This window comes from Pseudonocardia sediminis (assembly GCF_004217185.1).
GTDB lineage: Bacteria > Actinomycetota > Actinomycetes > Mycobacteriales > Pseudonocardiaceae > Pseudonocardia > Pseudonocardia sediminis.
In genome coordinates this window covers 1-57671 of sequence record NZ_SHKL01000002.1, presented here as the reverse complement: position 1 = coordinate 57671, position 57671 = coordinate 1, and the positions used below count along the sequence as shown (strand labels likewise).

47 protein-coding genes (1 of these 47 running past the window's edge) are annotated in these 57671 nt (G+C 71.4%); 31 read left to right on the top strand and 16 right to left on the bottom strand.

From position 1 onward, the window contains the following. Positions 1 to 2372: the 3' portion of a HEAT repeat domain-containing protein gene (locus EV383_RS30690; RefSeq protein ID WP_130295371.1), read on the top strand. Its footprint begins 1648 nt before the window's first position; 2372 of the gene's 4020 nt are visible here — the last part of the coding sequence; its start codon lies off the left edge, out of view; it ends in the stop codon at positions 2370 to 2372. A 119-nt stretch (positions 2373 to 2491) separates the two neighbouring features. On the opposite strand, the gene EV383_RS30685 is transcribed toward EV383_RS30690, so the two are convergent. The 5 genes from EV383_RS30685 to EV383_RS30665 all read right to left on the bottom strand — a co-directional run bounded on the left by EV383_RS30685 (position 2492) and on the right by EV383_RS30665 (position 8287). Continuing rightward, entirely contained in the window at positions 2492 to 3667 is a 1176-nt protein-coding gene (locus EV383_RS30685; RefSeq protein ID WP_130295369.1) for a DUF6545 domain-containing protein, read from the bottom strand. Then, on the bottom strand, positions 3664 to 4227 hold the full coding sequence (locus EV383_RS30680) for an ImmA/IrrE family metallo-endopeptidase (RefSeq protein WP_130295367.1): 564 nt from the start codon (positions 4225 to 4227) through the stop codon (positions 3664 to 3666). Before EV383_RS30680 ends, EV383_RS30685 begins: the two co-directional genes overlap by 4 nt. A 105-nt stretch (positions 4228 to 4332) precedes the next feature. Then, positions 4333 to 5649, bottom strand: coding sequence for a GGDEF domain-containing protein (locus EV383_RS30675; protein ID WP_165438613.1), 1317 nt, complete (start codon positions 5647 to 5649; stop codon positions 4333 to 4335). Positions 5650 to 5719: 70 nt separating this feature from the next. Next, the gene (locus tag EV383_RS30670; RefSeq protein WP_130295363.1) at positions 5720 to 7612 is read right to left on the bottom strand and encodes a prolyl oligopeptidase family serine peptidase; all 1893 of its coding nucleotides are present in this window, start codon (positions 7610 to 7612) and stop codon (positions 5720 to 5722) included. Positions 7613 to 7780: 168 nt separating this feature from the next. Further along, positions 7781 to 8287, bottom strand: a complete 507-nt coding sequence (locus EV383_RS30665; protein WP_130295361.1) for a helix-turn-helix domain-containing protein — start codon at positions 8285 to 8287, stop codon at positions 7781 to 7783. Between the two features lie 808 nt (positions 8288 to 9095). Here EV383_RS30665 and EV383_RS30660 point away from each other — a divergent pair. From EV383_RS30660 to EV383_RS30575, 18 genes are all read left to right on the top strand, one after another. Continuing rightward, positions 9096 to 9824, top strand: coding sequence for a hypothetical protein (locus EV383_RS30660; protein WP_130295359.1), 729 nt, complete (start codon positions 9096 to 9098; stop codon positions 9822 to 9824). Positions 9825 to 10113: 289 nt separating this feature from the next. Beyond that, positions 10114 to 11109 (top strand): MinD/ParA family ATP-binding protein, encoded by a 996-nt coding sequence (locus EV383_RS30655; RefSeq protein ID WP_242623545.1) that lies wholly within the window; start codon positions 10114 to 10116, stop codon positions 11107 to 11109. Further along, positions 11109 to 12329, top strand: coding sequence for a glycoside hydrolase family 16 protein (locus tag EV383_RS30650; RefSeq protein WP_130295357.1), 1221 nt, complete (start codon positions 11109 to 11111; stop codon positions 12327 to 12329). Before EV383_RS30655 ends, EV383_RS30650 begins: the two co-directional genes overlap by 1 nt. A gap of 62 nt (positions 12330 to 12391) precedes the next feature. After that, complete coding sequence (locus EV383_RS32820; protein WP_278044892.1) at positions 12392 to 14647, top strand: transglycosylase family protein; 2256 nt, start codon at positions 12392 to 12394, stop codon at positions 14645 to 14647. Positions 14648 to 14815: 168 nt separating this feature from the next. Further along, positions 14816 to 15592, top strand: coding sequence for a trypsin-like serine peptidase (locus EV383_RS30640; protein ID WP_130295355.1), 777 nt, complete (start codon positions 14816 to 14818; stop codon positions 15590 to 15592). A 49-nt stretch (positions 15593 to 15641) separates the two neighbouring features. Further along, entirely contained in the window at positions 15642 to 16664 is a 1023-nt protein-coding gene (locus EV383_RS30635) for a hypothetical protein (protein ID WP_130295353.1), read from the top strand. Between the two features lie 57 nt (positions 16665 to 16721). Beyond that, positions 16722 to 17048 (top strand): hypothetical protein, encoded by a 327-nt coding sequence (locus EV383_RS30630; protein ID WP_130295351.1) that lies wholly within the window; start codon positions 16722 to 16724, stop codon positions 17046 to 17048. Between the two features lie 71 nt (positions 17049 to 17119). Further along, on the top strand, positions 17120 to 17908 hold the full coding sequence (locus EV383_RS30625) for a flagellar biosynthesis protein FlhF (RefSeq protein WP_130295349.1): 789 nt from the start codon (positions 17120 to 17122) through the stop codon (positions 17906 to 17908). A gap of 116 nt (positions 17909 to 18024) precedes the next feature. Next, positions 18025 to 19803, top strand: a complete 1779-nt coding sequence (locus EV383_RS30620; RefSeq protein ID WP_130295347.1) for a TrbL/VirB6 family protein — start codon at positions 18025 to 18027, stop codon at positions 19801 to 19803. Next, the gene (locus tag EV383_RS30615) at positions 19800 to 21332 is read left to right on the top strand and encodes an SCO6880 family protein (RefSeq protein ID WP_130295345.1); all 1533 of its coding nucleotides are present in this window, start codon (positions 19800 to 19802) and stop codon (positions 21330 to 21332) included. Before EV383_RS30620 ends, EV383_RS30615 begins: the two co-directional genes overlap by 4 nt. Next, positions 21329 to 23044, top strand: a complete 1716-nt coding sequence (locus EV383_RS30610; protein WP_130295343.1) for an ATP-binding protein — start codon at positions 21329 to 21331, stop codon at positions 23042 to 23044. Before EV383_RS30615 ends, EV383_RS30610 begins: the two co-directional genes overlap by 4 nt. Positions 23045 to 23049: 5 nt before the next feature. Beyond that, positions 23050 to 24174 (top strand): C40 family peptidase, encoded by a 1125-nt coding sequence (locus EV383_RS30605; protein ID WP_130295341.1) that lies wholly within the window; start codon positions 23050 to 23052, stop codon positions 24172 to 24174. A gap of 81 nt (positions 24175 to 24255) precedes the next feature. Further along, positions 24256 to 25029 (top strand): J domain-containing protein, encoded by a 774-nt coding sequence (locus EV383_RS30600; RefSeq protein ID WP_130295339.1) that lies wholly within the window; start codon positions 24256 to 24258, stop codon positions 25027 to 25029. Further along, on the top strand, positions 25029 to 25790 hold the full coding sequence (locus EV383_RS30595; RefSeq protein WP_130295337.1) for a hypothetical protein: 762 nt from the start codon (positions 25029 to 25031) through the stop codon (positions 25788 to 25790). The genes EV383_RS30600 and EV383_RS30595 overlap by 1 nt, the downstream gene beginning before the upstream one ends. A 21-nt stretch (positions 25791 to 25811) precedes the next feature. After that, on the top strand, positions 25812 to 27638 hold the full coding sequence (locus EV383_RS30590; RefSeq protein ID WP_130295335.1) for a type IV secretory system conjugative DNA transfer family protein: 1827 nt from the start codon (positions 25812 to 25814) through the stop codon (positions 27636 to 27638). Between the two features lie 1285 nt (positions 27639 to 28923). Further along, positions 28924 to 31197 (top strand): hypothetical protein, encoded by a 2274-nt coding sequence (locus EV383_RS32815; protein WP_165438612.1) that lies wholly within the window; start codon positions 28924 to 28926, stop codon positions 31195 to 31197. A 406-nt stretch (positions 31198 to 31603) separates the two neighbouring features. Further along, positions 31604 to 32242: a hypothetical protein gene (locus tag EV383_RS30580; RefSeq protein WP_130295333.1), complete on the top strand. Its 639-nt coding sequence runs from the start codon at positions 31604 to 31606 to the stop codon at positions 32240 to 32242. Between the two features lie 1361 nt (positions 32243 to 33603). Beyond that, positions 33604 to 34578, top strand: coding sequence for a tyrosine-type recombinase/integrase (locus EV383_RS30575; RefSeq protein ID WP_242623544.1), 975 nt, complete (start codon positions 33604 to 33606; stop codon positions 34576 to 34578). A gap of 135 nt (positions 34579 to 34713) precedes the next feature. Here the strand turns inward: EV383_RS30575 and EV383_RS30570 are convergent, their stop codons facing one another. The 5 genes from EV383_RS30570 to EV383_RS30550 form a co-directional block, all read right to left on the bottom strand. Further along, a complete protein-coding gene (locus EV383_RS30570; RefSeq protein ID WP_130295329.1) occupies positions 34714 to 35574 on the bottom strand; it encodes a ParB/RepB/Spo0J family partition protein in 861 nt (286 codons plus the stop codon). A 3-nt stretch (positions 35575 to 35577) separates the two neighbouring features. Further along, positions 35578 to 36336 (bottom strand): ParA family protein, encoded by a 759-nt coding sequence (locus tag EV383_RS30565; RefSeq protein ID WP_207223899.1) that lies wholly within the window; start codon positions 36334 to 36336, stop codon positions 35578 to 35580. A gap of 902 nt (positions 36337 to 37238) precedes the next feature. Further along, positions 37239 to 38438: a hypothetical protein gene (locus EV383_RS30560; RefSeq protein ID WP_130295327.1), complete on the bottom strand. Its 1200-nt coding sequence runs from the start codon at positions 38436 to 38438 to the stop codon at positions 37239 to 37241. 290 nt (positions 38439 to 38728) lie between these two features. Then, complete coding sequence (locus EV383_RS30555; protein ID WP_130295325.1) at positions 38729 to 39136, bottom strand: hypothetical protein; 408 nt, start codon at positions 39134 to 39136, stop codon at positions 38729 to 38731. A gap of 405 nt (positions 39137 to 39541) precedes the next feature. Beyond that, the gene (locus EV383_RS30550; protein WP_130295323.1) at positions 39542 to 40720 is read right to left on the bottom strand and encodes a hypothetical protein; all 1179 of its coding nucleotides are present in this window, start codon (positions 40718 to 40720) and stop codon (positions 39542 to 39544) included. Between the two features lie 116 nt (positions 40721 to 40836). On the opposite strand from EV383_RS30550, the gene EV383_RS30545 reads away from it, so the two are divergent. From EV383_RS30545 to EV383_RS31515, 3 genes are read left to right on the top strand one after another with little or no spacing between them, the layout of a single operon-like run. Continuing rightward, a complete protein-coding gene (locus EV383_RS30545; RefSeq protein WP_130295321.1) occupies positions 40837 to 41031 on the top strand; it encodes a hypothetical protein in 195 nt (64 codons plus the stop codon). 22 nt (positions 41032 to 41053) lie between these two features. Next, positions 41054 to 41644: an RNA polymerase sigma factor gene (locus tag EV383_RS30540; protein WP_130295319.1), complete on the top strand. Its 591-nt coding sequence runs from the start codon at positions 41054 to 41056 to the stop codon at positions 41642 to 41644. Further along, on the top strand, positions 41641 to 42618 hold the full coding sequence (locus EV383_RS31515) for a hypothetical protein (RefSeq protein ID WP_165438611.1): 978 nt from the start codon (positions 41641 to 41643) through the stop codon (positions 42616 to 42618). The genes EV383_RS30540 and EV383_RS31515 overlap by 4 nt, the downstream gene beginning before the upstream one ends. Before the next feature lie 89 nt (positions 42619 to 42707). On the opposite strand, the gene EV383_RS30530 is transcribed toward EV383_RS31515, so the two are convergent. Genes EV383_RS30530 through EV383_RS30520 form a run of 3 tightly spaced genes read right to left on the bottom strand, consistent with a single transcriptional unit; the run spans position 42708 to position 44414 of the window. After that, on the bottom strand, positions 42708 to 43568 hold the full coding sequence (locus EV383_RS30530) for a helix-turn-helix domain-containing protein (protein ID WP_130295316.1): 861 nt from the start codon (positions 43566 to 43568) through the stop codon (positions 42708 to 42710). Between the two features lie 13 nt (positions 43569 to 43581). Further along, positions 43582 to 44160: a DUF6879 family protein gene (locus EV383_RS30525; protein WP_130295314.1), complete on the bottom strand. Its 579-nt coding sequence runs from the start codon at positions 44158 to 44160 to the stop codon at positions 43582 to 43584. Beyond that, the gene (locus EV383_RS30520; RefSeq protein WP_130295312.1) at positions 44157 to 44414 is read right to left on the bottom strand and encodes a hypothetical protein; all 258 of its coding nucleotides are present in this window, start codon (positions 44412 to 44414) and stop codon (positions 44157 to 44159) included. Before EV383_RS30520 ends, EV383_RS30525 begins: the two co-directional genes overlap by 4 nt. Positions 44415 to 44887: 473 nt before the next feature. On the opposite strand from EV383_RS30520, the gene EV383_RS30515 reads away from it, so the two are divergent. From EV383_RS30515 to EV383_RS30490, 6 genes are all read left to right on the top strand, one after another. Then, entirely contained in the window at positions 44888 to 45256 is a 369-nt protein-coding gene (locus EV383_RS30515; protein ID WP_130295310.1) for a hypothetical protein, read from the top strand. Continuing rightward, on the top strand, positions 45243 to 46427 hold the full coding sequence (locus EV383_RS30510) for a DUF2637 domain-containing protein (protein WP_130295308.1): 1185 nt from the start codon (positions 45243 to 45245) through the stop codon (positions 46425 to 46427). The genes EV383_RS30515 and EV383_RS30510 overlap by 14 nt, the downstream gene beginning before the upstream one ends. Next, the gene (locus tag EV383_RS30505; protein ID WP_130295306.1) at positions 46424 to 48418 is read left to right on the top strand and encodes a type IV secretory system conjugative DNA transfer family protein; all 1995 of its coding nucleotides are present in this window, start codon (positions 46424 to 46426) and stop codon (positions 48416 to 48418) included. The genes EV383_RS30510 and EV383_RS30505 overlap by 4 nt, the downstream gene beginning before the upstream one ends. Positions 48419 to 48467: 49 nt before the next feature. Next, positions 48468 to 49352, top strand: coding sequence for a hypothetical protein (locus tag EV383_RS30500; protein WP_130295304.1), 885 nt, complete (start codon positions 48468 to 48470; stop codon positions 49350 to 49352). Between the two features lie 201 nt (positions 49353 to 49553). Continuing rightward, positions 49554 to 50693: a cysteine--tRNA ligase gene (locus tag EV383_RS30495; RefSeq protein ID WP_130295302.1), complete on the top strand. Its 1140-nt coding sequence runs from the start codon at positions 49554 to 49556 to the stop codon at positions 50691 to 50693. Positions 50694 to 50825: 132 nt separating this feature from the next. Then, positions 50826 to 52022 carry an NAD(P)/FAD-dependent oxidoreductase gene (locus tag EV383_RS30490; RefSeq protein WP_130295476.1) on the top strand — a complete coding sequence of 399 codons (1197 nt, stop codon included), beginning with the start codon at positions 50826 to 50828 and terminating at the stop codon, positions 52020 to 52022. An 80-nt stretch (positions 52023 to 52102) separates the two neighbouring features. Here EV383_RS30490 and EV383_RS30485 read toward each other — a convergent pair whose 3' ends face one another. Beyond that, positions 52103 to 52732 carry a rhodanese-like domain-containing protein gene (locus EV383_RS30485; RefSeq protein WP_242623543.1) on the bottom strand — a complete coding sequence of 210 codons (630 nt, stop codon included), beginning with the start codon at positions 52730 to 52732 and terminating at the stop codon, positions 52103 to 52105. Between the two features lie 80 nt (positions 52733 to 52812). Next, on the bottom strand, positions 52813 to 54237 hold the full coding sequence (locus tag EV383_RS30480; protein WP_242623542.1) for an MBL fold metallo-hydrolase: 1425 nt from the start codon (positions 54235 to 54237) through the stop codon (positions 52813 to 52815). A gap of 602 nt (positions 54238 to 54839) precedes the next feature. Between EV383_RS30480 and EV383_RS30475 the strand changes: the two genes are divergently transcribed. Genes EV383_RS30475 through EV383_RS30465 form a run of 3 tightly spaced genes read left to right on the top strand, consistent with a single transcriptional unit; the run spans position 54840 to position 56826 of the window. Next, complete coding sequence (locus tag EV383_RS30475; protein WP_242623541.1) at positions 54840 to 55643, top strand: GntR family transcriptional regulator; 804 nt, start codon at positions 54840 to 54842, stop codon at positions 55641 to 55643. Next, positions 55640 to 55978: a rhodanese-like domain-containing protein gene (locus EV383_RS30470; protein WP_130295298.1), complete on the top strand. Its 339-nt coding sequence runs from the start codon at positions 55640 to 55642 to the stop codon at positions 55976 to 55978. Before EV383_RS30475 ends, EV383_RS30470 begins: the two co-directional genes overlap by 4 nt. Further along, a complete protein-coding gene (locus EV383_RS30465; RefSeq protein WP_165438610.1) occupies positions 55975 to 56826 on the top strand; it encodes a sulfite exporter TauE/SafE family protein in 852 nt (283 codons plus the stop codon). The genes EV383_RS30470 and EV383_RS30465 overlap by 4 nt, the downstream gene beginning before the upstream one ends. 49 nt (positions 56827 to 56875) lie before the next feature. Here the strand turns inward: EV383_RS30465 and EV383_RS30460 are convergent. Further along, a partial coding sequence (locus tag EV383_RS30460) for a YeiH family protein (RefSeq protein ID WP_130295294.1) occupies positions 56876 to 57671 on the bottom strand: 796 nt, incomplete at its 5' end.

Here is a 57671-nt window from a genome sequence, read left to right as displayed (position 1 = left end):
CCGGCACAGTCCTCATCAAGCAACTGCGGGAACGGAACTTCATCCTGTCCCGGTACGGACCGGGCTTGTTCGGATTCGTACATCGAGCATTTCTGGAATACTGCACGGCTGCTTCCATAACCTACCGACTAAAGGAAGACCAGACTCTCAGCAACGAGGAACTGGCCGAGCTGTTCTGTCGACACGCCACCGACCCCGCCTGGAACGAGATCCTGCGGCTGGTCGCTGGCATGGTGCACCCCAACGTCCTGGTACCGGTCCTGCACCGCCTGCTTGAGCACGTCGAATCCCCCGCTGGCCGTATCGGGCGCCACAATCACCAGCACCTGGCGCTCGCGCTCGACTGCCTGGCCGAGACCCGGTCCATCACCGCGCTTGGAGTTCAGGGCGAGCGCCTCACCACGGAGCTTCTCAGGTCTATACAGGCTGGTATCGAGCACTACACGGATCTTACCGACTACTACGGTTCGAATTCGTTGATTGGCATGACCGAAAATGCTTTGCTTGAGCTCAAGCAGCGACTGCCCGGTGCTGATCGGCTTCGCGCGCAGATACCTTTCATACTTGATAGACTGCGGCCATATTTAACCTTCTCTGACATCAATTCTCTGTCTACTGTTGAACGAGCTCTTCACGCCGACGGAAACCAACTCCAGTCGATCCTGAGGGCCCGGGCCACCACCTCCGACAACGAGTCAATCCAGCAGGCGGCGGTGCGAGCGCTGGCCTCGGGCTGGCCCGACGAACACACCCGGACGTGGCTGACCGACTGGGCTCTTACTGACGAGCTTCAGAACGGTGTCCGGGAGGCAACGGTGCAGGCGCTGGCCTCGGGCTGGCCCGACGACCGCACCCGAACCCTGCTGACCGACCGAGCCACCACCGACAACCACGAGTACGTCCGGGGGACCGCGGTACAGGAACTTGCCTCGAACTGGCCCGACAACCGCACCCGAACCCTGCTGACCGACCGAGCCACCACCGACAACCACGAGTACGTCCGGGCGATCGCAGTACATGAACTCGCCTCGGGCTGGCCCGACAACCACAGCCGAACCCTGCTGACCGACCGAGCCACCACCGACAACCACGAGTACGTCCGGGGGACCGCGATGCAGGCGCTGGCCTCGGGCTGGCCCGACAACCACACCCGAACCCTGCTGACCGACCGAGCCACCACCGACAACCACGAGTACGTCCGGGCGACCGCGATGCAGGAACTTGCCTCGGGCTGGCCCGACAACCACACCCGAACCCTGCTGACCGACCGAGCCACCACCGACAACCACGAGGACGTCCGGGCGACCGCGGTACAGGAACTCGCCTCGGGCTGGCCCGACAACCACACCCGAACCCTGCTGACCGACCAAGCCACCACCGACACGCACGAGGACGTCCGGCGAACGGCTCTGCAGGTGCTGGCCTCGGGCTGGCCCGACGACCACACCCGAACCCTGCTGACCGACCGGGCCATTACCGACACCCACGAGTTCGTGCGGGGGATCGCGATACAGGAACTCGCCTCGGGCTGGCCCGACAACCACACCCGAACCCTGCTGACCGACCAAGCCACCACCGACACGCACGAGGACGTCCGGCAAACGGCTCTGCAGGTGCTGGCCTCGGGCTGGCCCGACGACCACACCCGAACCCTGCTGACCGACCGAGCCACCACCGACAACGACGACTACGTCCGGCAGACGGCTCTGCGGGTACTGGCCTCGGGCTGGCCCGACGACCACACCAGAACCCTGCTGACCGACCGGGCCACTACCGACAACGACGGGGACGTCCGGCAGACGGCGGTACAGGAACTCGGCTCGGGCTGGCCCGATGACCACACCCGAACCCTGCTGACCGACCGAGCCACCACCGATGACGACGAGCACGTCCGGTACACGGCGACGGTGACGCTGAGAGCGGGTTGGCCCGACGATCACACCCGGGCGCTATTGACGGACCGAGCCACCACCGATGATGACAGGGACGTCCAGGAGACGGCGCTACAGGCGCTGACCTCGGGCTGGCCCGACGACCACACCCGGGCCCTGCTGACCGACCGAGCCACCACCGACAACCACGAGGACGTCCGGCGGAGGGCTCTGCGGGTATTGGCCTCGGGCTGGCCCGACGACCACACCCGGGCCCTGCTGATCGACCGAGCCACCACCGACAACCACGAGGACGTCCGGCAGACGGCTCTGCGGGTACTGGCCTCGGGCTGGCCCGACGACCACACCCGGGCCCTGCTGACCGACCGAGCCACCACCGACAACCACGAGGACGCCCAGGACGCCGCGGCGCGGGCCCTGAAACCGGGCTGGCCCGAGGCGGTGCCCCCGCCGAACTCAGGTGTGCCAGGCGCATGTTAGGCCCGTCTGCCGTTCCGGGGACACGGCCCGGCCCACCAGCAGGCGACCGTGACAGCTGTCGATAAGAACGACCGCTGCAGCCGTCCGCTACCTTGTCCTTAGTCGCACCCTTGTTGAATTCATCCCGTCCGGTCGACAGCCGTTGTGTAGTCGATGCGGAAGCGTTCGAGCAGGGCACTCTCGCGGTGCAGGACCTTGCTGACTTGAACCTGGAAGGCCGCCTCGGTGATGAGGTCCGTGGTGAGGTTGCCGCCGTCGTGGGGCAGGACGGTGAACCGTTCGCCTGGCCCCTGCCCGGCACGGTCGGACAGGGCTAGGTGGAGCCACCCTGCTTCGGCCAGGGCCGCGCGCCGCGCCGGCCCCGAGGTGGGTTCTGCGCGTTCGACGAAGTCCAGGCTGGCGTCGACGACGTCGGTGTCGGTGACGCTGAGCAGGGCGCGGGTGGTGTCCCAGATGATGACCATGCGGGCGTAGAGGGCCTCGCGGGCACCGCTGCGAGCTGTGGGCGTGCTGAGCCCCGCCGGCGGGGCCCAGTTGGGGGCCGCGTTGAGCAGTCGGCGCTCGAGCCGGGCCAGACGCCAGAACAGCACCGCAGCTTCGATGGCGAGGAGCCTCGGCCGCAACGTCGTGCGTAGCCGCATGCCGCCCAGGATCGTTCCGAGCGCTGCGGCGGCGAGCAGGAGCAGTGCCGTCGCTGTGAGGGCGATGGGCGTCTGCCCGGGGATGCTCTGGGCGGGGGCGAGGGTCACCACAGCCAGGACGGTGCCGACCACGATCAGACCACCGAGGAGCGCACCGGCTATGGACAGGGCTCGGCCGAGGGCCGGGCTGCTGATGAAACGGACCAGCTCGCGGCCGGTGTGCAGGACGAGGACGGTGCCCACGCCCACCCAGCCGAGGGTGAGCAGGACGAGCAGTGCCACGTTGAGCTGGGAGCCGAGGCCCTCGGCTCGGGTGAGCGGGTTCGCTCCGCCGTCGACGAGCAGGAGGATCTGGACCAGCAGGACCCCTCCGCCGGCCGCGAGCGGCGACGCTCCACGAAGACGCGTCGACAGCGCGGCCGCGGTCGTGAACAACCCCGAGCCGACACCACCGAGCAGCATCAGCATCGCGACGGCGCCGTAGCCCTGGGTGCTGGGCGCCAGGAAGTGCAGCGCCCCGAGAAGGGCGGAGCCGCCCGCGCAGAGGGCGGCGATCGTGAACCCGGCCGCGGCCTGGTCCCGCTTGCCCAGCCCGAGGCCCCCTGCCACGAGCAGCGTGAGCCCAGTGACCATGAACCCGGCGGTGAGAATCATGAGACCGCTGCTTCCAGGCGCGCCGCGGCGTCACGGACTGCGGCGGTGGCCAGCCAGGCGTGCACCGCCGGTCTGGGCGCGTCCCCGAGCAGCGCGGCTCCGAGCGCATCAGCTTGGGCTTCGGCGAACGCGTCGTAGGTCGGGTCGGCGTTGCGCGTGAGCCACTGGGTCGCGCGCTGCGGCGAGGCGGTCAGCGAGCGCTGGATGGCCGGTCGCTCCAGGGGGCCGACGCTTCGGTGGTTGAACAGAAGGTGACCGAGCTCGTGGACGATGTTGTGCAGTCGCGCCAGTTCGCCGGCTGCGTTGGTGTAGTAGACGAGCGCGGTGTTGCCCTGGCGGACACAGAGCCCGCAGAGTTCCTGGGTGGTCGAGCCCAGGTCGACCGGGATGAGGCGGATGCTGATCTCGCGGGAGGCGCCGAGCCGGCGGGTGAAGTCATCGACGTCGAAGCAGCCCGGTGGCTGCAGGTTCTCGGCGCGGACGGCCTCGCGAGCCTGCTCGACGAGGGTGGCCCACCGGACCGAGGTCGGGCGTGGACCGGTCGCTGCCCGCCGACCCATCGAGATGCCCCCTCAGCTGCACGAATGCACGTCAGCGTAGATACGCCGGCCACGTCTATCAACTCACGTGTGACAGAACGGTGATCATCGCTCATTCCGGTGATGTCACGGAGTGGGTGAGAGGTCCCCGCTGGGGCTGGTGTCGCGCTGATGGGGGGCGCTGGCGTGATGGTCGGTTCTGTCGTCGGCGCTGATCTTGGCCACCCGCAGTGCGGCGTCGGCGTGGGCGAGCAGCTCGTCGACGCTGTCGGCGTCGGCGGGCCAGATCGAGGTCCCGACCGAGGCGGTGAGGGTGGGTGCGGTGCCTGCCTCGGCGCCGAGGACGGCGGCGAAGTCGAGCTGGCGCACGGCACCGGTGATCCGGGACGAGAGCTCGGCGAGGTCGGTGGCGTCGACGCACGGTGCGACGACGACGAACTCCTCGCCGTGCATCCGGCCGATGGCGTCGTCCTCGCGGACCGCGGCGGACAGGCCGTGCGCGATGTGGGCCAGTGCCCGGTCCCCCGCCCGCGTCCCGAACGCGTTGTTGATCTGGCGGAACGCGTCGATGTCGATGACCAGGACGCCCAGCCCGGCGCCCCGGCGCCGGGCCCGCTGCAGCTCGGTGCCGGCGCGTCGGTGCCACGCCGCGGCATTGAGCAGTCCGGTCGCGCTGTCGGCTGCGGCTTCGGCCTGCAGCCGGGAGACGAGGATCGCCTGGGTGAACAGCCAGAGCATCGGTGCGAGGAGGACGGCCAGCCATGGTGAGGGAGACGCGAGTAGGAACGCCGCCAGTGCGCCGATGCTCAGCTGGGAGATCTCCATGCCGTGGTGACACAGCGCGCGGGCCATCGTGCGCGCCGGTGTCAGGCTGCCGGCGGCCGCCGACACCGCTGCCGCGACCAGCCCGAACTGGACGATGGCGTACACGGCGATCGCGATCGCCAGGGTCAGCACTGGCTGCAGGTTGGTCATCCCGTCAGCCAGCTGCAGGCCGGTGACCTGCCGGACCGTCCACACCGCCGCCCCGGCCAGCACCACCGACGCGCAGTTGAAGGTCATCCGGTAGCCCGGACCTTTGTGAAGGTCGAGCCGGGGCCGGGTGATGCGCGCCCACCGGTAGCCGTAGAGCGCCACGGCGGAGAGCCCGATGAGCAATGGCGGCAGCAGCATCGCGGTCGCCATCGTGTAGACGGTCGTGGGCACGAGGTAGGCGGCCTCGTTCTGTCCAGCCTGCGCCGAGGAGACCCGCAGCCTCGATCGTTCCGCGGTCAGGGCCGCCTCGTGCTGCAGGACGAACACAGCGAGCAACAGTGCAGCCACGGCGAGGTCGGCGCGTCGGATCGGACCGGGGAGCAGGGCAACCCCGAAGGCGACGGCGTCAACGGCCAGGACGTAGACGATGGCGGGGGTCGGCAGGGTCCACAGAGCCCAGGTGCCCATCGCTGTGGCGGGTCGCCGGGGTGGAGCTGATGCGGTGACGGTCATCATTCCTCCGCGGGGTCGGTACTCGTCAGGAGGGCAGCTCGCCGGACTGTGGAGGCGCTTCGCTCGGAGGCTGGGTCAGGGCCGCCTCGGCGAAGGAGATCGCGACCAGCAGGAACTCCTCCACGGTCCCGCTGACCTGGGTTCCGTGGCCGCCGTCGTAGCGGTACATCGCAGGAGGCTTACCCAGATCGCTCAGGCGTTGTGCGTAGGCGTTGATCTGCCGGATCGGGCAGCGGGGGTCGTTGCGCCCGGCGATGATCAGCGGCGCGGCCTCGACGCGGTCGGCCATCGCCAGTGGCGACGCGCCGGTGTAGCGCTCGGGAACCTCGTCCGGGGCGCCGCCGAACAGGGCGCGGGCCATGGCGCGCAGCGGTTCCGGGGCGTCCTCGTAGGCCATCGCGTGGTCGGTGATGGGCAGTCCGGCGATGCCGGCGCGCCAGCGCTCGGGCTGCTGGGCCAGCGCCAGCAGCACCAGGTAGCCGCCCCAGGAGTAGCCCTCCATCACGCAGGCCTGCGTGTCGCTGACGCCCTGCTGTACGCACCAGTCCTGAACTGCGGCGAGGTCCTCGATCTCGGTCAGGCCGGGCCGGCCGACGATGGACTGCCGCCACGCCGCTCCGTAGCCGGTGGAGCCGCGGTAGTTGAGGGTGACCACGGTCCACCCGGCGTCGACCCAGGTCGCCTGGCGCGGGGAGTAGACGTCGCGGTCGTCGACGAAGGGGCCGCCGTGGAGGCGGAAGACGGTGCGGTGGGGACCGGCCCCGAGCCCGTCGGGGCGGGAGATCAACGTGTGGATCGGGCCACCGGGCCCGTCGATCCAGACGGCGTCGACCGGGACCGAGTCGGCCGGCAATGTGCTGGCGTCACCGAGGAGGGCAGTGTCGGTCCCGGCGTCCCAGCGCTGGATGCGGGGAGCCGAGGAGGCGGAGGACCAGCTGTACTCGACGGTGCCGTCGGGCCGGACGCCGGCCTCCTCGACACAGCCGGTGTCGGGCCCGATCTGCTCGAGCGTGCCGCCGTCGAGGGCGTAGCGGTACATCGTGGTCCGGGCTGCGTAGGAGTGCAGCAGCAACAGCGAGCGTCCGTCGGGGAACCACCGGGCCTCGAGTTGGCCGGGCAGGTCGATGTCGAGCTCGTTGGCCGCACCGGAGTCGGTGTCCCACAGCAGGAGCTGGTCACGCCCGCGGCGCTCGTGCACGGCCAGCAGCCGGGGGTCCCCCGATATCGGTGCGAACCCGAGTGGGACGAGCCGAAGGCCTTCGTCGCGGAGCTCGGCTGTCGATGCCCCGGTGGCGACGTCCACCGCGCGCATCCCCGGGGTGCTGGCGTCACCGTGCTCGGTGTGCCGGACGATCACCCGGGTCGCGTCGGCGGCGATCGGGCCGACCATCGCGTCCTGTGCGTGTTGGTAGATCGTCTCAGCGGGTTGGCCGTCGTACTGGCGCCAGACCGCTACGCCCTCGCGCGTGGCGAGTCCGAACACTGCGACGCCGGCCCCGAGGGCAATACCGCTGGCCATGCCGTCACCGGCCTCCGGAGCGACCGGTGCCGCGGAGCCGGTGGCGGCGAAGGGCTGACGGACCCAGTGACCGAACTCGTTGCCGTCGGTGTCGTTGAACCACCACAGGTGCTCACCGTCGGCGGAGAGCGCTCCGAGCTGGGTTCCGCTGGCCCGGTCGGTGGCCTGGCGGTGTTCGTCGCTCTCGCGGTCCCAAACCCAGAGCTCGTAGGTACCACTGCGGTTGCTGCTGTAGACGCTGCGGGCGGGGTTGCCACCGGCGGAGCTGGGCAGCCGTGTGTGCAGGCCCGCCACTCGCCCGCGCCACCGCGATTCCGCGATGTCGTCGGCGAAGAGCCGGGCCGGAGCGGTGAAGGTGAGACCGGCTTCTGTCTCGGTTGCGCCTGCAGCGCTGCTCATCGGCTCTCCTTCTGACCGACCGCGCGCTACGGACTACACCGAGCCGGACCGGCCACACGAGTGGTCGGAAACCTCTTGAGCGTAAACCGTGGTGGAAAACCCAGCAGGCGGCAAGCAGGTCAGGCTACGAGCTCGAACCGGACCGTCGTTCCGTGAGACCTCGCCGACTCAGCCTCGCGGGCCCGGGGACTCATCGGGCGCCGGCAGGCCCTCCACCGCTCGCGCGTGATCCAGCGCGGCCAGCACGGCGTTGACACCGGCCGGGGATAGACCACGCGCCCGGAAGGCGATCTGGTCGACGCCCGAGTGGCGCATGGCCGCGATCACCGAGAGCTCCCCGGCGAGATCGCTGTAGGCCGTGTCGTTGAGGAAGACGTCGGGCTCGACCCCGAACAGGGCAGCGAGCGATTTCAGGTGCTTGAGGGTCGGGTTGTCCTTCACTCCTCGCCGCAGCTGCCAGATGTACTGCGGGGAGATCGACCGGCCGACCCGCTCCTCCTCGGGGAGCGCTGCCACCAGCTCGTCGATGGCTTCGGCTGCAGCGTTGTTGGTGTAGCGCTTGCCTGTCGCCGGGTTGGGGATGGTCTCGAACAGCCGCTCGAGTTTGCCGGCGAGTGTGGACTGCGCCGCGGCCACCTCCAGCTCGCCGCCGCCAGAGAGATCACTGTCAGTCATCGCCGCCGCAGGTGGGGTTGACCGTGATGTGCGTCAACGGCGTCCCGCCCCGCTCCCCCCTCTCCATCTGAGTTGAGTCTAGCCATCGTCTCGACAACCACCAACTGTCATCGCCTCGTCACCACGTCGCACACGTACCGGTCTCGATGCCCCGGATCATCCCGCTCCAACCTCTAAAAGCCGCCGGTCAGCACCGCATCGAACGCCTGATCCGCCCAGAAGGACGCCGCCTGTGGACGCCCGCGGCGCTCCTCTTCGCCCCTGGTCACAGCTCCACCGCCTTGACAACTTAGTATCTCAGTTTACGCTGATCATCGTTTTAAGCACTGACGTAGATGAACGCGTCAGGAGCTGGCAGCTGTATCGGTCACGCAGAGCTAATCGACCGCCGGGTGTCGCACGCCTCAGAGGGCGCGTGCGTCGCCTGGCCGCGGGGAGGACGGAAGACAATGGCGGCACGCGTCTGCTCCTGCACGCTGGGCAAACTCAGTGGTCTCGTCGGCCATACACGCCGCTCGTGCCGGCTGTCGTGATGCCGAAGCGCAGCCGAGGAGGAGCTCCTCCGGTCGACGGCCCTCAATGGCGGGTCGCCCCCGGTTTGGACGGCGCCCGACCGGGCGCGCCCAGCCCCGCCGCCCCGGCTGATCCGCTCGGCCGGCCCGCACCGTTCGCGCCGGTAGCTGAGCCCGATGGGGAACCACCGGTCCTGTTCTCCCACCAGCGACCCGCACCGGCACCGACCGACACCACCGCGCCCACTTCTCGCCCCGGCGGTCGCACCTCGCGGTTGCCCGCCCAACCCACGCGGATGCCCGACGAGACGCGGGAGGCTCCGGCGTCCGCCGCTGAGGAGGAGTCAGAAGTCGTCGGCGAGAACGGCGACGTGAGCGGCCGCCCGACGACGAAGGCTCCGGCGGAGGCGGAGATCGCACCGCCGCAACGCTCGATGTCGATGGGCTCCAGCCTGTCGAACGGTCACGGTTCCACCTCCCGGCAGACAGCACGCGCTGCGTTGGTGCACCGCCCCTCGGCGGCCCGTACCGAGCGAGCGCTGATGCGGTCGGTGCGGTCCCTGGAGCCGATCGGTGAGCTGGAGGCAGCGTCGTTCGCGGCGCGGTTCGCGGCGGACTGGCAGTCGTGGGATGAGGACAATCCGACCCGGCGTGCAGAGGTGCTACGGACCCTGCTCGCTGATCCCCGGGCCTGCACCTGGGGATGGTCGGGCGAGGGCAGGCAGCGCGCGGACTCCCCGTTGCCGGGCCGGATGGAGTTCCGGTCCGAGGTCGTGGTGTTCGTCGAGGTCACCGTCCGCGTGACCGGCTACGCGCGCGCCTGCCCTGCGCCCGACGCCTCCGATCCGGTGCGCACCGAGGAGCCCTACGGGGTGGTCGCAGAGTCCAGCGCGCCGGCTGAGTGCGACCCGCGGTGGCGGGGAGGTCCGGCGCGCTGGGTGCGCATGACGGTCCCGGTCACCCGCAGCAGCGACGACGGCCGCCTGGTCGTCGACCCCGAACTGGTCCCCGACCCGTCGTCTTGAGGTAGCCATGTCCCAGAACAACACCAAGCACGATTCTTCCTCGTCCTGGCTCGCCGACCCCGGAGCCCTGGCCTGGGCGGCACCCCGGAGTCCCGACCCCGCGCCCACCACTGCCAACAAGGAACACCCCGAGGAGCCCGCTGCTCCCACCCGCCCGAGCTGGTCGTTCCCGGAGCAGCCGACCGACCGCCCAGCCGTGCCATCGGCCGAGATGGGGACCGCGGCGCGGAACGCCGCTCCGCCGGGTCGACCGCCCGAACCCGCTCCCCCGGTGGGCCCGCCGGCTGGGGTGGATGAGCCGGACGAACCACGCCCGGCCGCGTCCCCGGCCGGCGGGTTCACACCGCTCTCGACCGAGGGCATGGTCCGGGTGCGGCGCACCCCGCCCCGCGACGGCTGGCGTTCCGCGGTCTACAAGCTCACCGGCGGCCGGATCAACCCCGGCCTGTCCGAAATTGAGGAGCGTCGCCGGGCCTTGCTGACCAAGGTCCGGACCCCGCTGGCCGGGCCGCACTCGGTCGCGGTCGGCTCGATCAAGGGCGGCATCGGCAAGACCACCGTCGCCTCACTTCTCGGGCTCGCGCTGGCCGAGCACCGCGGCGACCGGGTCATCGCGATCGACGCGAACCCCGACGCCGGCACACTGGCCGACCGGCTCGTCGGCGAGGGCGCGGTCACCACCACCATCCGCGACCTGCTCGATCAGATCGACCAGGTCCGCACCTCGACTCAGCTCTCGGGCTTCACCCACCTCGCCGGGCGGCTGCAGGTCCTGGCCTCCGAGCAGGAGCCCGAGCTGTCGGAGATGTTCTCCAAGACCGACTACGAGGCCGTGCTGCGGGTGCTGTCGCGGTTCTTCGAGTGCCTGATCACCGACTCCGGAACCGGCGTCGTGCACTCGGCGATGCAGGGCACCCTGGATCACGCCGACTCGCTCGTCATCGTGGGCGCGCCGACAGTGGACGGGGCCTCCCGCGCGGCCCGGACCCTGGACTGGCTCACCGCGCAAGGCTTCACCGATCTGGCCTCCGACGCCGTGGTCGTTCTGTCGTGTGACCGCTACTCCCCCGACGTCGACCTCGCCCGGATCCGGGACCACTTCCGGTCCCGCTGCCGCGCGGTGGTCGAGCTCCCCCCGGACAAGCATCTGGCCACCGGCGGGCTGATCGACCTCGACGCGCTCGCTCCGGACACCCGCGACGCCGCGCTCGAGCTCGCCGCCGCGGTCGCCGAGGGGTTCCACGGGCGCCGCACCCGCGGCCTGGCCTCGCACGGGTTCCGCTGATGGGCCCGAACCTGCTCGTCTCGGCCTCACTCGCCGCGGCGACCACCCTCGCCGCCACGGTCGGGATCACCCCCGCCGCACCCGCCGACAACGTGTCGTGCGCGTGGCGGATCACCTCGGTGCACGTACTCGCCGAGCTGACCGGCGACAACTCACCCCGTGCCCGGCAGCTGCGCGAAGCCCTCATCGGGGTCGGGGCGAACAAGCCCGGCTTTGTACCCGACCAGTGCCTCACCTCCTCCGGGTCCGGTGGAGGCGGCCAGGACTCCGGCGGCGGTAGCAACCAGGGCGGCGACCAGTCTGGCTCCAGCGGACAGGACTCGCAGGGTTCGGGTGGCCAGGACTCCGGAGGGCAGGACTCCGGAGGGCAGGACTCCGGAGGGCAGGACTCCGGAGGGCAGGACTCCGGTGGACAGGACTCCGGCGGGGCGGGCACCGGGCAGGACGGCGGCGGTCAGAGTTCTGGTCAGGGCACGACGGCCGCGGATGCGCTCGGGTGGGGCCAGCCGGACAAGGTCGATGACTTCACCAACGGCGTCGAGGGCTGGAACCTCTACGACGGGCCCGGGCACGCCGGTAACGGCACCCGTTCCCCCGACGCCGCGTCGGTGAAGGACGGCATCCTCACCATCAACGGCACCGGCGATGGCACCACCGCCGGGATGGCCTGGGGCGATGGGCAGAAGTACGGCCGCTGGGAAGGGCGAATGAAGGCCCCGACCGGGTCCCCGTCCTACAACGCGCTGTTCCTGCTCTGGCCCGACGAGGAGAACTTCCCGGTCGGCGGCGAGATCGACTTCGCCGAGATCTCCGACTCCGCCCGCAAGAAGGTCGACATCTTCCTGCACTACGGCGAGGACAACAGCCAGGTCCAGGGCGACGTCGAGGTCGACGCCACCCAGTGGAACAACTGGGCTGTCGAGTGGACCCCACAGGGCGTCACCGCCTACCTCAATGGCAAGGAGTGGTGGAAGACCACCGATACCGGCGTGCTGCCACCCGGCCCGATGCACCTGTGCATCCAGCTCGACTGGTTCCCCAAGGGCGACAGCGAGACCGGGTCCATGCAGGTCGACTGGGTCAAGCAGTGGTCCCTCGACGGCAACGGCCAGGCCTCGACCGGCGGCCAGGACGGCTCCGGTGGATCCGACAGCGGCGGGTCCACCGGCGACTCCGAAACCGGCGGCGGCTCCGACAGCGGCGGCTCCGATGGCGCCTGATCTCCCGCTGACTCCTCCCGATTCCTCGGTGTGCACTCCCGATCACACAACGGAGACCTGAGATGTCCCCTCGTTCCCGCAAGCCCTACTGGGCCGCCCACGTTCCCGTCTCCGCTAGGCGGCCAGCCGTGCGCCGCTCGGCGGTGGCCCTGCTCGTCGCCTCGGCCCTGACCGGCGGCTACGCACTCGCCGCCGGCCCGATCTCGGCACAGCTGGGCACCGTCGCACGCGAGTGCGACGCCCCGCAGGCGATGCGCCAGCTTGCCGCGGCGCGCCAGACCCGCACCGAGACCCGCGCCCTGCTGGCCGAGCTGCGCACCACCGGCGCCACCGACCCGCGCGCCGCCGCGCTGTCGCAGCAGATCAGCGACCTGGGTTTCACCCCCGCCCGCTACAGCGGCTGGCGGCAGAAGGCCGTCGACGTCTCCGACCAGCTCCACGGCACCACCGACCCCGCCCTGCACCAGGTCGCGGTCGAGCTGGCCCGCGCCGGTCTGGGCCCCACCCCGGCCGACCTACTCGGGCAGGACCCGCCGCCGGCCCCGGGCCCGATCTCCGATCTCGGGCAGTCCCTCGGCCAGGCCGCCGACGACACCCTCGGAGGCGCGGTCGACGCCGCAGGCGAGGCCGCGAAGAACGCCGCACCCAAGCCCGCGCCGTCCGCGGCCGGACAGGGCGCCACTAAGGAGAAGACCGAGAAGAAGAAGCAGGCACAGCCCGCTCTGCCCCAGACCTGCCTCGACACCAGCGCCGCACCGGCCAGCACACCGAAGACCGACCGCGCGCCCGCGCCGAGCGCACCAGCGCAGAAGCCACCGACCGCGGTGAAGCCGACCGCGGGTCCGGCCGTGGCGGGCACCGCGGCACCGACCGCCGCCGCGCCCCTGGCCCCCGCGGCAGCAACCCCGGCACCCGCGGTGCCGCAGGCCGACCCTCCCGACGACGAGACGACGGCCATCCCGCTGCCGTCGAAGACTCCCGCCCCGGGCGGCGACTCCAGCAGCGAGTCCCCCAGCGACAGCTCAGACACCGACAGCTCCAGCGAGTCTCTCTCCAACACCGACGACACCGGCGAGAGCAGCTCGTCAGACACGACCGAGTCCGGTGCGTCCTCGGATGACATCGAGGACGCCCGGGCGGCGATCCAGCTGCTCGGCGAGCTCATGCAGGCCCTCGGCGCCAGCGGCGACATCAACGCCGCGGACCTGGCACAGAAGCTGCAGCAGGCACTGCCCGCCGGGACCGGCGGCGCCGGCGGGCCGGACACCGAGCAGGGCAGCACCCCCGAACCGAGCCCTGACACCACCACCGACGACACCGGTGGCAGCGACACCGGTGTCGACCAGGACAGCGACGCCGGCAGCGGCGGTGAGACCGGCGCGGGGAACGACGGCAGCGGGGACGCCGGCGCCGGAGGGACGACGCCGAGCGAGAGTGGCTCGGACACCGCCTCCGGGTGGCAGCCGCAGGCCGAGAAACTCGCCGAGCAGGTGAACGAAGCCGCTTCGACCGACCCCTTGGCTCAACAGCTCGCCGACAAGCTCGAGGCCGCCGGGATCGACGCCGGGTCCGGGAGCGAGAGCACCGGATCCGGGAGTTCCGACACCGGCGGCGGGGACAGCTCGACCGGCGGGGATGACTCCACCGGGCAGGACGGGACGTCGCAGGGCTCCGGGGGAGAGGACTCTTCGACAACGCCGAGCTCCGGCGGGGGCGCCGACGAATCGCAGGACTCCGGCGACCAGGGCGGCGGCGAGTCCGGCGACGACCGGTCCGGCGGCGATTCCGGGCAGGACAACGCCGGCGACTCGAGCACGGAGCAGGCCTCCGGCAGCGGCGACTCGGGCGAGCAGAGCGATCCTGCGGCCGGTTCCGGGGACTCCGGCTCCACAGAAGACACGCCGACCGGCGACGGGGCTTCCGACCAGGAGAGCAGCTCCGGCGGTGAGCAGTCCGGCGGTGACCAGTCCGGCGGGGACTCGGGTGCGGAGCAGACCGGGGAACAGGCCGGGGCACAGCCGCGCGATCCGCAGGGCGCCGATGCCGCGCCCGCCGCCGATACCGGGGCTGGTGCGACCGACACCGCGACCTGGGACAAGTTGGCCGAGTGCGAGAGCTCGGGTGACTGGTCGACCGACACGGGCAACGGGTACAAGGGCGGGCTGCAGTTCGACCCCGCCACCTGGGAGGCCTTCGGCGGCAAGGGCGACGCGGCGCAGGCGAGCAAGGAAGAGCAGATCGCCGTCGCGGAGAAGGTGCAGGACAAGCAGGGCTGGAACGCCTGGCCGTCGTGCTCGAAGAAGCTCGGGCTGGGCTGAGGGTTGTCCGCGTCCTGGAGCAACGCCTGGATGGCGGCGGCGTGTGCCGCCGTGGTGGTGGCCGCGTTCGTCTCGGACTCACCGGCTCGGGTCTCCGGGCCGGTGTCGGGGCTCGGGTCGGCCGCCTGGAGGGGGGCGGCCGAACCGATCCCCGTTGCGAGATCCGCCGTGTCGCCCGCCGCGCGGGCGGCGCAGCCGCTGGTGGGCGGCCTGGCGGCGTCGACGGTCGGGGTACTCGTCGTCGACGGCGGCCGGCACCAGTGCAGCGCCTCGGTGGTGGCCTCGCGGTCGCGGCGGCTGCTGGCCACCGCGGCGCACTGTGTGTGGCTCGACGACGCCTGGCAGGTCGATGGGGCGGTGTTCATCCCCGGCTACGCCTCCGGGGAAGAGCCCTTTGGGCGGTGGCCGGTGCAGACGGCGTGGGTGCCGAAGGCCTGGCAGGCCGCCCGGTCCCCGATCGACGACGTCGCCGCGGAGACCGATGTCGCGTTCGTCAGCCTCGCCCCGGTCGACGGTCGTCTGGCCGAGGAGGTCCTGGGAGCCCAGGGTATCCGGTTCTTTACCCCGGACCGGCTCACCGTGGCCGCTCTGGGCTACCCGGCGATCGGCGCCTACGACGGGCAGTCGCTGCAGGCCTGCACCGGCGCCGCCCGTACCGAGGACTTCGTCGGCGGGTCGAGCACGCAGGTGGCCGGTCAGGTCCTGGTGATGACCTGCGACATGACCGAGGGCGCCTCGGGTGGGCCGTGGCTGACCGGCCCGGACCCGGCCAGCGGGCGCGGGCAGGTGATCGGGGTGGTCAGCGGCGGCAACGACACCGACCTGCTGTCCCCGAAGTTCGGGGCCGCCGCCGAGGACCTCTACAACACCGCCGACACCGCCGCGAGCCAGTCGCAGAACACAGCACCAGATCAGTCGCAGACCCCGTTGGCGAGCTCGAGATGAGCCCGGCCCGCGGCACGGGAGCACGCACCGATCGAGGAGGTCCTCGCAGATGACCGCAGCGCAGCAGTACACGCCCGGGCCCGCGCGCACACCGCACGAGCTCAACCACCTGCTCGGGTCCGCGGCGCGCTCGCGCGCCCCGCATCTGGGACCGGCCGACAACGAGGCGATCGTGAACGCGGCTGCGGCGGCCATCGCCGCCGGCGACACCGACCCGGACCCGGCCGAGGTGGCCGCTGGGCTCGGTGCGGCGACCGAGGCCGTCCGCGAGCGGGCGGCGACGGTGTTCCCGGACTCGGGGGCCCGGCCTGTGTCGTGGAGCGCGTTCGGTGCGGTGATCCCGGTGCTGGCCGGGTCGGCAGGAGCCGGTGCGTCGTCGATCTCGGTCGCGATGAGCGACGTGCTGCAGCAGGCCGGGCGGTGCGTGTTGCTCGTCGACGCCGACGACCCCGCCCGCTCCGGGTTGGCGTGCGCATCCTCGGTGGAGGGGCCGTGGGTGCAGCGGGTCAATACCCAGGTCGCGATCCGCTACTCCTGGCGCGCCGACGCGCTCCTGGCCCGGGTGGAGACCGACCTGCCCACAATCACCCCGGGCATGGTCCCGGTGCCGCCGGACTGGCTACCCGACCCGGCCCCGGACCCGCTGCACGCCACCGTGGTCGACCTGGGCCACGGCGGCTGGCGCGCGGCCGCCACCCCCACCTACGGCGCGGGGGGCTGGTTGCGGCGCGGGCTGCCTGCGCAGCGCCCGATCCTGGTGGTGCGCGCGACCCGACCGTCGCTGCGCCAGGCCGAGCAGGTTCTCGCCCGCATGGACCCGTGGGTGCGTCGCGGTGCGGCGACCGCGCCGGTGCAGCTCGTGGTCAACGGCGCCCGTAAGTGGCCGGCCGGGGTGTCCGGGGCGGCCGGCGCGCGGATCACGCCGCTGCTGGCCGATGCGCTGTTCGTGCCGCACGACCGCAACTGGGAGCTCTCCGGCATCACCGACGACCCCAGCCCCGCCCGGGCCGCCGACGCGCTGCGCCCGCTGCTGGCCGCGTGGGGGCTCGTCGCCTCGCCGCGCCGCGGCTGACCTGCTCCGACCAACCGTTCCGCTCACCTGTTCAGCACGACCTCGCCGGAGGCAGTCATGTCCGTGTCCCACCTCGTTCTCGAAGCGCAGTCGTGGCTGCTGCAGCAGCCACCCGGCGGGAACGGGATCCCGAACCCCGGCGCGGAGGCTCCGCCCGGCTCGGAGGCGATCGGCCGCGTCGTGGGCTACATGCGGTGGGTCGCCGGGATCTCGGTGTTGGGCCTGTTCTTCGGCGGGATCGTCGCGGCGACGGCGGGCCGGTTGTGGGACCACCACGGGTCCGGGCGTCTCGGGGCTCGGATGATCGTGGGCAGCCTCGCGCTGGCGCTGCTGTTCGGCCTCGGCTACACCCTGGTCTCGCAGTTCGCGGGCAGCACCGCCTGATGGCCGGCCGCAACGGGGCGCCGTCTTACCTGCTCACCTCAGGCCCCGGCCGAAGTGGTCGCGGGCGCGCGGTGGCGGTCCTGGGCGGTGTCGGTGTTCTGGCGTTGCTGCTGGTGATCGGGCTCGTGGTGTCCCTGACCGGGCTGTTCGCCTCCGACGACTCGTCGTCGCCGGCGGCTGGGGCTGGGTCGAGCGCGGACACTGCGCCCCCGGCGGCGGTGCCGGCAGTGGGGAGTGGTCCGCAGGCGGAGGCCGCGCTCAGCGCGCAGCCGATGATCTCGCTGCCCGATCAGGCGGCGCTCCCGCACGCTCTGTCGACCCGCACTGCCGGCCCGGCGATCACGTTGCCGCTGCCCCAGCAGGTCGCGGGCACGCTGGTGGCGACCGGGTTTCCCGCCACCCCGGAGGGGGCGATCGGGCAGCTGTCGGAGCTGATGCAGGTCGGGATGGCCGGTGGTGACCCGCAGGTCTGGGCGCAGGCCTACGCCTCCCTGGCCGAGCCGGGAGCCGCGCCGGCGGCGCAGACGGCGACGGGCCGGGATCTGGTGTCGCTGCGACGCGCGGCGAACATGGCCCCGACCGGGCCCCGGACCGGGATGACGATCTCCTGGACCCCGACCGGTGCGCAGGTCAAGGGCACTACAGCCGATGGCTCCTACACCGTGGCGTGCGTGTTGGGCGAGCTCGTGGCCGACTACAACGGCCGTGTCGTCAACGGCGGCTGGGGCAACTGCCTGCCGATGCGCCGGGTCGACGGCCAGTGGCGCATCGCCTCGGGCCCCACCGCGGCGACCGCCCCGTCGGCGTGGCCGGGCAGCGCCGAGGCCGTCGCGGCGGGCTGGCAGGAGATCCGCCGATGACGTTCCCCGCGATCGCTGCGCTGACCTGGCCCGCGCAGCCTGGCCCGCCTGCTCCCCCGCCACCACCACCGCCTGCCGACACCGGGGGCGGGGAATCCGGCGGCGGGATTGGTGATGTGCTGGGGAACCCGATCGCCTCGATGGCCGAGAGCGCGTTCGACGCCGCGATGCAGAAGGTGTGGGACGGCGGGGTCTGGCTGCTCAAGGGCGCGTTCACCTTGGCCGACAACGTCTCTCAGGTCGACGCCGCCACCGCGATGGGCGGCGAGGGCTCCGGCGCGTTGTGGCCGTCCATGGTGTGGCTCTCGGCGATGATCGCTCTGGGGCTGTTCTTCTATCAGATCGCCTCCGTCGCGATCCGGGGCGGACGCGGCATGTTCCGCGCCGTCTCGGGCCCGATCCAGTTCGGGATCGCCGTTGCGATCACTACCGGCACGGTCGCGACCCTGCTCACCGCCGCCGACGGCCTGACCACGATGTTCCTGCAAACCGGGCTGGACTCGGCGAACTTCTCCGCCGTCATGGACAACCCCGACTTCGCGGCCCGCGTCGGGGAGAACCCCGACCTCGGCGACGCCGAGGACAACGTCCGCTCGATGATCCTCGGCCTGGCCGCGGTGTTCGGGGTCATTCCCGCCGGCCTCGGCTTCGCCCTGCAGATGATCTTCCGCTACGCGGCGGTGCTGCTGCTGGTGGCCACCATCCCGATTAGCGCGGCCGGGCTGGTCGCTGATGCCACCGCGTCCTGGTTCTGGCGGGCGCTGCGCTGGCTGCTGGCCGCGATCCTGCTCAAGCCCGCCTTGGCCCTTGTGCTGGTGATCGGGGTCAACATGATGGCCCGCGCCACCGGGGTTGCCGGCATGCTCGCCGGGACGGCGATCCTGCTCATCTCGGTGTTCTGCCCCATGGTCATCTACCGGCTGCTCGCCTTCGTCGATCCCGGCACCGGCGCCGGGATGGCGCTGCGCTCGGCCGGGTCGGGCGGGGGCTCGAGCGAGCCGGGCAGCGACGGTGGCACCAGTGAGTCCATCAACACCGCTCGCCAGGCCGACGCCGCCCGCGGACCCGGCGGCGGAGGCGAGTCCAGCGCCGTAGGCGGGGAGCTCGGCGGCAGCACCGCCTCCCCCGCTGCCGCCGGGCGGGCCGGTGCAGCGGGCGGTGGAGGTTCCGCCGCCGGTGGAGGCGCGGCAGGCGGCGGTGCCGCGGCAGGCGGTGGCACCGCCGGCGGCGCTGCCGCGGCGGGGGGCGCGAGCGGCGGCGCTGCCGCGGCCGGTGCGGGCGCGGTGGGTGGAGTGGCCGCCGCGGCGGTGGTCGGTGGCTACCTCGCCACGAAAGCCGCCGCGCAGGCCGCGGGCGGCTACGCCTCCGGGCAGATGGCCCAGACCGGGATCGGCCACCCCGGGCCCGCCCCGAGCGCAGGGCCCAGCGGCGCCCAGATCGGGGCCGCAGCCTCGGGGGCGAACGCCTCGGCGAACTCGACGCCGGGCCCCGACGGCACCTACGCCTCCGGCGGCGAGACCAGCCCGATCGAACCCACGAGCCCGGGCGGAACGAGCGGCGGCGAGAGCGCGGGACCGGAGCCTCCCTCGGTGGGCTCCGGCCCGCCCGAGGTCGGGCGCCCCGAGCCCGGCTCCACCGCGGCCATCGAGTCCTCCGGCGGATCGAACCCCCCTCCTGAGGCCCCTCCGGCAGTCGCCGGCCCGGACGGGGCCGAAACCCGAACGACACCACCGGCACCACGTGAGCCCGGCAGCACAACCCCACCGGCCGACCGGCAACAAGCCACGGCACCGCCCAGCCCGCCGTCAACACCGCCCGGCCCGGCGACCTCGCCCCGCCGCACCGATCCCGGTCCCGGGACTCGACCTGATCCACCACGTGAGGAGCGACGATGAGCGTCGGGACCCATGCCCGGGGCCCGCGGGTCTACCGCGGGCTCAACCACCGGGAGGGCTTCGGCTGGATCGCCGGGCTAACCCCGGTCCAGGCCCTGCTGATCATCGCCGTCGTCGCCCCGGCGGTGCTGGCGATGTCGCGCAACCAGTGGAGCCAAGCTCTGTCCTGGGGAGCGTTCGCGGCCGTCGTCGCCCTCCTGGTCGTCGTCCCCGTCCACGGCCGGCCGGCGTTCCGCTGGCTGGCCGACCTGATCATGTTCCAGCTAGGAGTGCTGATGCGCTGGTCACCGTGGCAGTCCCGCGCCGCCGCCGGACTCGCCGGAGCCCGCAACGAGCCCGACCTGCCCGGCGTTCTCTCGCGCCTGGAGTTCCCCGACGGGCCCGAGTTCCACGGCTCGCGGCTGTGCCTGATCCACGACACCGTCGAGGGCCGCTGGGGCGCGACGGCGAAGCTCACCCACACCGGGGTCGGGATGCTGTCGGAGGACGAGTGCGAGCGTCTGGCCTCTCGGCTGGGCTCGATGCTGGTCGGTATCGGGCACCGCGAGGTCGTCGACCGCATCTCACTGCTGGTGCGCACGGTCCCCGACGACGGCACCGAGTACGCGGTGTGGCGGGCGAAGCACGAGAGCGCCGACGCCCCGGCCCTGGCGCGGCGGGTCACCGCGGAGATCGACCGCGACGTCGCCAGCGTCAGCGTGCGCACGGAGCTGTTCGTGACCGTGTCGGGCACCGAGGACTCCCTGCGCCGCCCGGCCAAGGCCGCGGGCGGGGGCGTCGCCGGCCGCGCCTACGCCCTCTACCGGCTCCTGGAAGGGGTGTCGGACAGTCTGCGCGGGCTCGGGGTGCGGCAGGTGACGTGGCTGACCTCCAGCGGTGTCGCCGAGGCGATCAAGACCGGGTTCAACCCCGCCGCCGCGGCGGGGCTGTCGTATCAGCACCTGACCCGCCCGGACCCCGACGGGATCGTGGGCCTGCCGATCTCGCAGGCCGGCCCGGCGCTGGCCCCGGTACCGGCGGCGCGGGCCTATCACCACGACGGGTTCTCCACCGTGTCCTACTCGGTGCAGCCACCGGAGTCCGGGACGATCTTCGGGTCCCTCGGGCCGCTACTCGCGGTCCGGACCGCGGGTGAGCGCCGCACCCTGCAGATCCACTACGAGATCCTGTCCCAGGCAGCCGCCGCGCGGGAGGTGCGGTCGAACCGGTTCCGCAACAACGTCCTCGTCGACGCCAAGGCCGCGCGCGGGTTCAACACCACCGCGATGGACACCCGCCGACAGGGCGGGGCCCGCGAGCAGGAGGCCGCCGTCGCCGCCGGGCACGCCCTGGTCCGCTTCACCGTCGCCAGCTCGCTCACCGTGCCCGCGGACTGGAACCTCGAGGACCATGCAGCGCGGCTGGAGAACGACTCCTCGGGCCGGTTCCGGTTGCTGCGCCTCGAGCTCGCCCAAGACTCCGCGTTCGTCGCCGCCGCCCTCCCGGTCGGGATCGGGCTGCCCCGGTTGAAGCGGGCGTTCGACTCATGAGCCGGCTCTGGTACCCCGGCCGGCGGAGGCCCGCTCCGCCGCGCCCCGCCGGTGAGCTGCTGTCCCAGTTCACCGATCTCTCCGGCGTACCGACCACCAGCGCGCCCGAGCCGGTCGAGGAGGAGGACGCCCCGGTCTTGCGCCGGAGGCGTGGGGGCCGGGAGCGGGTCAACACCGCGGCCGCACCCCGGCAGGGCCACCGCGAGGCCGGGCGCGGCTGGTCCGCGGTCGACGCCTCACGCCGGGCCCCGACCTATCGGGCCACTACCTCGGAGATCGGCGGGTTGTTCCCGCTGCTGGCCTCCAACGGTGTCCCCGCCATCGGCGCGCGACTCGGCTATGACACCCAGTCCGGGGGCGCGTTCTACGTCCACCCCACCGAGTGGGTGCTGCGCCAGATGGTCACCAACCCGAACCTCGTCGTGTTCGGCGAACCCGGGCGGGGCAAGTCCTCGACGGTGGTGGCGCTGATGCTGCGCATGATGCTCTTCGGTGTCCGCTCCCTGATCTCCGGCGACGTCAAGGGCGAGTACACCCCGCTGCTCAAGGCCTTGGGGATCACTCCGATCGCGCTGGGGCGCGGGAGCGCGCACCGGCTCAACGCCCTCGACCTCGGCCCGATCCGCACCCGCTGGCCCTCGTGGTCAGCGGAGCGTCAGCGCGAGGAGCTCACCGGGATCCTGGCCCGCTGGACCCGGCTGCTCACCGCCTTGGCCGAGGCCCAGGGCTACCAGCCCACGGTGACCGACGAGCTGGTCATCTCCACGGTGCTGATGCGTCTGGTCGGCGCGGAGGACAGCTACACCGAGCTGCGCCCGATCACCATCCCGGACGTCGTCCGTCAGCTGTCGGACCCCGACGACGACCTGTGGCAGCGCACCCGGTTCGCGAGCCATCGCCAGTTCGTCGACCACACCCGCCAGATCACCGACGCCCTGTCCAACCTCGTCGTCGGCCCCCTGTCGGGTCTGTTCGACGAGCCCACCAACTTCGACCTCGACTGGGACGCCCCCGTGCAGTCGATGGACCTGTCGCTGCTGCGCAGCCGCGGGGACCAGGCGATCGCGGTCGCGCTGACGTGCCTGGGCTCGTGGTCGTCGATGATCACCGACCTGCAGGACGACGGCGACGTGCGGATCGTGGTCCGCGACGAGGTGTGGCGCCAGATGCGCCTCGGCCTGCGTGCGGTCCAGGCCGTCGACTCCGACCTGCGCCTGTCCCGGGCCGAGCGCAAGATCCAGCTCCTGGTGATGCACAAGCCCTCCGACCTGCTCTCGGTCGGCGCGGCCGGCTCCCAGGAGGTCTCGATCGCCAAGGACCTCCTCGCTCTGTGCTCGACCCGGATCCTGCTCGGTCAGTCCACCCGGGTCGGCGACGAGCTCGCTGAGGAGCTCGCCCTGTCCGAACGCGAGCAGGCCGTGATCACCGGCTGGGCGATGGAGGGCCAGGGCCGGGCCTTGTGGAAGATGGAGAACTCCCCCGGTCTGAAGATCCAGACCGTGCTCTCGGCCACCGAGCGGGCCGTGTTCGACACCAACGCCGGCCTGCGCGCCGCACCCCCTGCCGCCGCGGTCGGTCCGGCGCAGTCGCGCCCGCGGCTGACCGCCGTCCCCTCCCCCGCTTCCTCGCCCGCGCCGGCCGGCGGGACCGCCTCGGCCGCGGAGCCGGCTGCGGGGGTGCCGTCGCGGGTGAACGGGACCTCGCGGCGGTGAGGTAGGTGGAGCAGAAGAAGGGGACGATCGCCCTCGCCGCCGGCGCCGCGGCGCTGACGCTGCTCGCCGCGACCCTGATGATCGGCATGGCGATGGTGACCGCCCTCGTCGGCGGCGCCCTGCCCGGCGGGGGATGTGGCGGCGACGGCGGTCTCGGCGGCGGGTCGCAGGCGATCGGCGGCGCGGAGTGGAACGCCGAGCAGACCGAGAACGCGGCCACGATCGTCAACCAGGTCGTGCAACGCGGGCTGCCCAAGCGAGCCGCCGTCATCGCCATCTCCACCACCATCGTGGAGTCGCAGCTGCGCAACGTCGGCTACGGCGACCGCGACTCCCTCGGGCTCTACCAGCAACGCCCCTCGCAGGGCTGGGGAACACCGGCCCAGATTCTCAACCCCGTCGGCGCGACGAACGTGTTCCTCGACCGCCTCCTCGAGCTGCCCGGGTGGGCCACCCTGCCCCCGGGCGAAGCCGCCCAGGGCGTGCAGCGCAGCGCGTTCCCGGACAAGTACGGGCCCCAGGAAGGACCCGCCGCGGCGCTGGTCGACCAGTTCTGGGTCGGCCCCGACAACCCGGTCCCCGCACCCGCCTCCCCCGCGGCACCGGAGGTGTCGTCGGTGGCCTCGGTGTTCGCCTGCCCGGACCAGGGCGGCGCCGGCGTGCCACTCGCCCCGTCGAACATCGACCCGAAGAAGCTCCCGCCCGGGTTCACCCCGCCCGCCGACCCGGCCCAGCGCGCCGCGGTCACCTACGCCCTGGCCCAGCTCGGCAAGCCCTACGTGTGGGGGGCAAAAGGACCGGACTCCTTCGACTGCTCCGGGCTGATGCTCGCCGCCTGGGCCGCGGCCGGCGTCCCCGTGCCGGCCGGGACGGTGAACCAGAAAACTGCAGGCACCCCCGCCACGATCGCGCAGGTCGCCCCCGGCGACCTGGTGTTCATCCCGGGCTCGCTCGGCTCACCAACCAACCCGCGCCACGTCGGGATGTACGTGGGGAACGGGCTGGTGGTCAACGCCTACGACAGCTCCACCGGGGTCGTGCTGCAGCCGCTGAGTGACTGGGCCGACAAGGTCGTCGCCGTGCGCCACATCGCCGGCCCGGTCGGGCGGCCCGCGGCCGCAGCCCGGTGACCGCCGGACTCGCCGAGGCGTCCCCGCGGGGTGGCCGGTGACGGCCGGGATCACGGTTGTGTCGGTGCGAGGTGCTATTCGATGACGATGCACCCGCACCCCGGGAACGACCCCTACGTCGAGCTCGGGCTCACCGCCTCATCGAGCGCGCAGGACGTGCGCCGCGCCTACCGGCGCCTCGCCCGCGAGCTGCACCCGGACCTGAACCCCGACCCGGGCGCCCCCGACCGGTTCCGCGCCGCCGCGGCCGCCTACGCGACCCTGTCCGACCCCGCCCGCCGGGCCGACTACGACACCACCTGCGCCGGCACCGCCGCCGCGGCGGCGGATCCGCCGCCCGGGGGCGGCGACTACGTTCCGGGCGGCTCCGTCGTCGCCTACACCGACTACGTCCCAACCGCTCCGCAGAGTCGGGCCCCTCCCCCACCGCCGCTGGCCCCCGGGCCGGGTCATGGCGCCACGACTCCGAGCCTGTGGCCGCCGGGGTGGCCAGTCGGCCGGGTCGACCCGCACCGCGGTGTCGGGCCGGTGCTGCTGGCCGCCTGGCGGATCGCGCCGCTGCCCCGCCGCCGATCGAGCAAGGCCCTCGCCGGCGCCTCGGTCGCGTTCCTCTACTGGGTCGCCGGGCCCGCGGTGCTCGCGCTCCTGCCCGCCGGGCCCCGGCCGTGGGTCGCGCTGGTGCTGGTGCTGACCGTGTGGGTCGTGGCGGCCCGCTGGGCCCTACGCGCGCTGACCTGGGCGTGGTTCGCCCTCACCGACGCCGCCCACCGGGGCGCGGCCCGCATGCGCCGCGCCACCGGTGGGAACCGTCCCGGCACCTCGACCTCGGCGCCACCACCAGGAAGGGACTGCTGATGGGCTTCCTGCAACGACGCCGGGCACCGGCCCCGTCGCCCCGCCCGCCCGGCGGGGCACCCGCCTCCGGCGAGGGCCCCGGGATCACCCGGATCACGTGGCAGCCCGAGGAACGCTCCGGATGGGCGCGGCTGCCCGAGCGGCCCGTGCACCTTCTGCACTTGGCCGGATGGTGCCGCGACCCGGCGCTCGCGGCCTGGGCCCACGACCCCATCACCCGCCGCAGCCCCGGCGGTCAGCACTGGCAAGACATCGACGCCTGGTGGATCGACACCGGTTCCCTGCTCAGCATCCGAGCCCGCCGCCGCCTGGTCCCCGACGGCACCACGACGGACGGCCGCCCGCGCCTGCGGGCAGGCAGCTCGCCGTGGACCGTCCAGCTCGCCGCGCACCAGCTGACCGGGCCGGCGCCGACGGTGCAGCGCTGGTCGCGGCCACCTCAGACGGGCGAGGGCCTCGCGACGGGCCTCGACATCCGCACGACCACCGCGGCCATCGGCCTACTCCCCCAAGCCGTGCAGCACGTTGTCGGCCGGCCCACCGGGCAGGGCGCGATCCGCACCTCCCCACCTACCGGCGGTTACAGCGACCAGGTCTACGCCCACCGCCGCAGCGACAGCGAGCTCATCGCCGTGGCCGCGATCCGGCAGGCGGGCGCTTTCCCTGACCCGGACGCCGCGATCGACGCCGCGGACTGGCACGTCACGACCTACCGAGCGCGCATCGACCCACCCGCTCGGCACACGCTCGGCCCCGGCTGAGCCAGGAGCGAGGAGAACGCGATGGCGCTCACGGCGCGCGGACCGGCCGCCCAGGAATGGGTGCTGCTGGCGATGGTGCTCACCGTGGCCACCCCGGTGGTGGCGGCCGCGGTGCTGTCCATGGCGGCACTCGCCCTCGCCGGCGCCTTCGCCGGTGGGCCGCTGGTGTGGCCGAGCCTCTCCGACGTCGTCACCAGCTTGGGTGTGCTCAGCGGCGACCAGATCGGGGCGCTCCCCGCCCCGTACGCGGCGCTCGCGGGACAGCCGGGCCTGTTCTGGGTGACCGCGGCGGTGCTGGTCGCGGTCACCGCGGCCGCGGCGGCCCTGCTCGGCGTTCCGGCCTGGATGCGGTGGGGACCGACCCCGGCCGGGCACGCCACCCGCCGCGAGATCCACCGTCAGATCTCCCCCGCCGCCTGCCGGCGCCAGGCGCGCTACACCCGCCCGACCTTGGCGCCCCGCTCCCCCTCCGACGAGATGGGCACCCCCGTCGGCCAGGGCCCGGGCGGCCCGCTGGTGATCCCCCACCGCCACCACGTCGGAATCATCGCCCCGACCCAGGCCGGCAAGACGCGACGCCTGATCACCCCGATCGCGCTGGCCGCCCCGGGTGCGATGTGGTGCCAGTCGACGAAGCCCGACATCCTGCTGCACACCGCGCTGGCCCGGACCCGCCGGCCGGGGGCCGGGCCCGTGCTGGTCCTCGACACCACCGACACCGTGTCCTGGCCTGCGACCCTGAAGTGGTCGCCGATCTCCGGCTGTCAGGATCCCGAGACCGCGCGGCGGCGGGCGATGACCCTGGTCGAGGCGGCCGCGGTCACCGTCGAGGCTGGCGACGGCCGTGGCGCGGGCAACGACCGGGTCTTCCGCGAACGCGCGGTCATGGTGATGCGCGCCTACCTCATCGCCGCCGCCCTCGATCCGGGCTCGGACGTCGACGATCTGCTCGCGTGGGCGGCGAACCGGCAGGGCACCGCACCGGTGGAGATCCTGGCCAAGAAGGGACATCCGAAGATCGCCGCCGACCTGCGGGCCGAGGCGAACATGACCGCCCGGACCGCGGACGCGGTCTGGATGAGCGTCCGCCGCGTTCTCGAGCCTCTCGCCAGCCCCCGGGTCCGCGCCTTCTGCTCCCCCGCGCCGAACGAGGCCGTGGATCTGCGCACCCTCATCGGGGCCAGCGGAGCCGTGTACGTCGTGGCCGGGCGCCGGCAGGCCCCGGACTGGGTACCGCTGCTCACGGCCCTGGCCGAGGAGTGGCTCCACACCGCTCAGGCAATGGCGCTCGTCGGCCCGGGGGAACGACTCGACCCGCCCGCAGTGGCGGTCCTGGACGAGCTCACCAACGCGACCCCGATGCCCGGCCTCCCCGACGTCATCTCCGACGCCGCCGGCCGCGGCGTCCTCACCCACTGGGCCGTGCAGTCGGTCGCGCAGCTCCAAGGTGCCTTCGGCGAGGGCCCGGCCGCGGCCCTCCTGGAGAACTCCAGCACCAAGGTCGTGTTCGGCGGCATCTCCGATGCCACGACGCTCCGGTGGCTCTCGACCGTGTTCGGCGAGCACGAGCAGCTGCGTAGCCAGACCCAGACCGACGGCCTGTTCAGCGGCGGTCGCAGCACCCGTAGCACCGAGGTCGTCCCGACGATGCGGCCCGGCGACGTCCGGGTGCTCGATCCGGACCAGGTCCTCGTCGCGCACGGCAACCTCCGCGCCGTCCGCGCCCGCACCCTCGACCTCACAAAGCGCCGCGACTGGCGCCATCTGCATGCCGACGCCGAGTCCATCCGAGGCGGCTACGCCGAGGTCAACGCGGACGGCTACTCGACTCTTCGGGCACGGGCCTAAGCCGGAGGACCCTCCGACACGGTTGGGCGCGAAATCTCCGGCGGGATCGGCAGCGCTGACGTCGGTGGCGGCTCGCTGGCCGGGGGGCGATCCGCAGTCGAGGGGGGCGCGGATGACGGCGGCCCGGAGGGGTCTGGCCTGCCTTCGCTCGCACCCGGAGGCGGCGCAGGTGCGGGTACGGGCGCCGTAGGCTGCGGCGACATCGGCGCGGGCACCGGCACACCGGGGGCTGGCGCTTGTCCGTATCCCCCACTGGTGGGGGTGCAGTAGAAGCCAGGTGTGCGGTCGATGGGAGTGCAGTACAGGAAGAAGCCCCCGCGCTGGGGACCAGTGGTCTACCCGGTCGGCCGTGATGAACCGGCAACCGTGGTCAAAGGCGCACTCTCGGCTGAGCCTTGAGCAGTGCCTGCCTCTGCTCTGTCGCAGGCGACCAGCCCGGAGAGCAACGCCATGCCCAGGATGCATGTCAAACCCGTCCGAAGCGGTCGGGCCGGCGTTGCTGTGTTCATGGATCCTCCGCGTCAGTGGTCTGCTGAGAAGACGGCTGACAAGCCGTTGGGTTGGCGACCGAACGGCGTAATGTCCGCCTCGATGCCATCAGCCCCGCTGCGGCGAATGCGGGCACAGCTTGCGGAACGCGCCCGGTGCAGATCCTCCCCTGCCCACGCCCTTCGCATCCCGCCTCCGACAGCAACTGAGCGGGGACGACCCGACGGTCTCGGTCAGAGGTCGTCTACTCGTGTTTCAGCTGCCTGGCCGGTAGCGGTGGATGCCGCTTCGAATTCTACGGCAGAAGAATGCAACGCGATTGATCCTTACAGGATCACGCCACCTGCACCGTAGGGCCATGACCATCTGAGCAGAGGCCGCAACATGACCTCTCTCCGTCATTAACTATGATGATTTTCGTCGATCGACAGTCGTGACTGCGTGACAAATCGGACCGAGCGAGCGAAGCCCCCAGGACAGGGCAGACCCCTACACCTGTGGGAGACCTACGATGGCAAATCGGCGTCGCAGCACGTTCACGACCTGCGCTTATCGTCTTGCTGCGGGAGGTCTTGGGGTCGTCGTCTCGTCACTTTTGGTCATGACTACGACACCGGCCGTCAATGTTGCTCTGCAGACGTCGGCAACTCCTTCGACCGTTATCTCTGAGCTGTCTCTCCCGACTGCCGTGGCGGTCGACCCTGCTTCGGGCACAGTTTTCCAGGTCGATCCGTGTGGCGCTCGCTTGCTGATCTTTGTACCGAGACCGGGTGGCGGTTACAACCAGGTCGCAGCGGTGCCTACTGGGGCCGGCCCTGTCTCGGTCGTTTTCGACGCGCGCTCCGGGAGCGTCTACACGGCTGACCAGCATGGTCGCTCAATTACGACCATCGCCTTCAGCGCTGGGAGCTGGAAGGCCACTCACACAACGACGCTGAGGTTCGCGCCGAGCACTGTCGTGGTCGACAGCTCCGGAACCGTGCACGCGACATCCGGGCCGACCCGCCACCTCACTGGTTGCGGCGCTCTCGCCACACCGCCGGGGAGAACGAAGTACGAGTCTGGGTACCGGCAAGACTCAGGTCGTCCAATCCCCGGCGGGCGGATTTCGATAGACCCCACCGACCCGACCGACCCGACCGACCCCACGGACCCGACCGACCCGACCGACCCCACCGACCCGACCGACCCGACCGACCCGACCGACCCCACCGACCCCACCGACCCCACCGACCCCACCGACCCCACCGACCCCACCGACCCCACCGACCCCACCGACCCCACCGACCCCACCGACCCCACCGACCCCACCGACCCCACCGACCCCACCGACCCCACCGACCCCACCGACCCCACCGACCCGACCGACCCCACCGACCCCACCGACCCCACCGACCCCACCGACCCCACCGACCCCACGGACCCGACCGACCCGACCGACCCGACCGACCCCACGGACCCGACCGACCCGACCGACCCGGGGTCGGAGCCGGCGCGTCTAGCAGCGTTTGTGGACGACATCCGCGATGCGGGGTGGGATGAGCGCTCGGCGTCCTTCGATCCGGATGACTACGTGATCACCTACGGCAACGGTTTCATCCGCGCACGAGACGCCTCGGGCGAGAACGTGGAGTTCTGCTCAGGCACCTGCACCGACGTAGCAGTGGGTCAAGCAGGTGTCGACGGCGCCGCCGGCCAGAATGGCGGCGTTGGCTACTGCATCGGCACGTGCTCGAACGTCGCTACTGGCGGGAGCGGGGGTGGCGGTGTTACCACCCTCGATGAGTTTGGAGCCGCCACATCGACTGCAGGCCGAGGCGGCGACGGCGGCACCGGCTACTGCATCGGGCAATGCAGCGGCATCGCAGCCGGTGGGGCCGGAGGCTTAGCGTCCGGAACGGGGGCCGACGGGGCAGCTGGTCTGTACGTCGGCAACTTCCTAGCCCCCTCTGGAAAAGATGCTCGGGCTGTCGGTGGCGCCGGTGGAGCTGGTGGGACCGGCACGTGTTCCGGGACGTGCAGCGGCGTCGCCACAGGAGGGGCGGGCGGCGACGCAACAGCCGTTGGCGGCGATGGAGCCGGAGTTTTCGACGGCGGTGGGTTCTACCTGGGGGGTCGCGGCGGGGATGCCTCTGCGGTGGGTGGCGCAGCCGGAGCCGCGGGTACCGCGAACTGCACCGAGAACGACTGCACCTCCGCCCCGAGTGTTCCCGGTCGTGCCCAGGCCGTTGGAGGTGACGGAGCAAGCACTGGTTCCACTTATGCCGGTCAAGGCGGCGCCGCTCGCGCCGTCGGCAGCATGCCGTTCGCTCGTGGTGGTGACGGGGGTGATTCCGACTCCGTGGTCGCCGCCGGACGCACTGACGACGTCCTTGGCGGCGGGGACGGTGGCATCGCCACGACCGAGGGGAATGACGGTATCGCCGCTGGCGGACGTGGCGGACGGGGCGGTGATGGCCCCGAATCAAGCCTCAACGGCGAAGCCCTCGGCGGTCCCGGCGGGAGCGGCGGCAGCGCAGTGACAGACGGCGCAGGATCGTTGGCTCGCGGCGGAGACGGCGGCGCTGGAGGGAACGGGGACAGCGTCGGGCGCGGAGCCGTCGGGGGTGCGGGCGGTGCTGGGGGTAATGCGTTCGCCTACTCAGATAACTCCACCGCCACCGCGGGACGAGGTGGCGATGGCGGCGTGGCCACCGCACTGGGAGCCGTCTCCGCCGGCCATGGGGGTGACGGCGGATTCGCCGAGCTCGGAGGGACCGGCTCGACGGGGCGTGGGGGCGACGGTGGCCGTGGAGGCGACTCACGGATCAGTCAGGCAGGGACGCCACGAACCGGGACTGCGCGGGGAGGTGGCGGCGGTGATGGAGGACGGGCCTACAGCAACCAGCTACCGACGGCCATCGAGAACAGTGACTTCTATGGCGGGTCAGGCGGTGACGGCGGGGATATCACTCTCCCGCCTGACGATGACGGTGTGGAGGGCGATCAGCCAGGTCCTGCGGGTCAGGGCGGCGCCGGCGCCAGCGCCGACGGCGCAGACGGTGCCCCAGGACTGGTGAGGACCGGCTGATCCGGACTCACGTGTTCGCAGCGAGTCCGTCGTAGAGGCTGGCTGGTGAGGTTGCGGCCGGCGAGTCCGATCCGTGGCGAATCCTGTCAGCCCAGCGGTCGAGGGCTGCATGGTCGCGGTCAAGAACTAGCAGTGAGATCTCACAAACCTCGAAGGAGTGGTCCACATGTGGCGACACTTGCTGTGGAGTCCAATAGTTGTCGGCGCCGTGATCGTCCTTACCGCATCATCTTCGGGGCCGGCTCCGGAGACCGCCTCGGCGTTTGACATGGCACCTACGGGATCCGCCATGGCGCCGGTCGTGAGCGGGTCGGCCCCGGGTTGCGAGCCGGTTCCAAACAGCATCCGAATTCCGATGCGATCTGACAGCTCCCCAGCTCCCGACCTGTCGGGACTCGGCGTATGCATGACCGTTTCCCCCTCGCCTCGAACAACTGTCATTATCAACAAGACTACCGACGCCTATGTAGTGACATCCACTCAGGGCGCTACCGGCACGCAATATGGCGAGCTGCCGCTCTCCGTAAGGGCGTTCCGCGAGGTTGCCGCCCGTGTTAAAGAGCCTGAGTTTCAGCTCGAGCCTGGTTCAGCACTAGCATTTTCAGGTTTTCCTAGCAGTCTCCGGATCCGCATCAGTCCTGCTTTTCAGCGACAGTGGATGACGTTCGAAATCATGCATGCTGCTGCAGAGCAGGCTCGAGACAGCCTGCCGAACCTCATCTTTAACAACGAGAAGTATCGTTCCGCCGCGTCGACATGCATGGATGCGGCGAGCAGGACATTTATCACGGCAACAGACGGCCCGTATAAGTCGCAGACCCTGATCGAAAGTATCGGACTCGGATCGAAGTCGACCCAGTGTGGCCTTGACCTCGTCTCAGCAAACAACGAGCGCAAGCTTCTAGCCGCGCCAGCGACCAGCCTGGGAGCGTCTCCTCCACCGGACTTACCGCTCAACCTGTTCGCCCATGAGGCGAGTAGTGTCGCTGGCCGAATCGACCAAGGAATCGCAGTCAGTAACAAGATCGTTCAAATTTTTCGATAACTCATCACCTGTAGGTGATACGTGCTGCATCTTCGGTACATCCGGCCCCGAGCACGGGCCGGGGATATCGAGTCCGTTTGACGACGTCATACCTAAGCGACTAATGAAACACGGTGCACGTTGACAAGAAGGTCTGGCGATCAGCGCAGCGGAGCGTCGCCGCTCGACGTGTCAACAGTCTTCGGTCAAGCAGCAGCGCTTCTGACTGCTAGCGCAGCTCTGGCGTTTATCGCTGGCAACTTGGTCCTACTTCTGCGGAGCTGGTTCCAGAGATTTCCATGGGGCGCCCTACTGCAAGACGTCTCTGTCGCAGACATTCAAATTGTCGGGGCCGCCGCAATCCTCCCTACGCTCTTCGTCGCAGGACTCTGGACAACCCTGGCCATCAGAACCATAACTTCACCCTGGAAACAACGGAAGCTGCCCAAATCCGAGTCGCCAAGTCGGGCGTCCATAGCCGTGGTCGGCATTTTAGCAAGCATCTTGCTGACGCTATCGGTGCCAGTCCTCATTAAGCTGCGATCAGGTTCGGATCAATTCTCCGGGCTGCATCGAAGTCTGACGGAGTGCTTCGTTGCAGTCGCGGTTCTGGCGGCACTGTTCTCTGCAGTGGCCGCCCTCCTTCTTCCAAAGACAGCTGCCCTGGGTAACGACTCCGCTAGGAATCTGCTGTTCGCGTTCGTTACAACGCTGTCCCTGCTACCTACCGCTGTTGGCATTGTTGCGACTTCCCCGTTCCCTCCCGTTCTAGTCTGTTTGCACACGCAACCGCCCGTCAGCGGCGTTCTGATTGGTACCTCGGACACGAACACCTACATCGGAAGACTGCCGAATGACCGGCTCGACGACCCCCGGAGCAGGTCGGTGCAGGTCATTCCGACCGTGGATACGACTACCGTGTTCATCGGTTCCTCGATCGTGAATAGTTGCCCGGGCGCTCCTCCCAGCTCCGCTTCGCCGCGGTGACTGCCGCAACGATCAGCGCTCCAACCAGCACCAGGACGACAGCGGCAAGACATCGTGTCCGATAATGTCGCCTTATCGGACTTCAGACGGGTCTGCGCAGGTCACGGCGGGTCGCCCGGGTTCTGTCGGGGGTGCGCGGCACACTGCGCACCGACAGGGCGGAACGAGTTCGGAGCAAGGAGCGGGGGCGACCGGCCGTGGGACGAGGCGGAGCGCGAGGCGGGCGCAGGACCGCAGCCCCCTCCCCCGCTGCTCGCTCCACTGCCGCTCCCGCTCCCCTCTCGCCCACCGCGCCGGCGGTGGTAACGCCGTTACCACCCGGCGCCGTATCTCCAGCTGCGAGCGCCGACGCACTGCACGCCGCGGTCGGGGAGTACGCGGCTGCGGCGCGGGCGGTGAACACGTGGCGGGCCTACCGCTCCGATCACGCCCGGTTCGCCGCCTGGTGCGGAGCCCAGGACCCGCCCGAGTCGGCGTTGCCGGCGGCGCCGGTGGTCCTGGCCCGCTACCTGGTCGCGCACGCCGGGGCGCGGCGGCCGGCGACGCTGGCGCGGTGGTGCTCGTCGATCGCGGTCGCCCACGACCTGGCTGGGCACCCCTCCCCCACCCGCGACGAGCAGGTCCGCACCGTGCTGGCCGGGATCCGGCGCACCCACCGCACCCGCCCCGCCCGGGTCGCCGCGGCCTCCCCGGATGATCTGCGGGCGATGATGATCCCCCTGGACCCGAAGAGCCCCCGCGACGCCCGGGACCGGGCGCTACTGCTGATCGGGTTCGCCGGCGCGCTGCGCCGCAGCGAGCTCGTCGCGCTCACCCTCGGCGACATCACGCTCGACTCCGACGGCCTCCGGATTTTCATTGCCTCGTCAAAGACCGACCCGCACGCGCTCGGGCACACCCGCGGCCTGTCCTACGGCTCCGACCCCGCGACCTGCCCGGTGCGGGCCTGGCAGGCGTGGCTGCAGCACCGCCTGCACTCCCCCACTGCGCAGCCCGCCACCGGTGACCCGGCCCGGACCGAGCCCGGACGGCCGGCGCCCGGACGACCCGGCACCGGGGACGCGTCGCGGCTCCTGCCCGCCGCAGGCGCGTTCGTGGCGGTGGACCGGTGGGGGCGCCTCGGTGAGGCGGCGCTCTCGGACCGGTCGGTGGCCCGGATCGTCGCCGAGCGCGCCGACGCGGCCGGGCTGCCCGGGCACTGGGCGGGGCACTCGCTGCGGCGCGGGTTCGCCACCACCGCGCACGCCAGCGGCGCGTCGGAGGTGGCACTGATGCGACACGGGCGGTGGCGGTCGAGCTCGTCGATGCGCGGCTACATCGACGAGGGCACCGTGTGGTCGGACAACCCGACCCGGCGCCTGGGCCTCTGACCGACAAAGCACTCCCCCGGCCCGTCCGGCTCGCCGGCCGCGCGTACGGGCCCGTGAGACAGCGGTGCGGGGTGGTAACGCCGTTACCACCCCGCACCGGGATCGAGCAGCGACCGCACCGCAGTCGCGGGACAGTCAGCCCTCGGGCTCGCCCTCGGACAGCAGGCGCACGAGCTCGGCGAGCTCGTCGGTGCTGAACAGACGCCGGATCGACTCCGCGGTCTTCGCCGGGCTCGACGCGGTGATGGTCCGCCGGGTGGTAACGGCGTTACCGGTCTCGGCGCGCTTGCGCCGGTACGGCGCGCCGGCCGCGGCGATCACCTTCTGCTCGGCCTCGGACAGTCCGCCAATCTCGCGGGCCGCCTCCACCTTGAGCAGCCCCTCGTCCAGGGCGTCGCGCAGCTCCGGGATCAGGCCGAGCAGCGCGATCCGCTGGGTGACATAGGGGTGGCTGCGCCCGATCCGGGACGCGAGCTGGCGCTGCGAGATCCCGGACTCGGTCAGCACCTGCTGCATCGCGACCGCCTCGTGCAGCGGGCCGAGATCGCGGCGGTGGCTGTTCTCGACCAGCATCACCTCATACATCGAGGCGACCCGGTCGTCGTTGACCAGCGCCGGCACCTGCTCGAGCCCGGCGGCCGCGGCGGCCTGCAGGCGCCGGTTGCCGATCAGCGCCACCCACCGCGCGCCGTGCAGGCCGCCCCGCTCCTTGGGGTAGCGCTCCAGGAACGCCGCGGTGGAGCAGACCACGATGGGCTGCAGCACGCCGTGCGTACGGATGGTGTCGACGAGCTGGTCGAAGTCCTCGCCGCTGCTGTCGCGGTCGCTGCGCCGGTTCAGCGGGTTGGCCGCGACCTGCGACACCGCCAGCGCCGTGGTGTCCGGGCCCGCCGGGACGTCCTCGGTGGCGGCGCCGCGGGGCTGGCGTGGGGGAGGAGAGTAGCTGTCGGGGACCTCCTCGCGGGCGAGCTCGGCGAGGTTCACGCGCTTGCCCACGGCTCAGCCCTTCCCGGGGGCGGTAACGCCGTTACCACCGTCGCCGTTGTCAGGCCCGCCGTTGCCGGCATTGTCGTCGGGGCCGGCGTGTCGCGGGGAGCCGCCGCCGCTGCCCAGTACCTCCAGGGCCAGCTTGAAGAAGTCCTGGCGGGCCTCGAGCGCGACGCGGTTCTTCGCGTACTGCACGACCGTGACGCCCTCGGCGGAGGCGCGGGTGTGGAGCTTGTAGTGCCGGATCACGGTGTGGAAGCACGGCCAGCCGCGGGCCTGGACGTAGTCGCGGGTCTGGTTCAGGTCGCCCTCGCCGTCGCGGGGGTCCCAGTTGTTGAGCAGGACCCGCCACGGCACGCCGGCCGGTTCGATGACCCGCTGAATGGAGCGGGTGGCGGGGGAGAAGGCCATCGGCTCCGGCTCCAGGGGGACGATGACGTCGTCGGCCTGGGTCAGCACGGTCTGCAGGATCGACTCGTCCTCAAGGCTGCCCGGGGTGTCGACGAAGATGTGCGAGTACTGCTGGATCTCGCGGAGCTTGCCCAGCAGGGCCGGGTTGTCGTGGCACTGCTCGAAGTCGAACGGCAGGTCGTCGCCGACCCGCTGTGCCCACTCCAGCATCGACGCCTGGGGGTCGGTGGACACGCCGAGGACGGGGGAGTTGTCCGCCGTCCCCCCGAGGGTGTCGGCGACCACGGCCGCGAGGTTCACGGTGACGGTGGTCTTGCCGACCCCGCCCTTCTGGTTGGCGATGACATGGACACGCGCCATGGAGTTGTTCCCTCCGTCTGCTTCCCACCCGGCGGGTGGTACTTCGGATCGCCGGACATCATGCCAGAGGGATCGGCGCAAACGCGGAGGCGCTCCGGGGCTCTCGGTACTGGATCGACGTCGCCGTCCGCGGGTCGCCAGGCGAGCCCAAAGGTCCGGGGCCCGGGGGGCCGTGCCCACGAATCCGGGGGAGGGGTGGGGTGGTAACGCCGTTACCACCGCAGCGGTCGAAGCCGGGACGGGCAGCCTTGAGCTGCGCGGCGCGACACTTCGGGGACCGGTCACCGCGTGTTGTGATGTCGTTGTCGTGTCGCAAGGTCGAACCGTTGTATGCTGCAGAGGCGAAAGCGCCCCTTCTCGACAGGTTGGGGAAATCGCCTCGGCTTCGGCCGGGGCAGCGTCGCCCCGGTTGCAGGGCCGGACGGCGTGAGTTCTCGACGAGGCGGCCCCCGGCCAGGGGCCGCCTCGTTCTCTGTTCGGGGCAGAGCATCGATCCGGGCACCTGTGATGCGAACAAACGTTCGATCAATTGCTGACGTGGCGCCGCGGCTCCTCCATCTCGTCCACGTCCGCTGCGCTCCTCTGATCCCTTTCGGGGCGCCGTCGTCGGTATCAGCGGCGCCGAACCTCGCGTGCGAACCAGCTGCCGCCGCCCGGCGCACCAGTCACGAAATCGCTAGCGGTCGATCGCCTGCTCGGATCCATGGCTCCGGCCGGGCCCGTGCCTGCTGCTGGGTCCTCGGCTCGCTCCTGGTCGCTGAGCACTGAGGCGCCGGCTGAGCCCGGCCTGGACTCGGACAGGACGGACCGGCGCCGGCCCCCGCCATCGCCGCCGCGGCCCACGAACGCGGCCTGGACTGCCGACGAGGAGACCGACGGCGCCCTGGCCCTCCGCCTGGCGTCTACTGCGCCGCGCGCCGCCGCTCCCGCAGGTCGTCGAGGTGCGCGGCCAGTGCCGCACGTGCGGCGTCACGGGCCGCACGGCGGTCCGCAGGACAGATCACCTGCGGAGCGGGACGCGGCACCGGGGGAGGGGTCACCTGGATCCGGTGTCCGACGACGCCGCGGGGGAGCTCGTTGAGCCGGCCCCGCCAGGGCTTGAGCCGGTGGGCCAGCACGCGGAGTGGGTCGTCGGCGCCGCGGCAGGCGTCGCCGCGGTTGCGGTCGGGCCGGTCGGGGTGGTGGTCGACGGCGTGCAGGATGCCGGCGATGCAGGCTCCCTGGTCCCACCAGGTTTTCAGGATGGCCCGGGCCCGCCAAATCTCGATCTTGCCCGCTTGTCGGCCGTCGAGGCCGAGACGTGAGACCAAGGTGAACGTGGCGGCGTTTCTCTCGCCAGGATTGCCGGGGACGGCGTGGGACGGCCAGCGTGGCTGGGGGGTGGGTTGAGCCCGTCTGCCGTCTGTCAAGGGCTTACTACTCACGTTAGAAGTAGGGAGGTCGCCACTTTCATCCACAGGGGACAGCGGCGACGGCGCGGTCGCCTTCGGGGAGGGGAGTGGACGGTCGGTGACCAGGGCGTAGGTGGGGGTGCGGTTGGTGTCGGTACCGAGGAACTCCGCGGTGGCGCCGGCCTCGACGACCACGACGAGGCCGCTGTCGCGGGCCCAGGCCAGGACACGGGAGACGGTGCGCGGCGCCCGCGCGCCGGCCTCGCCGAGGCGTTCGGCGGTCAGGCCGGTGATCAGTCCGGTCGTCCAGTCCATGTGCAGCACCAGGCGGCGCAGGATCAGGGCCCAGCTGTGGCGTTTGTCGGTGCGCCACTCCTCGTCGTCGACGCGGCGGGCGATGTCGGCCAGGGCCTCGGTCTGTGAGGTGAGGACCCGGTAGCCGGCCTCGATGAAGTGCCGCCACCCCGGGTGCGGGGTGAACTCGCCGGCGTTGAGGCGCCGGCGGGCTCGTTGTAGGCCGCGGGCCATGGCACGCTCGGTGGCCCGCTGCCGCGCGCGGGGGCGCGGGGCCCGGCCCGGCCCGGTGGTGGGGCCGCCGCGGTCGGTGCTGCGGGCCGCGCGGCCGCGCGGGGCCCGCCGCGACGGCGCGACGGCGCGGATCCCGTAGCCGCACGGGTCCGGTGCCTGGTCCTGCAGGAGTGCGCCGTGCATGACGCAGCGGGTGTTGTCGGGGCCGGATGCGAGCGTGAACGCGCCCTGCTCGTAGCAGGGCAGGCACCACCCGGTTCCCGGATCGGTGTCCGGGCATGACGGGGTGGCCCCGTGTCGTGGTCGCGCTGGATCCGGCCCAGGATGTATCCTGGACACGCGAAAGCGCCCCTTCTTGACAGGTTGGGGATTTCGCTCCGGTTCGCCGGAGCACCGACGTCACATCGGGTGCAGGTCCGAGTGACGCGAGATCGAAACGAGGCGGCCCCCGGCCAGGGGTCGTCTCGTTCTCGTTATGAGGCCCGTGTCAGTGGCAGCTCCTGTTGGGCGGGGTTCGACGGTGTCGTCGAGCTCTTGGCGGGGAGCTCGTCGAGGTGGCGCAGGCCGACCGCGATCAGCGCGGCGGCGGTGTCGGAGTAGGACCAGTCGAGCTCGGCGGCGATGTCGCGCACTCTCTGGCCGTCGGTCTGGGGCACGCGGATCATCAGTGCGTCGGTCCCTGGGGCGGGGGCGGTGGCCTCCTGCAGGTGGCGGAGGCCGACGCTGATCAGCGCCGCAGCTGTCTCGGAGTGGTACCAGCCGCGGTCGGAGGCGACGGAGCGCAGCTGCGTGCCGTGCGCTTCCGGGATTCGGGTGCCGATGGCGACTCGGGGGCCCTTGGAGGGGCGCCCGATCCGCCGTGCGGCTGTCCGCTTCGCCATGGCGAGATCATGGCCGATTTTCTGAAAGGACGGTAGTCGACACGCCGTCCCTACATCACTCCTGAGCGTGAACAGGCCTGCCCCGCCCAGATCCGCGGGCCGTCGGGTGGGGCGCCGTCGAACTGGCACCGGGATACGTGTCGAGCGACAGCGTGGCGTCAGTAGTTCGCGACAGATCGGCTGTCAAAAGGCGACAGACCAGGTGTCAGTGACCGTGACTATGTCGATGACCCCGGCCAGGGCCTCAGATCTCGAGGTGAAACGGACTCGCCGAGTCTGATGCCGTTGAGAGGACGTGGTCGCTGGTGAAGCAGCCCTCCGGCACCTCCTGACGGGCGTCCTGACCAACGAAGCCTGCATTGGTTGAGGTGCTTCCATCGGAAGCACCTCACGATCGTTGGCAGTTCACACGCGCCGCGGTGGTACGTCTCGGCGGACCAGGGCGCCGGTGGAAAGTAGTTGCACCAGGGTGGCGGCGAGATGCACGGCGGCCTCAGCCTCGGCGCTGGTCTGGTCGCGGGAGTTCTTCCCGCCGCCGTGGCGGGACACCTGCCCGGTCCAGAGTCGGTCGAGCATCGCTACCAGCGGTCCGACGCCGTCGTTGCCAGCGCGATCGACGAGCACGAACCGCCACTTGTGCCCGCCCTGCTGCAGGTGGCTGACCACCTTACCCAGGGTGGCGTCCTCCTTCGGCAACACCAGCGGGCAGGCGAGCTGCTCGACCGCACGCACGGCGTCGCGGTAGCCCGTGGTCGGGTCCGCCTCCCTCGCATAGAGGGCACCCCAGGCCTGACGGAGCAGCTGACCCGCCGTCGGATCGGCGGCCATGGCGTGATCGGCAGCGGCCTGCACGGTGGTGTCGATACGTCGAATCAAGCACAGCCGGTCGTTGACGACCCCGACGGTGTAAACGGAGTCAGCGTCGTCGAGCAGTTCAACAAGCTCGCCGATCTCGGCAAGGCGGGGGTACCCGCCCTCGGGGTCACTGGAGAACATCTGAGACCAGCGTCGCTGGTCAGCCGCGGCGTCGTCGAGCTGCAGGGCGAAGTCGACGGCGTCGAGCAAGTCGTCACCGGAGCTGACCCAGGGGATCACTCGCAGGTCGGAGCCAGGCATGTCCTGAACCGCATCGAGGGCCGCGCGCAGCGAGCTCCCGGGCCGGGTGATCCTGTCACCCATCCGCAGCCGCACCCGCCGCTCGAGCCGGTCGGTGAGGAACGCGGCCAGCCAGGTGCGCAGCGGCGGCGCCAGGTACGACGGCACCCCGGCCTGGCGCGACGTACGGGCGCGGGTACCGCTGCGCACCGACAACGGCTCGACCGGAAGCTGGGGCACGGCGCGGACCCTACGGCCGACCCCCGACAAACCGCGCACATGCGGGCGCGGCTTGCCGAGCGTGATCCCGAACATGGGTAGCCGGCGGGCGATCCGAAGGTCGGTCAGCGGTTGACCGACGGGACGTCGGCGTAGCCCCAACCCGATCAGCTCGCTCGGGTCGCCAGTAGCGGCCGCGTCCCGAAACGCCTGCTCGGCATCAACCTCGCGCCCCGGCAGATCACACAGTCCTTGACGAACCAACGCCACGGCCTGGAACCGGGTCCGCAACCTGGCAGCGCAATCAGCCCGGCGGGAGTTCACGTTAGGGGTGTGCTGGCGTACTAGGACCTGACACGGTTGTCGATCCTGCTGGAGGTTGTCCGATGTCGTCTCGGCCGTCCGAACCGCTGCTGCCCGTTCGTACCGCGGTGGTGTTCCTGATCGCCGCCCTGGTGGGTTTGGTCGCCGGCGGGCTCGGGTTCCTCGCCTACCACGACGTGCCCGCCGCGCTCCTGGTCGCCGGCGCTTCGGCAGGTGGAGCACTGGCCCTGTTCCACCGTCTGCTCGACCGGCGATGACCGGCCGGACCTGGAGGACACGATGACCACAGCGGACGAGGAACCCGGCGACCACAGCAGACGATCCTCGGCCGGCCTGTGGCCCGGATCCGATCACGACGCGAGCCCGCCGCCCCCGGCGACCCGGGCCGACGTCATCGAGGAGTTCACCGCGTTCTACCGCGCCTCCGCGCCCAAGCTGATCGCGTTCCTGCGCTGGCAGGGCGCCTCCCTGCCCGACGCCGCCGACTGCGCCCAGGACGCCCTCACCCAGGCGTTCCGACAGTGGAGCACCCTGACCTACCCCTACGCCTGGTGCCGGCTGGTCGCCTCACGCCTCTACGCCCGCCGGGTCGCCGCACTGCACGAAGACCCCGTCGATGACCTCCCCCACGAGCCCGGTTCACCACTGCTCAACCCGGAGACCCGCTACACCGAACTCGAGACCCGACACCGCGTCCTGGCCCTCCTCGACCGCCTCCCCTCCCGCCAACGGCAGGTCATGGCCTGGGCCTACGACGGCGCCACCCCCGCCGAGACCGCCACGGCCCTGCAGATCAGCTCGGACGCGGTCCGGGCGAACCTCTACAAGGCCCGCACCACACTGCGCGCGCTCCTGGAGGCCACCCCGTGAGCACCCACCGTCCCGACCCCGCCGCCCGCGCCTCTGACGACCAGATCGCCGCAGCCCACAACGCACTCGTCGCGGATCTCGCCACCACCCTCGACCTCACCGCCGGCGCCGCGGACGCGACACAACCCGCCACCTACACCGCGCTGACCAGCGACCTGCCCACGATCCTCGACCTCGACACCGGCCTGACCGACATCATCGGCGACCCCACCCCGCCCAACCCCCAGCCCACCAAACCGACCCACCCCGCCGGCCGCCAGCTGGCCGACCTCACTGATACCGAACGTCTGAAACTCCGCATCCACCCGACCCGTCGCCTGCTGCACCGCAGCCTCGCCCTCGCCCAGGCCCTCGCCCACGCCCTCGACCACGTCCGCGTCCGCGACCTCGACCGCGACCTCGACCTCGCCCGCGTCCTCGACCTCGACATCGACATCGACCGCGCCCTCGCCCACGCCCTCGACCTCGCCCACGCCCTCGACCTCGACCTCGCCCACGCCCTCGCCCACGCCCTCGACCTCGTCCGCGACCGCGCCCGCGACCTCAACCTCACCCGCGACCTCGCCCGTGACCTCGCCCACGCCCTCGACCGCAACCGCGCCCGCGACCGCGACCGCAACCACGATCTCGACCACGACCTCGGCGGCATCCTGGCCAGCGTTCGCACACTGGTCCACGACCTCGCCCGCGAGATGGATCTGGATCTGAGTTTGGACCTCGACGGTGCGAACCAGCTGGCTAGCCTGCTGTCCGTCCTGCGGGCCGCGGGCGACGACTTCGTCGGGGCAGACCTGCGCGCAGCGGATAATGTCGCGATGCGCGACCTCATCGGTGTGCGGTGGTCGCCGACGACGGTGTGGCCGCCCGGCCTGGAGGGCGAGGTGCGTGCGGCCTCGGTCGAGATCGAGCAGGGGATCTTCCAGGTCGTCGACGGCACTCACCAGCACGACGACGCTCGGACCAGCATCTGGTGATGGGAGCACGTGATAAAGCGGGTTATCACGTGGTGCGTGACGTGTCCGCATGACCGGATGCGGCACCGAGCCGACGGGCTGGCGGGCAGCTAGCGGAAGATCTCCGAGGTCATCGCGTCTGCGATGTGCCCGATAAGGGCCCGTGCCTCTTCACCGCGGGCCGCGGAGTTCCAGTACACCCTATGCCGACGGCGATAGGCCGCGATGCGATCCGGGTCGTCCTCGCGGTACTCGCTGGCCTCAAGTTCGACGACGACGGTGGAGTCGTCGGCGCCTTCGAGGTTTTCGAACAGGTCAAAACTCGCTCCGTATCGCGACGGCATGGCGGTGTCGATGGGGATGACCCCGAGTTCAACGGTGGGGAGCCGGGACAGCTCGCTGAGGTAGTGGAGTTGTTCGCTCATCACGGCCGGCCCCCCGAGGCGGTGCTGCAGCACGGCTTCGGTGAGGACGACGCGGATGCGGGTGCCGGGCTCGTACAGGACGCTCTTGCGTTGCAGGCGGGCGGTCACGGCCTGCCCGACGTCCTCGGCCGAGAGCCCGAGGACCGTGCTGAGCAGGTAGGAGGTGTAGCCGGCGGTCTGGAAGAGGCCGGGGATCATCGCGTTCTGGAAGACCTTGATCTCGCGGGCACTGCGCTCGAGGTCGGCGTAGCTGAGCTGGTGCTGGTGCCAGCCTCGCGAGTGCAGCTTCGTCCAGTCCGTGATCTCCGAGGTCGCCTCGAGCAGGGCCGTGACGTCGTGCCGGGCGGTCTCGTCGGCGTCGGTGCGGTCCAGCCAGGCCGAGACGAGTTCCTTGTCGGCTCGTGCCTGACCGGTGCCGTTCTCGACCTTGCTGATCCTGGACTGGGAGACGCCGAGCAGGTCACCGAGCTGGGTGCCGGTCAGGCCGGCCGCTTTGCGGCAGGCCCGGAGGCGCTCACCCAGTTCCTTCTGCGATGCCCTGCTCAATCAGTGCTCCGTTCTAGCCCCGGGCCGTGGCCGGGAGGTTGAGCGGTGGGGGAGGACCGACAGCGGCGGTGCGCTGGCGGGGGAAGTTGCTCAGGTCGAACGCGCCCGCCGCGACGGTCTGTCCGAGCAGCAGCTCGCGGATCGCGACGAACGGGGCGACGTCGTGGGCCTGCTCCGCGCCGAGGAACTGCCCGTCCTGGTCGAAGTGCTGCACGAACACGGTGGTGTCGTCGAAGAGCCAGAAGTCGGGCACGCCCGCCCAGGCCGGGTCGAGCGCCTCGCGGGCGATGGCCTGCACGTCCTCCCCGGCTGCGACGTTGTCGGGGTAGGCGGCGAACTCGAACCGGGTGTAGTCGGTGACCGGACGGCCCACGACCCGGACGCGGCCGATCGCCGCGCCGCGGGCGCGTACGTCTTCGACGGTGGCGATCCAGCCGTTGTTCTCGCGGGTCTTGCGGGGCAGCGCCTCACCGCGCAGGAAGGTCGCGATCCGGTCCTCTTCACCACCGACGGAGTAGACGTCGCGGCCCTCGTAGCGCCAGGCGTAGCGGGTGAACCGGGAGTACATGTCTCCGAGGGTCAGCTCGCTCATGCGATCACCGTCCCGTGGATCTCGACGAGGGTCTCGTGGGGCGGCAGCCCGATGCTCTGGAGGGCTTCGACGTCGTCGACGACGTCGCCTTCGACGAGCACGGTGCCGGCCGACGTCGGGGTGACCCGCCCGGTCCAGCGGGAGCCGCCGAGTCGCTGGGCGTGATCTTGCAGCAGCTGCTGAGTCACTTCGGCGAACCTCCGTCCTCTCGCGGTGCGGTCGCCCTGCACCAGCACGCTGCCCCGGTCGGTCACGTACGTCGTCGGGCAGTTCCCGCCCTCACACGACGCTGACACTGCGATGACCTGAACCTTCATTCCGCCTCCCCTGAGCGCCACGAATATTCCAGATACACCTCGAGGCTACGCAGGGACCCCGTCTCACGGGAACAGCAAAGGCACAGATAGCGGCACCTGTGTGCCCGCTCCGGCCTGTGCCTACGCTACCACAACGTTGCGAATATTCTGAATATTCGCTACCTTCTGGGTGTCGAGATCTTCGGCGGTCCTGGCCGGTGTGTCACCACCGGCCAGGACCTGGACGGACCGCAACCCCGAGCGCTCAAGCCAGGAGAACGATCCATGCGCAGTCTCTCGCGCCTACCGCACCGCGTCCCGCGCGGTCACCGACGGGCCCAGCCCTGCCGTAGCACCCGCCACACCGCTGTGTCCGCGCCACACACCCCGACCAAGGCCACTGCCCGCTATGCGCTGTCCGGAGTCCCCGCGTGAGGCGCCGACAGCACGGACCCGGCCACCGCGGTGCACGGCTCTCGGTACACGCCCGGTCGATCCCGGTCACCGCCGCCGGAGACGGCGTCGAGCACGAGGTCACCGACGAGGCCATCTCCGGCGGCGGTCACCCGAGCGGCCGCTACCAGGCGCTGTGCGGCGAGCTCATCGCCCCCGCCGCGCTCACCGAGCCGCCCGGCAGGCCCTGCCCCGGGTGCGCGGTCGAGCTGACCCCGTTGCCGGAGCTGATCTCGGCCGACAGCCACGCCCAGCGCCGCGCCCTGGCCCCGTGGCTGCACAACCTGACCGCACGCACCAACCGGCTGGCCATCCGGGAGGCGGTGATCGGCGGTGTCGCAGCCTAAGCAGACGACCGCCACCCCGCCCCCGTGGCGGGACGGGCGCGCCGAGCGGATCCGCGCCGCGGCCGAGGCCGAGCAGGCCCGCGCCGCCGCCGAGGCGACCCGCGCAGAGACCGCGCAGCGCTCCGAACGGGCCCGCGCCCAGCTCGCCGCCGAGCGCTCCGAGCAGCGCGCGGCCGAGGCGGCGCGGCGCCGGGCCGCGGTACGTGCCGGTGCCCGGGCCGTGGTCGCCGAGCTGCCGTCGGTGGCCGGGTTCGTGGCCTGTGTGGCGCCCACCCTGATCGCGACCCGCGGGCAGCTGGAGTTCGCCCGCACCCAGATGCAGCTCGGCTCGATGTCGGTGCTGCTGCCCGCGATGCTCGAAGGCGCAGCCTGGTTGCTGGCCTGGCGCCGGCACCAGGCCGTCGCGGCGGGAGAACCGGCTGGGCGGCTCACCGCGGGAGTGTGGCTACTCGCCGCAGTCGCGGCCTCCCTCAATCTCTGGCACGGCGCGACCGGGCCCGGCGGTCTGCAGGTCGGCGTCGCCTACGCCCTCGCGAGCCTGGTCGGGTTCGCACTCGTCGAGCTGCTCGTCGGGCACCAGCGCCGCGCCCGCGCCGCAGCCGGCCGGGCTCGCCGCCGGCGGGGCCTGCTGATTGGGCTCGCCCGGCTGCTGCGCTACCCGCTGCTGTCCTGGGCGGCGTGGTCGCGCCGGGTCGAGCTGGGGCCCGGCGCTGACGCCGCCGAGGCCTGGGGTCAGGCCTGGCGCGACCGGTTCGGCGTCGAGCTGGGCGCGGACGCGATCGCCCGCCGCCGAGGCCGTACCGGGGTGCGCGCACAACGCCGCGCCGCCACAGCTCCAAGCAGCACCGTCCAGCCGGACCCCGACACCGACGTCACCGAGCCCGCAGACACGTCCACGGACGTTCCGGGCACCTCGGGTGATGAGCGGGTCCGTGAGCTGGCCGAGCTGCTGCGCGCGGAGTGCCTGGTGACCGGCTCGCAGGCTGCAGCGCTCTACGCCGTCTCGCCCCGCACCGGGCGCCGTCTGCTCTCCGAGGCCCGCGACCTGCTCGCCGGTGACGGCGATCGCGGCCCGGAGCCACCCGAGGGCCCCGACACCGGCGCGGCGGCCGAACCGGCGCGCCCGCTGATCCTGGTGGCCACCCCGACCCGATTGGAGGTGGGCGCATGACCCGCGCCGAGCTCCACAGCGTCGAGAACCACGACGCCACGACCACCGACCCGACACCGGCCCGGTCGATGTCCGAGCGATCGGAGCCGGGCCGCGGCTGGCACCGCACCGTGTCGCGCGGGGTGGGCGCGGCGTGGTGGTGGGCCATCCTGCCGACGCTGCGGTCCGGTCTCGCCTCTCCCGGCTGGGCCCGGCTCAGCACCGCCGCAGCCTCGGCGCTGTGCCGCTGGCGGGTCCAGCTCATCGCGCTCGGCGTACTCCTGACCGGCCTGACGGTCGCCGTGCTGGCCGGGACCGCGACCCCGCAGAACCCGGCGGTGCTGCCGACGCTGGGATTCCTGGCCACGGTGGGGGAGATCCTCGCCGGAGCCGCCGCGGTGGTCGTGGCGGTCCCGATCGTGCGCGCGGTCTACCCGCACACGATCCGTGGCCGGGTCCGGATCCGCTACGGATTCGACGGGTGGGCGAGCTGGTGGGACCTGCACCGCTACGTCTCCGCCCACGCCGTCCGCGCCGCCGCGGTCGCCTCCCGCCCCAGCATCGCCGCCGCGGCCTCCGCGCCGGGCGGGCGCCCGGATCCCGGGCGGATCGAGCGGCTCCCGGCCGGTCGCTGCGGCACCTGGCTGGGCCGCACCGTGGTGGGCCCGGTGGTCGGCACCGACTGCTACGCCGCGCACCGCGACGTGATCGGGCTGATCGCGCCCCCGCAGACCGGGAAGACCGCGCTGCTCGGGCACCACGTCATCGACCACGACGGCCCGGTGATGGCCACCTCCACCAAGGTCGACATCTACGACTACTGCGCCGGGGCCCGCGCCGAGCAGGGACCGGTGATGCTGTTCAACCCCGAGAACCTCGGCGGACTCGGCTCGACGGTCTGGTGGTCCCCGGTGCGTGGCTGCGCCGACTCCCAGACCGCGGCCGAACGGGCCGGGCACATGGTCGGCGCCGCCGCCTCGGGCGACGACGACGGTGACCGCTGGGACGACTGGGCCGCCGCGGTGCTGTGCGCGCTGCTCATGGCCGCCGACCTCAACGACCGTGACATGGCCACGGTCGCGCGCTGGGTGTTCAACCCCACCAGCGACGCCCGCACCGGCGGCGCCGCCGAAGCCCTCGCCCTGCTCACCAGCGCCCCCGCCGGACGAGTCCCGGCCGGGGCGGCGGACGCGCTGCGTCAGGTCCTGGCCACCGATGCCCGCAAGACCCGCGACTCGATCTTCCTGACCCTGCAGCGGTCGGTGAAGTTCATGACCGACCCCACCATCGCGGCCCTGGTCACCGCCTCACCCGACCCAGCACGATCCGGAGCCGTGGGTTCCGGGTCTGCGGAGTTCGATGCGCAGGCCTTCGTCGCCGGGCGCGGGGCGCTGTTCGTGATCGGCTCCGACCGCGCGCACGCCGCGGTGGCGCCGCTGCTGGCCGCGTTCACCGGGCACGTGTTCGAGACCGCCAAACGCGTCGCCGCGACCCGGGCGAAGGGCCGCCTGGACCCGCCGTTGGGGATGTTCCTCGACGAGGTCGCCCTGATCACCCCGGTCCCGCTGGATCGCTGGCTCGCCGACGCCGGCGGCCGCGGCGTGCACATCGAGTGGGCCGCCCAGTCCCCCTCGCAGCTCGCGCAGCGCTGGGGCGCTCGCGGCGCGGACACGATCTGGAACGCCACCAACGTCAAGCTCGTCTACGGCGGGCTCTCCCTCGACGAAGACCTCGAAGCGGTGTCGCGGCTGTGCGGGCACCGCCACGAACCGGTCACCGAACCCGACGGGCGTGAACGCTTCGAACGCGTCCGGGTTTGCCCACCCGACCGGCTCCGTGTCCTGCCCCAGTGGCACGCCGTCCTCATCCACCGCGCCACCCCGGCCACCATCGTCCGGGTCCGGCCCGTGTGGACGCGCCGCGATCTGCGCCCGGCCCCGCCGCGGTCGGTGATCGAGCCGAGTACCACCACCCCGCGGCGCACCGACGACACCGCACCTGCAGCGGCGTGACGGCGCGCAGCGCGATCATGGCGGGCACCACGACCAGGAGGACACAGCAGTGAGCAGTGACGGACCCGCCACCCCACCCCCCAGCAGCGGCCCGGCCGGAGCGGCCGGGGGCCGGGGGAGTGGGCGGTCCTGGCAGGTGGAGATGGGCTTGGAGATCCGCCGGATCCGGGACCAGGCCACCGACGCCTCCCGCGGGGTCGCCGAGGTCGCGAACCAGGTCTCGGAGATGCTGCCCCGCCTCGGCGACGTCGAGCATGGCCTGGCCGCGATCGCCGGCGCCTTCGAAACCGGGGCCGGCGCCGACGACGAGAGCGGCCCGATCGCCCTCACCCCGGCCCTGCGCTGGGCAGCCCTCGACGAAGAGGAGGCCGTCGCCGGGTGGGCGGCGTTGGGCGGCTGGGTGGCCACCGTCCTCAACGCCCAGTACCGCCTCACCCGGGCCGAGCTGCCCGACTGCTGGCCTGTGCACCCTCGTGCGGTCCGCGAGCTCGCCTGGCTGCGCACCTGCCACGTCGCCGCATCCGCTCCGCGCACCCGCCCCGACATCGTCGCCGAATGGCACGTGCGGTGGCTCCCCGCCGCCCTGCACAACCTCACCAACGCCATCGACCCCCGTGAGTGCGCCCCCGGGCGGCACCGGATCACCGAGGAAGAACGCCGGCTGCACGAGATCGCCCTCGAAAAGGCCGTCCGGGACAGTCAGCCCGCGCCGCAACTCACCGCCGAGACCGGCCCCGACCGGCCCCGATACCTCCCCGACCGGTTCCCGCCCCGGCGCAGCCACGACCCCGACAGCTACGGCCTCGACACCACCACCCGCCCACAGAGCCTCGACCACGAAACCCCCGCCCCACCGAGCGGCCCCGTACACTGGCGCGAGTACTACCTCGACGCCCGCGACGCCGACCTCCACCACCGCGCCCAGCAGCAGTGAGGAGCCTGAGAGTTGCTTCGGGGCAGGGGCTCGGGAACAGGGTTGTCGGCCGGCGCTCCGGGAGACGGCTTCGGCACGCCGTTGCGGCGATAACTGCGATTCCGTCGCCTAGACAACGTCTTCGCGTATTCAGCTTGCGCAGTGCTGGTCCGGGCAGCAGTGATGCTCGGCCAATGTCCGAGCGGGTGCCAGGATGATGCAATGGACCAGCAAATCGACGGGCAGATAACGGACAGGTCGGGGGCCCGGTTCGTCCTGGGTGGTGCGTCCCTGCCGTTGACAATGCCGACCCGGATGTATGTCTGCGGGATCACCCCCTACGACGTGACCCATCTCGGGCACGCGTCCACCTTTGTGTGGGCCGACGTCCTGGGTCGGGTGGTTCGGATGACGGGTACGGACACCGAGGTCGCCCGCAACGTCACCGACGTCGACGATGTCCTGACCCGCACGGCGGTGGACCGCGGTCGCGACTACGACGAGTTCGGGCTGCGTCAGGAGTTCTGGTTCGACCGGGCGATGTCGGCGCTGCACGTTCGCGAACCTCAGCACACCCCGCATGCCCGGCATCACATCCATCACGTCATCGCCCTGGCGGCGGCACTGGTGGAGCGCGGGGTCGCCTACGAGCGTGAGGGGCACGTCTACTTCCGCGGCGGTGGCCTCCCGGCGGCGGCCGGTTTGGGCCGCGAGCAGGCGCTGGCGTTGTCAGCGGAATATGGCGACGACCCGGACGACTCCTTGCGGGATGACCCGTTCGACGTGCCGGTGTGGCGGCCCTCGGACAGCTCGCACCCGGCGTGGCCGAGCCCGTGGGGTCCGGGGCGTCCCGGCTGGCACGCCGAGTGCGCCGCGATGGCGATGGCGACCCTCGGCGGGGTGGTCGACGTCCTGGCCGGGGGTGCGGACCTGGAGTTCCCGCACCACGCCTACCAGGTCGCGATGGCCGGCGCGGCAACCGGAGCGGGCCTGTTCGCTCGTCGGCAGTTTCGGGTGGGCACGGTCGGCCTGGAGGGCGAGAAGATGGCCAAGTCGACCGGCAATCTGGTCCTGGTGCAGGACCTGCTCCAGGACACCTCGGGGGCGGTGCTGCGGATGCTGCTCCTGGACCGGGTGTGGAGCCAGGGATGGGACTTCCGCTCCGGGGACATCGAGCTGGCGGCGCAACGACTCGAGGAGCTCTATGTCGCGGCGGGGCGTAAGCCCGGATCTTCCGCGGCGACCTCAGCGGTCAGCGCAGCACTGCTGCAGGACCTCGATGTCCCCACCGCTGTGAGCCACGCGATCGACGCAGGCGGGGACGCCGCCCGGTTGGTGATCCGCACGCTCGCCCTGCAGTAGCGAGCACATCCGCTCGACGACAGATCGCCCAGGACCCGATGGGTCCGGGCGATTTTTCCTGTCTAGGCCCATTGTGATCCCAACCACTGGTCCGCTACGGTCAGATGTACGTACATTTACCGGAGGGTGGACATGGCGCGTCATCGCATCGTCATCGTCGGCGGCGGCAGCGCCGGCATCAGCGTGGCTGCACGGCTACGCCGAAGCGGGGAAGGCGACGTGGCAGTGATCGATCCCGCGGCCACGCACTACTACCAACCGTTGTGGACGCTGGTCGGGGGTGGATGCGCTCCGGTCGAGGAGAGCGCGAAGCCGCAGTCGGCGGTGATGCCGAAGGGCGTCAACTGGATCCGCAGGGCGGCGGTCTCTGTCGATCCGGACGCGCGGACGGTTGAACTCGACGACGGGTCGTCGGTGGGCTACGAGTACCTGGTCATGTGCCCGGGAATCCAGCTCGATTGGGGCAAGATTACCGGTCTCGGGCAGACCCTGGGCCGCGATGGCGTATCGAGCAACTACCAGTACGAGCTCGCCCCGGCGATGTGGAAGTTCATCCGCGAGACCCGCTCGGGCACAGCCGTGTTCACCATGCCCGCGGGTCCGATCAAGTGCGCCGGGGCGCCGCAGAAGATCGCCTACCTGGCCGCGGACTACTGGCGGCAGGAGGGTGTCCTCGACAAGATCGACATTCACCTGGTGTTGCCGACTCCGGGCATGTTCGGGGTCAAGGAGTTCGCGCAGATCCTGGACGGCGTCGCGCGCCGCTACGGCATCAACGTGCATCTGCAGAGTGAGGCGACGAGCGTGAACGCCGACAAGCGCGAGGTCACGATCGTCGACCACGCCAACGGCGACACGACGCAGACCCTGAACTACGACGTCATGCACGTCGTGCCGCCCCAGAGCGCACCGGACTGGGTGAAGAAAACCTCCCTCGCCGACCCGGCTTCGCCCGCCGGGTACGTCGAGATCGACAAGCACACGATGCAGCACGCCCGGTATCCGGAGGTGTTCGCCCTCGGCGACGCCGGCTCCTCTCCGAACTCGAAGACCGGGGCGGCGATCCGCAAGCAGGCGCCGGTCGTGGCCACGAACCTGACCGATGTCATGGCCGGGCGGGAGCCCAGCGCCCGCTACGAGGGCTATGCCTCGTGCCCGCTTACGACCTCGCGTAGGACGCTGCTGCTCGCCGAGTTCGACTACTCGATGACCCCCAAGCCCTCGATCCCCAAGATCAATACGATCAAGGAGCGCCGGGACATGTGGTACCTCAAGCGCCACGGTCTACCGGCGCTGTACTGGAACCTCATGCTGCGGGGCCTCGCCTGAGGAGACGATCACGATGGGTAAGCCCCGGCTCCGACACGGAACCGGGGCTTACCCGTCGACTACGGCGCTGCGACGGGGCCTCAGCGGCGCCGGAGCGCGTCGATGGTGTCGACCGGACGCGGCTCCGTGCTGGCCCGGTTGAACGGCAGCCGAGCGAGGGCAGAGCCCATCGCGCAGGTGTCGGACAGCGCGGAGAACGTCAAGCCCGCGCCGATGCCTGCGGCGAGCAGTCGTGCGCGTGGGTGAAGGAGCTGTCCGGCGGTCAGGCCTGCCAGCACGAGTGATCCGGCGACCAGGCGGACCTGGCGCTCCAGGGCCCAAGCGCGTCGGCCGTGCACGACCTCACCGTCGGCTGCGGAGAACGCGGGGAGCCCGCCGTCGAGAACGTGGGCGCGGTCCAGGCCGACCGTCGCGAGGTGCCGGCGGCCCTGTTCGGCCCGGACACCGGACTGGCAGACGAGAACGACCGGGGAGTCGAGGTGCGCGGCGAGGTCCGCGGTGTGCTCGGCCAGCGTCGCGAGTGGTACGTGGTAAGAGCCCCGGACGTGGGCGGACTCGTACTCGGCGGCACTCCGGACGTCGATCACGAGGGGCGCCGGTGACGCGGGGGAGCGCATCCAGCGGTCGAGGGTCGGCCCGTCGATCGACGTCCCGGGCGCCGGGTCCGTGAGGGTCGCTGTGGTGGGGGAGCTTGGGCGGGTGGAGGTCACGGAGGCGGTCGGTCCTTTCCAGAGGTGCGGCCCGGTCCCTGTCGGACCGGGCCGCGTGGTGTCGAGCGGTTGTCGAGATCTCAGACCGGCTGTGCCTGGTCGACGGGGCGTTCCCCGTTGTCCCAGGCGCCGAAGCCGCCGAGCAGGTCGTAGACGTCGTCGAAGCCGTGTGCGCGCAGCGTCGATGCGGCGATGGACGAGCGGTAGCCGCCGGCGCAGTACACGACCGTCGACCGGGACGGATCGAGCTCGCCAACGCGTGAGACGAGCACGGAGAGCGGGATCAGGTGTGCGCCGCGAATGGATCCGGTGCCGGCGACCTCCCCGGGGCCTCGCACGTCGAGAAGCTGAACGGGGACGGCCAGGGCCTCCAACCGTTCGGCGTCGACCCGGCCGGCGGCGCGCAGGTGCACGGCCGGGACGGAGGCGATGCCGCCGTCGAGGTGTCCCAAGACCCGGTCGAAGCCGATCCGGGCGAGCCGGTTGCGGGCCTCGACCTCGGTTCCGGTATCGCAGACCAGCAGCAGGTCGCTCTCGGCCGGGATGACTTGCCCGGCCATCTCGGCGAAGCGCCCGCCCAGGCCGATGTTGATCGCCCCGGTGAGGTGGGCCGAGGCGAAGTCCTGGGGGTCACGGGTGTCGAGCACGGTCGCGCCGTCACGGCGGCGGTCGAGGAACGCCTCGGGCTGCAGTGAGGGGACTGCGGTGGTCTCGTCGAGCATCGGCCGGTCCTCGCGGTTGCGGTGCGAGGCGAACGCGAAGTACATCGGCGCGGCCGACTGGCCTTCGCACACGGCTGAGACGAACGCGTCCTCGCTCATCGGGGCCAGTGCGTAGTTGCTGCGGCGCTGCTCGCCGATGGTGCTCGAGGTCTCGGTGGACAGGTTCTTGCCGCACGCCGATCCCGCACCGTGGGCCGGGAAGACCCGTGTGGAGTCGGGCAGGGGCAGCAGACGTTCGCGGGTCGAGCGGTAGAGGGCCTTGGCCAGCTCCTCGGGCGACCAGCCGTTGGCCCCGAGCAGGTCCGGCCGGCCGACGTCGCCGACGAACAAGGTGTCCCCGGTGAGCACGCCGTAGGGCTCCGATGCCTCGGCGGACTCGCGCACGACGATGCAGATCGACTCCGGGGTGTGGCCCGGGGTGTGCATGATCTCCAGCGTGACAGTGCCCAGCGACAGGGACTGCTCGTCGGCCAGTGCCTCGATCGCGAACTCGACATCCGCAGCGTCGCCGTAGGAGATCGGCGCACCTGTGGCTGCCGCGAGTTCCAGGTGCCCGGACAGGAAGTCCGCGTGCACGTGGGTCTCCAGGATCCGCTCGATCGTCAGTCCCGCCTCGCGGGCGTCGTCGAGGTACTCCTTGACGTCGCGTTGCGGGTCGACCACCACCGCTCGTCCCGTGCCCGCGTCTCCGATCAGGTACGAGGCCTGCGACAGGCACCCGAGGTAATACTGCTTGAAGATCAACTGGCCGCTGCGCTCCATCGTGCCCTCCGACGGCGTCAAGGTCTGATGTAAATGACCGTACATTACGAACGCGGTGCGGTCGAGATGTGGAAGAAGTGACCGTCTGCCCGACTCGTCGTGAGAGGTGAGCAGCTATCCGTTGCGCTGGGCGAATACGCGTGGTGCAGTGGTCATGTGGCACCCTTCAGCTCGCCGGCCGATCGCACGCTCTGCGTGTGCTTGATGGCCGCTGACCAGCTGTCGGTGGATGATCGCCGCTGTCGCCCAGGACTCTTCGCGGGCTGACCCCTACTCGGCTCGCGGTCTCTGCACGGATCGTCCCGCCGAGTTCTGGAGCCCTGCTGTGAACGTCCCCGCCACGACATCGACCACGTCGGAGATAAGTGAGTCCGTGACGCGTCGACTCCGTCCGGTCGCTCCCGGAGACGGCGACATGTGTCCTAGCCGTGATGGGTCCCGCCGACTGCTCGATCGGGTCGTCGAGGCGATGCGCGCTGCGCACCACGCGGCCGTGCCGTTCTGAGTGACGACGCCGTCAGTCGTGTGACGCGAGTGTTCGTCTCCGGGGCGGCGCCGGCGACAGCTTGCGATCACACATGAAATGACCGTACATTCCCCTCGTCGTACGAAGGGGGATGTTGGTGGCAGTCGAGACGTCAGATCGGCATCGGGCACTGCGGCGGGAGCCGGGCGCGCTGCTGTGGGAGCAGCTCCTCACGGATCTTCGACGGCGTCTGGACGCCGACGAGTTCACCCACGGCTTCCCTGGTGAGCACGCCTTGGTCAGCGATTACGGCGTCAGCCGACACACGGTGCGCCAGGCCGTCAAGGTCCTGCGTGAGGAAGGCCTGGTCGTCGCCGGTCGCGGCCGACCGTCGCGGCAGGCCGAGCCGGTCGAGATCGCCCAGCGCCTCGGTGCGCTCTACAGCCTGCACGAGTCGGTCCAGGCGATGGGCCTGGAGCAGCGCAGTGTCGTCCGGTCCCTGGATACCCGCGCGGACGGCGTCGTTGCCGCCCGGCTCGGCATCGAGGAGTCGACGCCGCTGATCTACCTCGAACGCCTCCGGTTCGCCGGTGACGAGCCGCTCGCCCTCGACCGGGTCTGGCTTCCCCACGAGCTCGCCGCACCCCTGCTCGACGCCGACTTCACCCAGGGCGCGCTCTACGAGCGCTACGCCGAGATGTGCGGCGTCGTGCTGACCGGCGGCGAGGAACAGATCCAGCCGATCCTGCCGACCCCGGCCGAGCACAAGCTCCTGGGCGGGAGCCCGACGACCGCGGCGTTCTCGATCCGCCGTCTCGGCTGTGCGAAGGGCCGTCCCGTCGAGTGGCGCCACACCCTCGTGCGCGGGGACCGCTTCACCCTGACCGCCGACTTCTCCCGCAAGGACGGCTACCACCTCGACCTGCTCAGCACCGCGGACCGGAAGGACCCCCGCCGATGACCACGCCCGAGATCCCCCAGGTCAACCCTGCCGAAGCCGCCGAGCTTGCTCGCTCCGGCGCCCTGCTGCTCGACGTCCGCGAGCCCGACGAATGGCGTGCCGGGCACATCGACGGTGCCGTCCACGTGCCGCTCGGGGATCTCGATCCCGGTGCCGTCGGCACCGGCCGCCCGGTGATCGCGATCTGCCGCTCCGGTAACCGCTCCGGCAAGGCAGCCGTGGTGCTGGCCGGGGCCGGCATCGACGTCCGCAATCTGGCCGGGGGTATGAAGGCCTGGGACGCCGCCGGTCTTCCGTTCCTCGACGACTCCGGCAGGCCCGGAGCAGTCGGGTGAGTATCGCCCTCGCGGCCGCGCTCGGGCTCGTGATCGGACTCGTGATCGGTGCCCTCGGCGGCGGCGGGGGTGTACTCGCGGTACCGGCCCTGGTCTACGCGCTCGGGCAGGACGCCCAGTCCGCCACCACCAGCAGCATCATCATCGTCGGCATCATCTCCGTGGTTGGCGTACTGGCCCGTCTGCGTGACCGCACCATCGACTGGCGCACAGGTATCGCCTTCGGGGTGGTCGGGATCGCTGCGGCCTGGGCCGGAACGCTGCTCAACCGGGCGGCTCCGCAGAACACGCTGCTGCTCGCGTTCTCCGCGATCACGCTTCTCGTCGCGGTCGCCATGCTGATCAACAGCCGCCCGTCCCGGCAGCCGGCCCCAGACGCCGCCTCCGACGAGTCGGTCGGTACTGCCGCGGCCGACAGTGCCGGTGGTGCGACCACCCTGCTCTCCGCTCCGGCCGGAACCTCGCGCGTCGCGTTGGTACAACTCGCGGCGAAGGTGATCGCCTGCGGCGCCGTCGTCGGGTTCCTGACCGGCTTCCTTGGTGTGGGGGGAGGGTTCCTCGTGGTGCCCGCTCTGGTCATCGTGCTCCGGATTCCGATGACCGTCGCGATCGGCACCTCGTTGCTGATCATCGCGTTCAACTCGGTGAGTTCGCTCGCCTCGCGGGTTGGTGATCTGCACCTCGACCTGCGGATCATCGTGCCGTTCACGATCGCGGCCATCGTGGGAACCCTGCTCGGTAAGAAGGTCACGGACCGTTTCTCCGGCGCCGCCTTGAGCCGGGCCTTCGCCGTCATGCTCGTCCTGGTCGGTCTGTTCGTCGCCGCGGAGAGTTCCGGAATTTTCTGAGCCGACGTCGCAGATGCGCTGATGGTCGAGTGTCCGCGGCGTCCGCCGCTCACAGAGTGCCGGTGAGGGCCTGGATGCCGAGGCTGCTGGCGCCGACGAGAACCCAGAGGCATGCCCCGAGGACGAGGGGCCGCACTCCTGCCTTGCGCATATCTGACAAGCGCATCGACAGACCAATCCCGGCCAGGGCGGTGGTGATCAGGAACGTGCCGGTGAACGTCAGCGCGGGGTGCCACGACTCCGGGATGACTCCGACGCTGGTCAGGCCCGAGGCGACGACGAACCCGACCAGGAACAGCGGGACGATCTTCTTCCACGGCAGGGTGCGCAAGCTGAAGCCGGTACGGCCGCCGGCGGCGGGGGCGTCGACCTGTGCCTGGCGATGAGCGGCCCAGAAGGCCAGGACCATGACGATCGGGATCAGCATCAGGCTGCGGGTCAGCTTCACCACGACCGAGTAGGGCCCGGCGTCACCGCCGTAGGCGTAGCCCGCCGCAACGACTGATGAGGTGTCATTGATCGCGGTCCCGGCCCACAGCCCGAAGGCGTGCGGGTCCAGGCCCATCAGGTGCCCCAGCTGCGGGAAAACCAGCACGGCGACGATGTTGAACGTGAAGATGGTCCCGATCGCGTAGGCGACCTGGGACTCCTTGGCCTTGATCACGGCCTGGGTCGCGGCGATCGCCGACGCGCCGCAGATGGCGGTGCCGACGCCGATCAGCAACTGTGCGTCGCCGCGGACATCGAGCAGCCGTCCCAGCCCGTAGGCGCCCAGGAGCGCAACGGCCAGTGTGCCGAGCATGACCGGCAACGATGCGCCGCCGACTTCGGCGACCTGGCGCAAC

Coding starts and splice junctions, on each gene's coding strand:
- EV383_RS30685 (WP_130295369.1), bottom strand. CDS start 3,667: ATGATTCTCACCGCCGGGTTCATGGTCACTGGGCTCACGCTGCTCGTG.
- EV383_RS30680 (WP_130295367.1), bottom strand. CDS start 4,227: ATGGGTCGGCGGGCAGCGACCGGTCCACGCCCGACCTCGGTCCGGTGG.
- EV383_RS30675 (WP_165438613.1), bottom strand. CDS start 5,649: ATGGGCACCTGGGCTCTGTGGACCCTGCCGACCCCCGCCATCGTCTAC.
- EV383_RS30670 (WP_130295363.1), bottom strand. CDS start 7,612: ATGAGCAGCGCTGCAGGCGCAACCGAGACAGAAGCCGGTCTCACCTTC.
- EV383_RS30665 (WP_130295361.1), bottom strand. CDS start 8,287: ATGACTGACAGTGATCTCTCTGGCGGCGGCGAGCTGGAGGTGGCCGCG.
- EV383_RS30660 (WP_130295359.1), top strand. CDS start 9,096: ATGCCCGACGAGACGCGGGAGGCTCCGGCGTCCGCCGCTGAGGAGGAG.
- EV383_RS30650 (WP_130295357.1), top strand. CDS start 11,109: ATGGGCCCGAACCTGCTCGTCTCGGCCTCACTCGCCGCGGCGACCACC.
- EV383_RS32820 (WP_278044892.1), top strand. CDS start 12,392: ATGTCCCCTCGTTCCCGCAAGCCCTACTGGGCCGCCCACGTTCCCGTC.
- EV383_RS30635 (WP_130295353.1), top strand. CDS start 15,642: ATGACCGCAGCGCAGCAGTACACGCCCGGGCCCGCGCGCACACCGCAC.
- EV383_RS30630 (WP_130295351.1), top strand. CDS start 16,722: ATGTCCGTGTCCCACCTCGTTCTCGAAGCGCAGTCGTGGCTGCTGCAG.
- EV383_RS30615 (WP_130295345.1), top strand. CDS start 19,800: ATGAGCGTCGGGACCCATGCCCGGGGCCCGCGGGTCTACCGCGGGCTC.
- EV383_RS30610 (WP_130295343.1), top strand. CDS start 21,329: ATGAGCCGGCTCTGGTACCCCGGCCGGCGGAGGCCCGCTCCGCCGCGC.
- EV383_RS30600 (WP_130295339.1), top strand. CDS start 24,256: ATGACGATGCACCCGCACCCCGGGAACGACCCCTACGTCGAGCTCGGG.
- EV383_RS30595 (WP_130295337.1), top strand. CDS start 25,029: ATGGGCTTCCTGCAACGACGCCGGGCACCGGCCCCGTCGCCCCGCCCG.
- EV383_RS30590 (WP_130295335.1), top strand. CDS start 25,812: ATGGCGCTCACGGCGCGCGGACCGGCCGCCCAGGAATGGGTGCTGCTG.
- EV383_RS30580 (WP_130295333.1), top strand. CDS start 31,604: ATGACCGTTTCCCCCTCGCCTCGAACAACTGTCATTATCAACAAGACT.
- EV383_RS30565 (WP_207223899.1), bottom strand. CDS start 36,336: ATGGCGCGTGTCCATGTCATCGCCAACCAGAAGGGCGGGGTCGGCAAG.
- EV383_RS30560 (WP_130295327.1), bottom strand. CDS start 38,438: ATGCACGGCGCACTCCTGCAGGACCAGGCACCGGACCCGTGCGGCTAC.
- EV383_RS30555 (WP_130295325.1), bottom strand. CDS start 39,136: ATGGCGAAGCGGACAGCCGCACGGCGGATCGGGCGCCCCTCCAAGGGC.
- EV383_RS30545 (WP_130295321.1), top strand. CDS start 40,837: ATGTCGTCTCGGCCGTCCGAACCGCTGCTGCCCGTTCGTACCGCGGTG.
- EV383_RS30540 (WP_130295319.1), top strand. CDS start 41,054: ATGACCACAGCGGACGAGGAACCCGGCGACCACAGCAGACGATCCTCG.
- EV383_RS30525 (WP_130295314.1), bottom strand. CDS start 44,160: ATGAGCGAGCTGACCCTCGGAGACATGTACTCCCGGTTCACCCGCTAC.
- EV383_RS30505 (WP_130295306.1), top strand. CDS start 46,424: ATGACCCGCGCCGAGCTCCACAGCGTCGAGAACCACGACGCCACGACC.
- EV383_RS30495 (WP_130295302.1), top strand. CDS start 49,554: ATGGACCAGCAAATCGACGGGCAGATAACGGACAGGTCGGGGGCCCGG.
- EV383_RS30490 (WP_130295476.1), top strand. CDS start 50,826: ATGGCGCGTCATCGCATCGTCATCGTCGGCGGCGGCAGCGCCGGCATC.
- EV383_RS30470 (WP_130295298.1), top strand. CDS start 55,640: ATGACCACGCCCGAGATCCCCCAGGTCAACCCTGCCGAAGCCGCCGAG.